This is a genomic window from Veillonella sp. 3627, from assembly GCF_003992195.1.
GTDB lineage: Bacteria > Bacillota > Negativicutes > Veillonellales > Veillonellaceae > F0422.
Genome location: NZ_RQVG01000006.1, coordinates 57,672 through 115,342 on the forward strand (window position 1 = coordinate 57,672; position 57,671 = coordinate 115,342).

Genomic DNA, 57,671 nt, shown 5'->3' on the forward strand with positions numbered 1-57,671 from the left:
AAAACCTAGCAATGTCTTGGTAGGTGATAATGGACAAATTTTTGAGTTTACTACTCGTACAGGTCGTTTAGCAGGTCGTGTGCCAGCTGGTAAAGTCTTTGTGGATGGATTAGGTGTAGGCGATGTAGGTAACATCGTTATCCGTGATCGTCAGCAATTAGCGCAAGAAGGTATGGTTGTGGTTGTTATGGCAATGGACCGTGCTTCTGGTACGATTGTAGCGGGACCAGATATGCTATCTCGTGGCTTTGTGTATGTTCGTGATGCAGAAGAATTATTAAGTGAAGCACAACGTCGTGTAGATGCAGCAGTAGAGAAGTGTGAAATGGATCATATCAAAGATTGGACAACGATCAAAACTGTGGTGCGTGACACATTAGGAAAATTCTTCTATGAAAAAACACGTCGTCGCCCAATGATTCTACCAATCATTCAAGACGTATAGAGAATATGATATAATAGGCATATGACGAAAGTCATATGTCTATTTATTGTATTGGCATAGAACTATGTTGCACCTTTGGGGCGAGACATAGTATGGGGTTAGTATATGAATCAAACAAGTACAAAGTCCGTCGTAGAGTCTGGTATCTTAACGGCATTGATGATTGTCTTTGCCATGATAGGTCTCAGTGTACCTATGCTTGGATTTTTTGGATCTATTTTTGTGCCTATGACGATTGCCATTGTAGGTGTACGTCATGGTTTTCGTTGGAGCCTATTATCTGTTGTATCAGCGATTATAGCCATTGCCTTTTTATTAGGACCTTTGACGGCCATAGTAGAAGGGGGAGTCTTTGGTGTGATTGGTATTTTAATCGGTTATGGATTAAGCAAGCACTGGTCGATTTCTAAATTGTTGATGATTCCTGCTGTGGTATTAATGCTAGCAGTAGTAGTTCAGTTTTGGGCATCTGCTTTGGTGATGCAGGTAAGTCCTACAGAGATGTGGTCATCTTTGGAAGAACAAATTACAGTATCCATGCAAGATATGTATGTGCAGCAGGGGCTTTCAGAGGAACAAGTGACAACGGCGATGACCGCCTTACAAGATCAAATTGAAATCATGAAAAAAGTATTGATTGCAGGTTTATTTTGCTCTGGTGTGGCTATTTCTTATATTATTAATCGTCTTACGTATATTGTGCTCAGTCGTATCGGTACTTACCATATTCCTGAAATGCCTACTATCAAAGGTTGGCGTGTACCAGATTGGGCATTACATATTTTTTTAGTGGGTGTCATTTCTTATTTTGTGAAACAATATATTCCGCTCCTTGAATATGTAGGCTATAATTTGATGTACTTAGGTGGTATAATGCTATTTATACGAGGTATATCTTGTGCTTGGCGTATTAGTAAAAGTTATCATCCACCGAAGTTTGTACCGTGGATTGTACTAGGTTTATTTATTATGATGTCACAGTCTGCCGCTATATTAGGGGCTCTAGATGTGTTCTTGCACCTAGAGGAACGATGGGGCAGACGAAGTGAGTGAAATTAGAGGAGGTAGTATGGATATACAAACTGAATACAGTTCTATTGAAATTACTGCTGCCGTTCTCATTCTTATCTTATTAGGTATTATTTTCTATTTGAATTGGCAACTAGCCATGTTGGCTTGTATAGTGGTAATCGCTGCGTATTTGTACGTGGGACGTACCATTCGAAGAGGACGACATTTTAGAAAAGCTCAATTTGACTGTATGGCAAAAGGGATTACACAGGCATCGACCTTTGCATTACAAAATTTACCCGTAGGGATTGTTATCATTGATGAACACAATGTGATCTGCTGGAGTAATAGCGTATTTAGAGATTGGTTACCTAGTGATTCCGATAAAACAATAAAATTAAGTGGATTTATTCCTACTTTGCGGATTGATAAATATTGGGGCAAGTCGGGATTCTTTCACGAAGAAATTGATGGTAAATATTACCGTGTATTATATAAAACGTTGGTAGCTCCGAAGTCTAATTATTCCGATGTTAATAGCGATGAACTAGAATCGTATATGGCATTTTATTTTGATGACATAACAGACATCGAAGTGGAGAAACAAAAAGCGATTTCTATGTTACCAGCTCTTGGCTTTATTGCTATGGATAATATTGAAGATTTGCGTTCTGGTTTGAGCGATATTGAATATACACAATTGTGGTCCGATATGAACCGATTGATTGTGACGGAAATCGATCAACATGATGGTTTTATTCGCAATGCTACAGAAGATACGTATACCTTTAGTATTAGTAAGGCCGCTATGTTGCACATGATGGAATCGAAATTTAGTTTATTAGATAAGATTCGTGCTTTAACTACATCGAAACATATACCTCCCACCATCAGTATGGGTATTGCTTTGACAGAAGATACTGTGAAAGTGCAAGGAGAAAAGGCAAAAGCAGCTTTGGAGATTGCTTTAGGACGTGGTGGCGACCAAGTTTGCGTATACCATGGTGAAGAAGTCAAGTTTTTTGGTGGAAAATCATCAGGAAATGAAAAGAATACTCGTGTCCGTGCTAGGGTGGTATCTCATGCATTGCATGAAATTATGTTGGATTCTGATCGTGTGCTTGTGATGGGTCATGATCGGGAAGATTATGATAGTATTGGTGCTTCTGTAGGCGTAGCAGCGATGGCAAGAGCTCTTAAGAAACCCGTGCATATTGCCTTGAGTTCGCATCCTACAGCAGTTCGTAAATTAGTAGAAGTATTGGTAGAACATCCAGATTTTCAAGGTCTAATTATTGATGAAGAAGAAGCAGCTCAGTTTGTAACAGATAATACAGTTGTGATTGTGACAGATGTGCATCGTTCTGAGATGGTGGCAGCTCCATCAGCTTTGAAAAAGGCAAATCGTCGTGTTGTCATCGACCATCATAGAAGGGGTTCAGACTTTATTGAGTCTCCATTATTGACCTATTTGGAACCATCTACATCATCTACTAGTGAACTGGTAACAGAGTTAATTCAATATTTCCCAGAACATGTAGAGATTAAGCATATTGAAGCTAGTGGTTTATATGCAGGTATTGTAGTAGATACAAAAAACTTTGTGGTCCAAACAGGGGCACGTACCTTTGAAGCAGCCTCTTTCTTGCGCCGATCAGGTGCAGATGTATCCTTAGTACGTCATTTATTTATGGATAGCTTTGAAGGTATGCGTATACGTTCTGCTATGCTAGCGTCTGCAGAAGAAATAGAAAATATGGCTTTTACAGAGGCACCGCAAGATGCGAAGAATGCAACAGTGATAGCAGCTCAAACAGGTGATAAATTAATTACGCTAGAGGGTATTGAAGCTAGTTTTGTATTTTATGTATTGCCAGATGGTGGCATTGGAGTCAGTGCTAGGTCACAAGGCAAGTTAAATGTACAGTTAATTATGGAATCTGTCGGTGGCGGAGGTCATCGTACCGTGGCGGGCGCTCAGATTTACAATATGTCTATGAAAGAGGCGCGCCAATGGGTGACTGAAGTAGCCGTATCCCATATGACAGAATTACAAAGAGAAACGAAGGAGGACTTATCATGAAAGTAATTTTATTAGAAGATGTTAAAAAAGTTGGTAAACGTGGCGAAATCATAGAAGTTTCTGAAGCTTATGGTCGCAATGTACTTATTAAAAAAGGTGTTGGCCTTGAAGGAACTCCTCAGAATTTGAACAATGCGAAACAAAAATTGGGGGCTCAAGCTCATAAAAAACAAGTGGACTCTGATGAAGCTACTGTATTGGCTAGCCAATTGTCGAAAGTATCTATTACAATCCCTGTTAAAATGGGAGATGGTGGCCGTGTATTCGGTTCTGTAACAGGTAAAGATATTTCTGATGCATTGCAAGCGCAAGTAAAAGTTGATGTAGATAAAAAGAAAATTGACTTAAAAGAGCCAATCAAAACATTGGGTACTCATGAAGTGTTAATTCGAGTGCATCCAGAAATTACAGCTAAGATTACTGTAGAAGTAGTTGCAGGTTAATAGAAAGAGGGGCTAGGCCCCTCTTTTTTGTATAAAATATGTAATTGTATATAGGGAGAGTATGTATGTCAGGACGGATACCACCGCATAGTATAGAAGCAGAACGAGCCGTACTAGGAGCTATTTTGCTCAATAAAGATGCCTTTGATGCAGTTAGCTCTATTGTAAAAGCAGAAGATTTTTACAGTGATAATCATCGAGTAATTTATGAAGCGATTGCTAGTATTGTAGGAAAAAATCAGCGAGCAGACTATGTTTTATTATCTGAAGAATTAAAAAAATCCCAAAAATTAGAGGCTGTAGGAGGTATTTTATACCTTACAAATCTTACAACAGATATTGTAGATGTATACAATGTAGAAGATCATGCAAAAATTGTGAGAGATAAAGCCCATTTGCGTAAACTTATTCATGTAGCGAATGCAGTGGAATCTATGGCCTATCGTGAAGAAGAAGAGACAGAAGATATCGTCAATCGAGCAGAACAAATGGTATTAGATGTAAGCGGCACCACCAAAGGAGAATCCTCGTTTAGTTCTATGCGAGATGTGGTGTATGAAACGATTGATCGTATCAATGAGTTACAACGGCATAAGGGGATACTGACTGGCGTATCTACGGGATTTAAAGACTTAGATAACTTAACTAGTGGCTTGCAAAAATCAGATTTAATTTTAGTAGCAGCCCGCCCTTCTATGGGTAAAACAGCATTTACATTGAACATTGCTCAAAATGTAGCTATGAAATCGAAGAAAAATGTAGCCTTTTTCTCTCTAGAAATGTCTAAGACACAGCTTGTAGCCCGTGTGTTGGCAGCTGTGGCAGGTATTAACTCTGGACGAATCCGGAATGGTCAATTGAGTCAAGAAGATTGGGGAAAAGCAATTAGTGCCTTGAATGATTTAGCAGAAGCTCCCTTATATATTGATGATACTTCAGGTTTGACGCCACAGTTAATGAAGAAAAAGTTGCGCCGTTTAATTCAAGAGCATGGTGAATTAGGACTTGTGGTGGTGGACTATATTCAGCTCATGGAAAATGGCGGTAAAAAAATAGCGGATAATCGCCAACAAGAAGTATCTGCCATTTCTCGACAATTAAAAATTATGGCACGAGAATTTAATGTACCATTGATTGCCTTGTCGCAGTTAAGTCGTGGTGTGGAAAGCCGAGCCGATAAAACGCCGATGTTAAGTGATTTGCGTGAATCTGGCTCTCTAGAACAAGATGCGGATATCGTTGCTTTCTTGAATCGTGAAAACTATCAAGATACAGAAGATACTAGTGATGGTGTAGAAACACAAGTTATCATCCGTAAGCATCGTAATGGTGAGTTAGGGATTGTAAAACTATGGTTTGAAGGGGCATATACACGGTTTAGAGATCTGGCGTATCGTGAAGATGACCCTGGTATATAGAAGTAGGAGGGAGAGCTAATGAAAGAGACTTGGAAACGTATGCTGTGTGCAGCAGTGTTGACTATGGGTATTACATCTACAGGAATACTCACAGTAGAAGCTCATGGATTGTGGGAGGCTCTTGGTAAAAGTGTATTAGGAGGCATTTCTGTGCATCAACATTTGAGTGACCTAGACAATACAGAAAAAGGGCAACAAGAAATGTTGGAAAAAACAAAAGACCGTACAGGCGTCTATGATAATTACGCCTATCAAATGCGGGCGAAGCGTATTGTGGATGAACTTTCAAAATCACCTCATGTGAAACGCAGTTATGTGGTGTACGTTAACCCAGATGAAGATTTCAATGCATTTATGACCTTTGGTCGAGTTATGTCTATTAACAAAGGCACTATGGATTTACTAGATGATGATGCTTTAGCGGCAGTAATTGGTCACGAGTTAAGCCACGGTGAGCATAAAGATTTAGTAAATGGAGCCAAAAAAAGTAGTATTTTATCTACCGTTATTGGAGCGGCTACCTTTAATTCAGGAGATTTAGGACAAATTGCGGCTGGACTTACGGGAAAATATTTAGATAGCCAAGTATTTACGATGTCCCAAGAAAAAAATGCTGATGAATTAGGGTTTATAATATTGTCGGATTCCTCCTTCAATGTAGGTGGGGCAGCTCTTGCCATGGAAGTGATTAAAAATAAATACGGTGATACGTATCGTGAGGGATTTGGTAAAATTTTAAATCCTAATGACCATCCCAAAACATCGCAACGAGTATTGGATAATTTACAACGCTTATATGCATATTCTGGAAATCATGTAAAGGTAGAACAACAAACCGTAATGATCAATGGAAAACCTGTGTATGAAGGTACTCCAAAAGGTAATTATACAGCACCTATGCGAGCTTACTTGGTGGCTGGTAAACTGGCTAGATTGTATCATGATAATGCCATTGGAGGTGCTCGTGTAGATGGATCTACTGTAGCGATTGGAATGACTAATATTGTGACTATGCCAACCTATGACGCAGCGTTTAACATTGCCAAACAAATGAATGCAGCTATCAGTGATGAGTCTGGTATTGTAGCAGATAAAAAAGTAGATAAGAAAGATAAAAAGGACAAAAAAGATAAAAAGGACAAAGAAGATAAAAAAGATAAAAAAGATAAAAAAGAACAAAAGTAATAAGGATAGATAAAACTAATCGTTATAGTAGACTATACAATAGGTCATTATTATCGATAGATATCGATAGAGAAAAACGATAAATATAGATGTTCTTTTATGGAATTCGATATAGATATGAATATATATGAACTTATGAGGAAGAACATAAGTGAAGCATAACTAAAAGTAATGATTACTTTAACCTTATAAAATAGCTGTTTTTAGGTTATTTTTTAAAGGAATTAATTAAATTATCCCTTAACTATGCATATATGATAAGAGTAAAACGCCTACAACAAGGGGATTTCTATTCCATGTGGTGTACATGTGTGCTATAATTTACGTATCAAGAGTAGTGACAATCTGTTGAGGAGTACTACAAGATGTCACAATTTATTTTATGGTTAGGGAAAGAGGTTTTAAAGATGGGAAATTTTGTTTACATCCAAGAAGAAAAACTTAACGCATTCTGTCAAGACGCATTTGAAGGATTTGGCTTCAGCCCTGAAGAAGCTGGCATCATTAAAGACGTATTGATGATGTCTGACATGTACGGTATCCAATCCCACGGTATGCAACGTGTAGTTCGTTACCACAAAGGTATTGAAAAAGGTCTTATCGATATTAAAGCAAAACCAGAAGTAGTATTCGAAACTCCAGTGTCCGCAGTTGTTGAAGGCCATGATGCAATGGGTCAATTAGTTGGTCATTTCGCTATGGAATTAGCAATTAAAAAAGCTAAAGAATCTGGTATTGGTATCGTATCCGCTCGTAACTCTAACCACTATGGTATCGCTGGTTACTATGCTGATCTTGCTTTAAAAGAAGGCTTAATTGGTTTCTCTTGCACTAACTCTGAAGCAATCATGGTTCCTACATTTGCTCGTAAAGCAATGCTTGGTTCCAACCCAATCGCTTTCGCAATGCCAGCTGAACCATACAACTTCTTCTTCGACGCTTCTACAACAGTAGTAACTCGTGGTAAATTAGAAATGTACAATAAATTAGGCAAAGAATTGCCTAACGGTTGGGCATTAAATAAAGACGGTAAAGCATCTCAAAATGCTGCAGAAGTATTGGGCAACATCTCCGACCACGTTGGTGGCGGTATCATGCCTTTAGGTGGCAACACTGAACAATTAGGTTCCCACAAAGGTTATGGTTACGGTATGCTTTGCGAAATCTTCGCATCTATCTTCTCTCAAGGTGGTACATCCAATAAATGTATGACTGGTGGCCGTTCCAATATTTGTCATGGTTTCATGGCTATTAACCCAGCAATCTTTGGTAACCCAGAAGAAGTTAAAAAACACTTCTCCACATTCTTACAAGAACTTCGTGAAGCTCCTAAAGCTGAAGGTGCTGAACGCATCTATACTCATGGTGAAAAAGAAGCAGAAGCTATCGAAGTTTGCCGTAAAGAAGGTGTGCCAGTTATCGACAAAACTGTGGCAGAATTGTTCGACGTATGTAACTTGTTGAAATTGGATCCTAAAAAATACTTCGGCGACTATGAACCACCTAAAGCAGTTGCTTCCAACTACTAATTTGCAGTTCAATAGCTGACAATTACAAATCTTTATCGATGCAGAATCAGTAGTTTTGTATCCCTAAGGAATACTTCTTAGAGACTGGTAACAGTCAACATCTTTGAACATATGAGAGAGGGAATCTGTGGATTTCCTCTCTTTTTGTTTATATCACACTGTGCGTATGCTAGAATTGAATTACAGTGATTCACACTATAGAAAGGGATTGTTAATATGGATATATTTTTAGCAGTCTTGCCGATCCTATGGCTTATCGTAGCATTGGCAGTATTAAAAATGCCTGCATGGAAAGCATGTTTGGCAGCAGCAATTGGTACATATATTTTAGCTGTATTCTACTATGGAGAAAATGCATATATTATGTACACAGGAGCTATGGAAGGTGTAGCTCTTGCAGTTTGGCCAATTCTTTTGGTTATTACAGCAGCAATTTTTACATATCAATTAGTAGTTCATACAAAAGCTATGGAAACTATTAAAGTTATGTTATCTTCCGTAACTAGTGATATGCGTATCTTAGCCGTATTGTTAGCATGGGGCTTTGGTGCTTTCATGGAAGGTATGGCAGGTTTCGGTACAGCCGTTGCGATTCCAGCAGCGATGATGGTAGCAGTAGGATTTGATCCATTGAAATCCATCTTGGCTTGTTTAGTAGCAAACTCCGTACCAACTACATTTGGCTCTATTGCGATTCCAACAACAACATTGGCATCTTTGACTGGTCTACAACCAGCTGAATTGGGTACATTCATTGCAGTGCAATTATTCTTCTTAAACGTAATTACTCCATTCTTCATCGTAGGCATCATTGCGGGCGGTGTGAAAGCAATTAAAGGTGTATTTGTACAAACTTTATTAGCTGGTTTAGCATTGGCGATTCCTGAATTATTGATTAGCATGTATGCAGGTGGTCCTGAGTTAGCCGTTATGGGTTCTTCTATTGTAATCATGGGTGTCATCATTGCTATCGCAAAATTAATGCCTGTTAATGATCCAGAATACAAAGTTGAAACTGGCGCTGCACGTACAGTATCTGCTAAAGAAGGTTTAATTGCAGCATCTCCATTCATTTTGATTTTCATCTTGTTAATTGGTACATCTAAATTGGTGCCAGCTGTATATAATGCTTTGATGGTATTTAAAACATCTGTACCTATCCATGCTGGTGTAAATGCAAAACCTTACACATTCGTTTGGATTGCGACTCCTGGTATCATGATTTTCATTTCCGCTTTAATTGGTGGTTTTATCCAAAAAGCAGGTCTTGGAACTCAAAAACAAGTATTAACTAATACTTTCAAAACTTTGAAATTAACGTATGTAACAATCATTTCTGTAGTAGTAACTGCAAAATTGATGACATACTCTGGTATGACTGGCATGATTGCGAATGCATTAGTAGCTGCTACCGGTAGTATGTACCCTGCATTTGCTCCTGTAATTGGTGCATTGGGTGCCTTCTTGACAGGTTCTGGTACAAATGCGAACGTATTGTTCGGACCATTGCAAACAGCAGCGGCTCATCAATTGACACCTGGTCATGATACATTAGCATTGTGGTTGGCAGCAACTAACTCTGGTTCCGCTGGTGTTGGTAAAATGTTCTCCCCACAAAGTATTGCGATTGCCATCGGTGCCGTAGGTCCTGCTCTTAACACATTCATCGAAGAACACAAAATCGATGCACAAAAAGCTGACCAATTACGTCATTCCATCGATGCAAGTTCTATCATGGTTCATGTAGCTAAATACTTCTTGTTATACTTAGTTATTTCTGGTATTTTTGCTTACTTCGGTCAAGAATTCTTCCCACAATTGGAAGGTATCTTAACAATGGTTAAGCACTAATTACTATCTAGCATACTAAAACAGATAAAGAGACAACATTTCGGTGTTGTCTCTTTTTGTATTTATAGCGTTTATATAATTTAAAATAGTTTTTACGATGATATATCAATATTGGGGCTCTTTGTCAAATGTGGGAATATATGTATGTAATAGGGGATACAACTTCATCTAATATTCATTGTAACTTCATGGTCGGCTCATTCTTTTTTCATAATTGGTTCATATTCATAGGATATGATATAAACAAGTTAGAAATAACGAATATTCCTTAATTAAAAACCAAGACACGATGCATCGGGCACGTGAAGGAGGAGATTATGAAAAAAATGTTTCGTTTAGGAGCTGCTGTGATGGCTCTAGGTGCAGGACTTATGATGGCAAGTGGTGTAGCAAATGCTGCGAACACAAGTATGATGAAAAATATGCCAGCAGATCAAATGGCTAAAATTAATTCTTGGAATGGTGTAGGTAGCGTGGTGCCTAGCGTATTACCATTGAGTGATGTAGATTATAAAGGGGTAGTTACAAAATTTAAATCCTTATATCCGGATGCACAAATTGTAGGTATTTCTTATGATGGAAAACATAACCCAACTTACGAAGTAGATGGTATCGTGGATGGTTTAAAAATTGAAATGCATATCCGTGAAAATGGAGATATTTTAAATACAGAAGTAAAACCTTTGAAACAAGGTAAACATATGAAACAACAGGGTTCCATGATGTATGGTCAAGCTATGAAAGGCAACCATAGTATGTCTAAAGCTTTTGATGTAAATGATATCATTATGCCAGAAGTGGCAGAAACAAAAGCTCAGGAAAAAGTGGGCGGCACATTTGAAGCAATGGATTGGTCTGTAGAAAAAGAGCATGGACGTCTAGTCTATGAATTAGATATGATCGATGGCAGTGGTAAAGAAGCTGAAGTCAAAGTAGATGCAATGACTGGCGAAATTATCAATGTAAAAGCAAAAACTAGCAAGTACTAATTCTAGTGAAATTCTCCTTATAATTCCCTTACTTTAAATACAAATAATACACAAATATACTCCCTTACTATATAACTACAACCCTTTGAGAATACATATGCCACTAGCTCTATTGTAGAGCTAGTGGCATTGTATTTTTATAAGAAAGCAGATCTATTCATTGTGTAATAACTTGCTTAATTTGCGAATTCATATAATATTCATGCAATTTTCATGTAATATTCATTCAAAATTCATTATACATTCATATGTAGGCGGTATCATACCAATATAGAGATGCATAGATATATGCAAGAAGTATTAGCTTATTATGTTTGCGAGAGAGGTAATTATGAATTTAAAAACATGTGTAAAAGCAAAAGTATTAACAATTGGATTAGCAGGAATAGTAACAGCTGGTATAGTTAATGCAGAAGATATCACAAATCCTACGACGGAAAATCCTATGGCTACGGAAGCTACCATAAATGATACAAACACGAATCAGAATAGTATTTTACCAGGTGATAGCCATACGACTTCTAGTGTTAAAAGTGAAAAACGTATTGATTACAAAGGAGCTACAAGTGCGTTCTTAACAGCCTATCCTAATGCTAATATTACAGCGGTATCCTATACTATGAAGTATATGCCTATGTATGAAGTAGAAGGGTTTGTGGATGGACAGAAGATATCTGTGAATATAACGGAGTCTGGGGAAATTATCAAACGAAAAGTGAAGACAATACAAGATGGCGATTCCTTAGAGCACATGGCTAAAGAGGGGTGGAAGCAACTTAAGAGTTTTGTGCAAGGAAAGGGGTTTTTAACGGCAGAAGAACGATTGATGAGTAAATCCTTTGATGTTAATAACGTTATCACTCCTGACCAGGCGAAAAGTGCGGTAGAAAAGGCTCTGGGAAGTGAGTTTAAGGTAGCTAGTTGGGAGCTAGAAAAAGATAAAGACTTGCTTGTGTATGATTTAGATATGGTAGATAATACAGGTAAGAAGGTTGAAGTTACAGTAAATGCTACGAATGGCGAGATTATTCGTACAGACATGAAGAAACATAAACACTAATTAAAATAGAGGAAAGCTGATTAAGTATCAACTTTCCTCTATTTTTAATACGTTAAAGGTGTGTTTTTTTGATAAGGAAAAAGCGAGGGGTTTCTTTATTTAGAAAAAAGAAACGCCACTAGTGTTCCACACGTAACTGCGCTCCTTAGGAGGAATAGCATTTTAAAATGACCGTTTGCCTAGTTTTGGGTGCTTACATGGTTTTAGTGTATATCGATCGATGATACGGCACGCTTCGTCTAGGGTTAGGTCTTCTTTTGTAGGCCCTTGTTCGAATATGCATCGAGGGTCGCTGGAGCCAACTTCTCCGGCGGGTAGGTATAGGTATTCTGAGTTATGAGGGTCACCAAAGATGTACCCTGCTTGTAAGTGTTCTTTGTGGATACGGCTCATGGTATCTCCTTCATCATAAAATTAGCAGCATCTGCTGAGACTAAGTGTAATTGTGTATGCCCCCAATGAGAAGGTATTTTTTGAAATGATGCTTTGTCATGTAAATGACCAAACACGCAGTGATCTACTTGGTACTGTTCTAGTAGGTCCGTAAATCCATTGGCATGATTTTCTAAGGTGGGTGGATAGTGCAGTAACAGTATGCGTGTTATCTGAGATGGGTCATCACCACTTTCAGTAATAGCAGTTTCCATAGCGTCTAGAGCTGCTTTAGTACGTATTAATTCCCGCTCATAGATGTGGCGGTCATCAGCTTCTTTAAAGAAAGGGTCTTGTGGATAGATATAGCCTTTCGTGCCGCCGAAGGCGATACCATTATGGTACAAACCTCTACCTTGTAAGAATGTGATACGTCCTTCCATAAGAGTATTCATTTTTTGTAGACTTGTCCACCAATAATCGTGATTGCCACGAATCATAAACTTTTTCCCAGGCAGGGTCGCAATGGTATCTAGATCTACCTTTGCATCACTAAGGCGCATAGCCCAAGACATATCACCTACTAGAAAGACTAGGTCATTAGGATCAATATGTTCTCGCCAGTGTGCTTGGATACGTTCCCAGTGGTTATCCCAGTGTGGACCGAAGATGGTCATAGGTTTTGTTGGTGGTTGCCCAGATAGGTGTAAATCGCCAATGGCAAAAACTTTCATTAAACCTCCAAAGAATTGTGTAAATATGGTTGTATATGACGGATAACCTCTAAGGCGCGTGTTTCATGACACACTTGTGAAATTCCATAACCGATGAAAAGCGGTGATGTTATATAGCGTGGTACAATTTTTAGATAGTGATAACCGTCATTTATATCGTAGAAAAATAGATTATAAGATTTTACATATTTAGAAAATCCTTCTAATACATAGCGTAAGATACGTTGTAAATATTTGGCTAATATGGATGTATCTAATTGTGGATCAAACCGCATATTAAATTCAAAGAATCCATGGATAGGACGATTAGATAAAGTCATGCGCAGACCATCCTTTTCATAGATGAGCCATCCTTCAAAATGTTCTCTGTGAATATCTTCACGGTAATCATAGTCCTCTAGGCCAATGATTTGGCTGTGAGGGTGATAAATAGAGCCTCCAGACATGGGGCCGTAATTTTTAAAGAATAAGACAGAGGTAAAACGAGGGTCGGATTTTACCTCCTCCCATTTCATTCGCCCAAACTCTAAAATATGGACCGCATCTAACAAGGGTAATTTAGAATATTCTGTATGCACATGGGGTGGAGTTTCGATGATAACTGTAGGCCATGTGTGTTTTAATACAGGGTATTTATTCATGAGCCAAATGATGGACCCAGATGTATCTAGTATATCGGTTAATTGCGAGGGTTCGCAAAATGGGCAGTGCCCGTCGCGATTGTGCATGCTGTTGGGCTTTGTTTGTCCCAGAGCAATATCAAAAATTAATGGTTCTTTCATAGTTCACCTCACTATTACTATAGTATCATAGGGGGCGAGGTTTATGAAAGTGTGAAACATGATATAATAAAAAAAGAATAGGAGGAACTATGAGACCTACAACATTATGTTTTCCAAAACGGGAGAATTTATTTTTATTAGGACGTAAAAAACGCGGCTTTGGAGCCGGCTATTATAATGGATTTGGTGGTAAAATTGAGGATGGTGAAAGTTTCCGTGCTTGCGCCGTGCGAGAAGTCTTCGAAGAAGTATCCTTACTGGTGAAAGAAGAGGACCTACAGGCAGTGGCGCTATTGGACTTTCAGTTCCCTTACTCACCGGAGTTGAGTCATATTAGTTATGTATATATGGTAGAACAATTTCAAGGTATTCCTTTGGAATCAGAAGAGATGAAGCCTCATTGGTTTACGTTGGAGAACACTCCCTTTGACCATATGTGGGCTGGTGATGAAGAGTGGATTCCACGGGTTTGGCGTGGCGAGAAGTTGAAAGGTATCATTACTTTCAAAGAAGATAATAGTACGATAGAATCCATGCAATTTATAACTGTAGAAAAGGTGCTAGAAAGTGACGATGTAGACCGTGTGACGGCTTGGATATATGAGGGCATGAAGTGAAACAAGTAGAACAGCAAAGCCAAGTGGCATGGACACAGCATTTATTAAATTGGTATGATGTGCATAAGCGTGACTTACCTTGGCGTGAAAGTAAAGACCCCTATCGTATTTGGGTGTCGGAAGTGATGTCTCAACAAACCCGGATTGAGGCCATGCGTCCTTATTTTGAAAACTGGGTGTTGCAATTTCCAACACTTGAAAGTTTAGCTAGTGCCGAAGAAGATACAGTGGTTCGGGCATGGCAAGGTTTGGGGTATTATTCTAGGGCTCGTAATTTGCATCAAGGTGTGAAAGAAGTGGTAGAAACCTATGGTGGGCAGGTACCACGAACACGAAAAGAAATGGAATCTTTAAAAGGAGTAGGTTCCTATACAGCAGGGGCAGTGCTCTCCATTGCCTATAACCTTCGTGAACCTGCTGTCGATGGGAATGTACTTCGTGTCTATGCTCGTCTATACAATATCCACGAAGATATTTTAGGGACCGTAGGGAAAAAAGTGATTACTTCCTTGGTAGAGGATACTATGCCCTACGATCGACCAGGCGACTTCAACGAAGCCCTTATGGACTTTGGGGCATCTATTTGCATTCCTAAAACACCTCGTTGTGAGGCCTGTCCGTTAGTACAGGATTGTGCAGCAAAAGCAGTAGGAACAGAGCAACAGTTACCTATACGGATTAAGAAAACAAAGGTACAATCTGTCCAATTATACGTAGGGATTATTTCTACAGTAGATGGGTACTACCTATTGCATCGAAGACCCAAAGAAGGATTGCTGCAGAATATGTGGGAGTTTCCCAGCGTAGAAGGTGGCACAGCAGAGAGTCGCAAAGTAGAATTAATTGAGGGGTTACAATCCATTGGGGTTACCGTCACTATGGAACGACCTATGGCAAAGGAAGTAACCCATATTTTTAGCCATCGCAAATGGACGATGAAAGGCTACCGAGGAGAAGCTACAGAGGTGGCAATAGATTCGTCGAATACAATTATGCTAGAAGGTGATGAAGCGGTGCAACAAGCTGTAGCAGAAGGTCAGATTATTCCTCTGAAGGAGGATTGGATTCTCTGTCGTAAAGAGGCCTTTCACGTCTTACCTTGGGCAGGGCCTCATGGCAAGTTCATTGATCTTTGTTAATCTATACCGAGGAGTGATATAGATGAGAATATATATATTGATGGGAATCTTAGTACTTGGAATGGCTCTTTTTGGAACTATGACAGGATACTGGGTAACCTTATTTAGAAATAGTTCGAAACGAAAGGGCCTAATCTATGGTGGTGTACTGGGGTTAGCCCTTGCAGTAGGAACGATTGTCCTACAACGCCTTATGTACAGCATCCATGGTGGTATGATGATGGATCTAGTACGCCCGGTCCTAATCGAACTGAATGGATTAGTCGTAGCACTGTTCAGCACCTTTGCAGTATTGACGATCTTCGGTGTATTCTACGGACTTATGCGTTTAGGGGCTCGCTCTGACAGCGGAGATAGCCATATCGACGAATCACGGAGGAATTTCTTTAAACGTACTGCTGTGGTGGTACCTGCTGTAGTAGGTGTCACAGGATCAGTAGCGGCCTTTCAAGGGAATGGTGAACTGCAACTACGCAAGATACAGTTGGCTTTGAAAGATAGACCAGAGGTGTTGAAAGGATATAAAATTGGGCAACTTAGCGATGTTCATATAGGCCCTTTCATCGGCATGGACAAACTGAAAGAAATGGTAGATGCCATTGCTAGTGAACACCCGAATCGACTGGTTATCACTGGAGATTTAATCGATGATTTGGGGTATCTTGATGAAGTGGCAGATTATCTAGATAGCCGTGTACAAGATTTTCCTGATGGCATTGATTATATTTTAGGGAATCACGAATACCGCGTCGATGTAGAGCGTGTGTGGAAGCGGTTCCACCAAACGAAGATGCACATGTATCGTAACAGTCATCAACAGATATTAGGTGGACCTCGCCCTGTGTATTTAGTGGGCATGGATTACCACTTTAAAGACGATGTGCAAGAGGAAAATGTGCGCTTGTTGGACAAAGCCATGAAAGGTATGCCCGACAATGCATATCCTATCTTGTTGGCGCACCATCCGAACTATATCCCTGAAGCATTCCGTAGACATATCCCATTAACCTTATCTGGACATACCCATGGAGGACAGATTAATCTATGGGGCGTGAACCTAGTGCCGGTGTATAAGCCGTATTGGAAAGGACTCTACGAAGAACAAGGATTATTTGCCTATGTAAGCCGAGGGTCGGGACATTGGTTCCCTGTGCGGTTGAACTGTGCTAGAGAAGTGACGGTGTTTACGATTTTGTAAGTGAAAAAGCAGAACCCCCACAGCGGCAACTGTGGGGGTTCTTTGTTTCAATGGATTTGATTAACTTTTGTACCTGTAGTATATCACAAAAAAATATATTGTCATCTCAAAGTGGACTTTTTTGGGCACACATAGGACATGTTTAATGATATATTATAGAGTAAACAATATCCATTATCATAAATATAAATGATAATATAGGTAATAGCTAATTCTTTCGATCTTTGAAAGATATAATTAAAAATTTATATTGAGAAATAGTATCAGTTGTGATATAGTATAGCTAAGTAAGACTCATGGAATTTTTAATTTAGGGATAGTACGGGACATCCCACATGTTTAGTAAGGGAGGAAAGACCATGAAAGAATTTAAATTATGGCGGTTGTTCATTGTGTTTGCCGTTTGTATTATGGCTATTGCAGGCTGTGGAAAGCAAGCGGATACGGTACAAGATAGTAAGCCATTACAAGTGGTAACTACTACAACAATGATTACAGATTTAGTACAAAAAATTGGTGGTGACCATGTAACAGTACAAGGATTGATGGGGGCTGGGGTAGACCCACATTTATACCAAGCTAGTGCAGGTGATGTATCTACTTTACAAAAAGGCGATATAATCTTCTTGAATGGTATCCATTTAGAAGGTAAAATGGGCCAAGTATTCCAAGAATTAAAAAAATCCAACAAAACAGTAGTGGAAGTGTCTAAAGATATGGATCCATCCACATTGTTAGCTTTTGAAGAAGAAGGTCCAGATGCAAAAGACCCTCATATTTGGTTCGATGTACAAAACTGGAAATTAGCAGCCAAAGTAGTAAAAGACACATTAGTAGCAAAAGATCCAAAACATGAAAAAGACTATGTGGCTAATTACGAAGCATACATGAAAGAATTAGATGCAGCCGATCAATATATTAAGGATAGAACGAAAGAAATTCCTGAACAATCTCGTGTATTAGTCACTGCTCATGATGCATTCCATTACTTTGCTCGTGCTTATGGCTTTGAAGTAAAAGGCTTGCAAGGTGTGAGCACAGCTACAGAAGCGGGCACAAAAGATATGAACGACTTAGTACAATTTATTGTAGACCACAAAATCAAAGCTATCTTCGTAGAATCTTCTGTTCCTCATAAAACAATCGAAGCTGTACAAGAAGCATGTAAAGCTAAAGGTTGGGACGTAGCTATCGGCGGTGAATTATACTCCGACTCCTTAGGTTCTCCTAACACAGAAGGCGGCACTTACATTGGCATGGTCAAAGCCAACATCGATACCATTGTAGGAGCTCTTAAATGATGAGTGACAGCAAGTGTATTTTGAAAGTGAATCATCTTTCAGTAGCCTATGATGATACGGTGGTGCTGAAAGATGTATCCTTTCAGATTGAACAAGGAACGATGACGGCCATAGTTGGTCCTAATGGTGCCGGCAAATCAACCTTGGTGAAAGCCATGTTAGGACTTGTGCCATTAGTAGAAGGAACGATTGAGTTAACATTAGATGCTAAAACAGTTTCTGCTTATGGAGGCGTGAAAACAAATAGTATTTATAACCATATTGCCTACGTACCACAAACCTCAGCAGTAGATTGGGATTATCCCATTACGGTGTTTGAGGTGGTATTGATGGGCACCTACCGTAGACTAGGTTGGTTTACACGCCCAGGGAAACGTGAACGAGATGAGGCGACAAAAGCCTTGCAAACGGTAGGCATGTTAGACTATGCACAGCGGTCTATCTCACAATTGTCAGGAGGACAGCAACAGCGTGTATTTCTAGCTCGTGCTTTGGTGGAGAACCAAGAGGTGTATATACTAGATGAGCCTTTCAAGGGTATCGATAAGACGACAGAGGCGGTACTCGTAAAGATTATGAAAGACATGCAAGCAGCAGGAAAAACATTGCTGATCGTACATCATAATTTGCAAACTTTGGAAGCTTATTTTGATCAAGTTCTCTGCATCAATCGCAGATTGGTGGGCATGGGACCGGTTCGAGATATAGTGGGATCCCCTATCCTAGATGAGACATATTCATACTAGGAGGCACCATGGAATTATTACAACAATATACATTTCAAATCGTAGCACTGGGGACGGTGATGTTAGGCTTGGTATGTGGCGTCATAGGAACCTTTGCAGTATTGCGTCAAGAAAGCTTACTAGGTGATGGCGTAGCCCATTCCACACTACCTGGGGTAGTGGCAGGATTTCTTCTAACAGGTGTGAAAGACACCACAGTGCTATTACTAGGTGCGATTTGCACGGCCTGTTTGTCAGAATGGATTATGTATAAAACATCCCAAAAAGGAGTTCGTTTTGATGCAGCCTTAGCTACGATTTTAGCAACCTTCTTTGGATTTGGGACAGTGTTATTAACGCGAGTACAGTCTATGGAAAATGCTGGACAGGCAGGTCTGAATACGTTTATCTTTGGACAAGCTGTAACCATGATGCAAAGTGACATTTGGGTGATGGCCATTTGTGGAACCTGCATTGTAGGCGGGGTTATTGTACTTTGGAAAGAATTGAGTCTTACCGTATTTGACCCTATTGAGGCGCAGTTGATGGGTATCCCTGTGTCAAAGGTACGATTTTTTTATCGAGCGGCGCTCGTAGTGACTATTGTGATAGGCATACGGACGGTAGGTGTTATTTTAATTAGCTCCTTGCTGATTGGTCCAGCCATGATTGGTCGCCAGTGGACTCATTCCTTGCGGACCTTGGTAATTATTGCTGCCATCTGTGGTAGTGTAGTCGCCTTTATGGGAACTTTTGTGAGCGCCCTATGGGGCAATCTTCCTACGGGCCCTATTATCATCATTGTTATGACTGGTATGATTTTATTAAGTTTAGTATTGGCTAATGGTAAACGCCTCATGAGGAGGTGTTTAGGATGAGTCATATCTTAGAAATATGGGGTATAGCTACAGTGACAGGCATCAGCTGTAGCCTTATAGGTACATTCTTGGTGTTGCGCCGTTTATCTATGATGGTGGATGCCATTACACATACTGTTTTTTTAGGCATTGTATTAGCTTTTTTGGTGACAAAAGATTTGAACTCCCCTTGGCTTATCATTGGTGCTACCGCTATGGGGGTAGGGACGGTGTATGCCGTAGAGTGGATGCAACGGCGTCGTTATATTAGACCAGATGCAGCTATCGGTATTGTGTTTCCCTTCTTATTTGCCTTAGCCATTGTGTTAGTTACCTTATTTGGTAAACACATACATCTCGATGTAGATACGGCGATTTTAGGCGATTTAGCCTTTGCCACATTTCAACGCTTCACCGTAGATGCCTATGACTTAGGACCTATGTTGTTATGGATTGCCATTCTGGTATGCCTTATCAATGCGGTATGTATTGCGCTGTTTAAGAAAGAATTAATCCTTATCACCTTTGATCCTGTGTGTGCTAAGATATATCAAGCGATGCCTATGGCAGTGTCCTATGGACTGATGACGTTAACCTCTTTAACTACAGTGGCATCCTTCCAAACAGTAGGAGCTATCTTGGTAACGGGTTGTATGATTGGGCCACCAGCGACAGCATTTATGCTAGCTCGTTCTGTGAAAGCAATGATTTTGATCAGTGCGTGTATATCTACTATAGCGGCAACCATTGGAGTGGCATTAGCCTTCCTGTGGGATGTATCCATTGGTGGTATGATTGCCACAGTCATCGGATGTATCTATGGACTGGTGTGGATCTATAAATATGGTAGAAACAATGGATAATAGTATCATTGTATATGCTAGAAAGAATACATAATGGTAGCATTGTATAGGCTAGCATGATACAAATATAAAAGGACTGAAGTAAAATGATGTGTTAGAATTTACTTCAGTCCTTTGTTATTTGTGTATTTCTTTAGCGAAATAAAAAGGCTGAAACCAAATGGTTACAGCCTCTTTTGTGATATGTGTAGTGTTTTATTTATTCATGTTTTCGATTGCTTCTGCTTCTGCTTTGTTGAATTTAGAAGCAATAACGATGCGAATTAAGCAAAGTGCAACGAAGATGTATGCTGCAAAGCCTAGCCATTCAGCTGTATCACCATAGGATTTTGCTTCAGTGAAAGCCAATTGAAGTGGAGCTTCGCTACCACCTGTACTTACGGAGAAGGCGATGATACCAGCGATGATAACGCCGATGATACTTTCACCAACGATCAAGCCAGAAGCGAACAATACGCCACGGCGATTAGATTGTTCTACGTCAGCATCTGCATAAGCACCAGCACGTTCTTTCGCACGTTTTGTAATATAACGATTTACGAAGTAACCAATGATGGCACCCATTACAAGAGGCATTTCCAAAGTTGGAGGTAAGTAGATACCCATACCAATTGCAAGTGGTGGTAATGTTAAGGATTTTGTTGTAGATTTTAAAATTAAGTTTACAACGATAGCTACGATACCTACTACGATGCCGTAGAAAATGTATGTCCAATCCATATTAGCATTGAAGATACCTTCTGCGATTTGACGCATCAAAGTAGCTTGTGGAGCAGATAATGCTTGAGCAGGATCCATTCCTTCACGAGGCATAGCGCCTGTAAAACCATATGCATGGTATAACAAGTCAAGTACTGGAGCAATCGCTACGGCACCAGCTAAGGAACCAATTAATAGAGCTACCTGTTGTTTCCAAGGTGTAGCACCTACTAATTGACCAGTTTTCAAGTCTTGTAAGTTATCGTTGGAAATTGCTGCAATGGAGATAACCACGGATGTCATGAAGATCGCCAAGGCAGTGGAGAATTTTACGCCTTCTGGAGTAGATAATAAGTCATTGGTAGAACCGATGGCAAATACTACTAGAGAAGATACGATGATACCGATGATACCGATACCAGAGATTGGACTTGCAGAAGTACCAATCAAACCAGCCATGTAACCACAAGCAGCAGCTACGAAGAAGCCGATTAACAATGCCACTACGATACCTGCAATCACTAATGTCCAAGCAAGACCTGCAGACATTGGAAGCGCAGACACGAAAGAGTAGAAGCAAATGATTAAGCCAATAATAATTAATGCAAATACAACGCCAATAGTAGATGGTTTCATATCTGTATCCATACGGTGTGTGTCGCGATATTCAGCGCTTGCCGTCATGGACTTAATAGATAATTTAATACCTTCAATAATTGGTTTGATCAATGTTAACAATGTCCAAATCGCTGCCACACCGATAGTACCAGCACCGATGAAGCGGACTTTTGTTTTCCAAACTGTACTAGAGAATTTGATAGCTTCCAAATTATCTGGGTTTGGTAGATGATTTGTTAAGTATGGTACGAAACCACCCCAAGCAATAATCATACCGATTAAGATAGCGATACCACTAGCAATACCAATTAGGAAGCCTGCGCCTAATAAAGCAGAGGAGAAACCGAAAGGAATTTGTGTAGCACCAGCACCTACAGGGAACCAGAATGATTTAGATTCGCCTAAGACACGTAAACCTTGTGTAACAAAACTGATGATACCAGCCAATGCGCCACCAGATACGATTTCTTTCATACCACCAGATTGTTTTACTGTTTCACCAGGAACACTGGAGCCTACTTTCAAGATTTCAGCAGCGGCACGACCTTCTGGATATGGTAAGTCGCTGTTCATAACCATAGCGCGGCGTAATGGAATGGTAAATAATACCCCAAGACAGCCACCGCAGGCGGATAATAACAATGTTTGCAATAAGTCAAAGTTTTGCCAATAACCAATCATCAATAGACCTGGCAATACGAAAATGACTGCAGATAAGGTACCAGCAGCAGATGCTTGCGTTTGTACCATGTTGTTTTCAAGAACATTGGAATCCTTGAAGAAGCGTAAGATTGCCATAGATATTACGGCAGCCGGAATGGAGGATGAGAACGTCAAACCTACTTTTAGCCCTAAGTATACGTTAGATGCAGTAAAGATTAATGTAATAATCGCACCTAGTAACATACCTCTGACTGTTAATTCCGGTAAGCTAATATCATGACTCATAAAATCATGCTTCATAGTTATACCTCCTTAAAATACACTACTATCTCATCCATTGTATCAGTATTCTCATAGACTTTCAATAAAAAATATAGTAAATATTGTATACATACGTCTTTTTGAGAGAATATAGTTAAAATATTCATATAAGGTTCATCTAGTTAGTGTATATATAAAGAAATAATTATTCCTATATCATAAGGAGACAGACTATGAAAAGAAAGATATTTGGCGCTCTATTCATGGCCGCTTGTTTACCGATGGCGTTACAGGCAGCAGATGTTACGGTGGTGAAAGAAACACCGATTGCTGTAGGTGAACGTATCTCTACAACAGCATCGCCAGAAACCAATCGCATTATCCGTGAGGAAACGATGAAAGCTAGACAAGATACAAAACAAATCGTAGCACCAGCGGCAAAAGCGTTTACAGATCGTTTACAAGTAACAGTCAAACCAGAGACAGTGAAAGAAAATTATATGGATTTGACATACCCACGAGTGCAATCTGTCAGTCCTTACGTGACGAAAGCGATAAATAAGACGATTACAGAGTATGTAGAAAAGCTTCGTAAGCAAGTCCACAAGATGAATGAAAAAGCAGTAGATGGAGAAAAACAAAATCTGTATATGAGTTATGATGTCAAAGCAGATGGGAATGGTATTTTTTCTGTCACTATCACATCCTATACAATAGAAGACAATGCGTCTCATGGGGTAAACGTGGAAAAGGGATTTACTTTTAATACCACCACAGGCCGTACGCTGTCCTTAAATGACTTTGGTGGACTTCCACAAGAGAAGATTACAGCAGGAATACAACAACTACCGAAAGATGGTAAAAAATCTATCTATGCAGATGCCACAGTAGGCAAGCCAAATAGTTTCTTTGCCCGTGAAAATCATGAGATTGTGTTGATTTACGACCAAGAGACTATTGCCCCTATGTCTAGTGGTAGCATTTATGTGCCAGTAGGAAACTTAGGGAAATAAGTTAAAAATCATAAGCCCACTCTGCAACTGTTAAGTAGTCATGCCTAGTGGTATCAAATATAGAAAGTATATGTACAGCTAGAGATTGTAAAAAATAACTAGGCAATGAAATAGAGGAAAGTTGATAGGTTTTGTTCAACTTTCCTCTATTTTTATTTAGTGATTCTGTTGTTTCTTCGGAGCGTCAAGTCTCTTATAATAGGCTTTATCGATATCTGCATAGGAGATAATCCCTTGTTGTGCCATTAAGGTTAATACTGTCCGTTGTCGTTGTTTTGTAGCATCTATGTTGCTTACTGGGTTAAAGTAGGACGGCGCTTGTGGAATGCCTGCCAGCACAGCAGCTTGACTTAAGTTAAGGTCCTTTGGTTCTGTCTTAAAGTATCCTTCAGAGGCTGCTTTAATACCATAGTAATCGGTACCATAATAAATGGTGTTCAAATACATGGTGATGATTTCATCTTTGCTGTAATAATGCTCCATCAAATAGGCAAGAAATACTTCTTCCACCTTACGAGACATGATACGCTTGGAGGATAAGAATAAATTCTTTACTAATTGTTGGGTAATGGTACTACCACCTTCTACGGTTTGCCCGGCTATGGTATTTGTATACAAGGCGCGACCAATGCTAAAGAAGTCTACCGCTCCATGCTCATAAAAACGTTTATCTTCCGTAGCCACTAAAGCTTGTTTTACTATAGGACTAATGTCTTCGCTGCGAACGCGATGCTCTAGTGGCACCCGTTTATCCATGGCCTCCTCTACAGCTTCTTTAAAATGAAAGAGACGTTTGATGCGGTCGATTCTGGAAAGTTGATCTTCCCCTTGTTCAATGGTTTGTTCTTTTATCGTATGCGCTACATGTTGCGTAGTCGTTTTAGCATCCTCTGGGGTATACCCAGCGAACCAATATAAACCACCAGCAGCAATGGCAAGCACAAGAATGAGTTTAAAAAGTGTTTTCATGGGTTCATCATATCACATCTAGGGTGTATCAACAATAGGACTTATAGAATCTTATAATAAAGTGGATTGTCCTTGTTATATACACATAAGATATTTGTAATGTAACAGAGTAGTGATGACGTTGAGATTGTTAGAGTTATAGTATTTTTAGTAAAAAACAATAGACATTATGATTTAGCCCTTAGCAATTATGAAATGATAGGTTATAGGGAATGGCTATGGAATAGCAACATATAGATTAAAAATGCATATAAAAGAATTTTTATAAAAAATACTTGCATTATTATGCAAGTGGTTGTATAATACGTTCATAAGATAGAAACAGGTACTGCATAGCAGTCATTTACACAAAGAAAGAGGTTTATTATGAGCAACATTAACAAAGTAGTATTAGCCTACTCCGGCGGTTTAGACACATCTGTTATTATTCCTTGGTTAAAAGAAAACTATGGCGCAGAAGTCATTGCAGTATGCGTAAACTTAGGTCAACCAGAAGATTATGACGCAGTAGAGAAAAAAGCCATCAAATCTGGTGCTACAAAAGCATACATTATTGATGCGCAAGAAGAATTTGTGTCTGACTACATTTGGCCAGTGGTCAAAGCAGGTGCTGTATACGAAGGCAAATACTTATTAGGTACTTCTTTCGCAAGACCATTGATTGCTAAAAAATTAGTAGAAATTGCTGCACAAGAAGGTGCTGATGCCATCGCTCATGGTGCGACAGGTAAAGGGAACGACCAAGTTCGTTTTGAATTGACTATTAAAGCACTTTCACCAAATACAAAAATCATTGCTCCATGGCGTGAGTGGGAATTGAAATCCCGGGAAGATTGCATGGAATATGCAGCGAAACACGATATTCCAGTAGTGGCTACTAAAAAACACCCATACTCCATGGACCAAAACGTATGGCATTTATCCCATGAAGGTGGCGATTTAGAAGATCCTAAGAATGCACCTAAAAATGATGTATATTTAGTTAGCAAATCTCCAGAAGAAGCTCCAGATGTACCAACTATGGTGACCATCGACTTCAAAGAAGGTGTTCCAGTGGCAGTGAATGGTCAAGCCATGTCTCCACTTACCATCTTACAAACTTTAAATGAAATCGGCGCAGCTAATGGTATCGGCATCGTGGATATTGTAGAAAATCGGTTAGTAGGCATGAAATCTCGTGGTGTCTATGAAAATCCTGGTGGAGCTATCATTATGTATGCGCACAGAGAATTAGAATATCTTTGCCTAGACAGAGCCACATACCATTATAAAGAATTGGTGGCGAATAAATACGGGGAACTTGTGTATGATGGCATGTGGTTTGCTCCATTGATGAGCGCTTTACAAGCTTTCGTGGATAGCACACAACAAACAGTAACCGGTCAAGTTACATTGAAATTGTACAAAGGTAATATTATCAGCGCAGGATCTACATCTCCATACTCCTTGTATAACCAAGAATTTGTAACATTTGAAGAAGATGATGTATATAACCAAGCTGATGCAGAAGGGTTCATCAATTTATTCGGATTGCCTTTAACAATCAATGCATTAATGAAAGAGAAAGCAGGTTTAAAATAATGGCGAAACTTTGGGGCGGACGGTTTACCAAAGGGACGGATAAGGCAGTAGAGGACTTCACGTCCTCTATTTCCTTTGATTCCCGCATGTATAAAGAAGATGTGGCAGGCAGTATTGCCTATGCTACAATGCTAGCAGAGCAACAGATCATTTCTCAGGAAGATAAAAATGCCATCGTAGCAGGCCTACAAGCTATTGAACAACAAATTGATGCAGGAGATTTCGAATTTTCTGTGGCATTAGAAGACATCCATATGAATATAGAAAAACGCTTAACCGATGCCATCGGTGAAGCGGGAGGACGCCTGCATACAGGGCGTAGCCGTAATGACCAAGTAGCAGTGGATTTGCATATGTATATTCGTAAAGCTGTGGTACACATGGGTGAGGAACTTGTGAATTTGCAACAAGCTTTCTTAGAAGTGGCAGAGAAGTATAAAGAGGTGATTATCCCTGGATATACCCATTTACAACGGGCGCAACCGGTGTTATTTAGTCACCACATGATGGCGTACTTCTCCATGATCAGTCGTGACTTTGATAATTTACTGTTAATCTTTAAACATGCTAATGTGATGCCATTAGGGGCAGGGGCTTTGGCAGGTACGACCTATCCTATCGATCAAAATATGACGAAGGAATTGTTGCATTTCGATGCCATCTATGAAAATAGTATGGATGCTGTCAGCGACCGTGACTATGTATTAGAGTTCCTCAGCTTTGGGGCAAAAGTGATGATGCATTTAAGTCGGTTAAGCGAAGAATTAATCCTATGGTCTAGCACAGAGTTTGGGTTCATCGAATTAGACGATGCCCATTGCACTGGTTCCAGCATTATGCCACAAAAGAAAAATCCAGACGTATGTGAACTCGTACGTGGTAAAACAGGTCGTATCTACGGTCATTTGATGGGACTTCTTACAACCATGAAAGGCCTGCCAATGACGTACAACAAGGATATGCAAGAAGATAAAGAAGGAGTCTTCGACACGATCGATACCTTGCATTTTGCTATCTCTATTACAGCTGACATGTTACGCCATATGAAAGTTAATGGAGACCATACAAAAGCAGTGTTGGACGATGATTTCTCCAATGCTACGGATATGGCGGACTACTTGGCGAAAAAAGGGGTACCGTTCCGTGAAGCTCATGCCATTGTAGGGGCAGCGGTACAACATTGCATTGAAAAAGGTTGTGTGTTGTTAGATTTATCAGTGGAAGATTTCAAAGCTATTTCACACCACTTTGAAGCAGATATCTTGGATGCCATTACCATCGAAGCTTGCGTAGCAGGTCGTAGTAACTACAGCGGTACAGCGCCAGAGTGCGTAGCACGTCAAATGCAGATTGGACAAACAATCGTGGCAGAAGAAGTGGCACAAATCCAACAATGGAAAGAAAAAATTCATTTACAATAAATAGGTTTGTAGCAATATTCATATTGTATTCTCTTATTCGTATAAAAGTGGCATCTGTAAATGGTATATGGGGCGATTCTGGTTTAGCAAGACTATCGCAACTATGAAAAAAAGCAACGGCAAATCCGTTGCTTTTTTGAGATAAGTTCAATATCCTTAATCCTTATCTTCTTCATTTTCTTTTAGAAGATCTTTTTGTGAATTTTTTTCAGAGAGTTTTTGATCGATATACTTATTAATATTTTCATAAAATTCTTTGGTCGTCTCACTATCCAATTTTGTCGAATTATGAATTTGATTAACTTGATTGACTTTCAAATGAACAGATTGAATACCGTAAGAGGCTTGTTTTTGGCGGAGTGTTTCTAATTGTTCTTCTGAAAGAGGATTGCCAACAATCGTCAAGACCAATTCATTTTTGCTTGACTTGTAGACTTGACTAATGACCGTATGATTGGTGAACTCTTTTCCTACAAATTGTTTGATTCCTTCTTTTCGTGCCTGATCCATCGTTAGCGTGACTGCTGAATAGGTGGCTGGAAGAATTAATAATACAATCAAGGATATCAACCCAATTCTCATTTTAATGTTTAGCTCTTTAAATGAGCGTAAGGGAGATTTTCTCATCAAAATTCTTGTTCCAACAATATTGGTTAGCATGATAAAGACACAGTTAATTAAAAAAAGATAGAGAGCGCCATATATAAATTGTACATTTCCATTAGCTAAACCATAGCCTGCAGTACAGATAGGTGGCATCAGAGCTGTTGCAATGGCTACTCCTGGCACGATATTGTTCGCTTCTTTTTTTCTTGAACCAATTACACCTGCTATCCCACCTGCAATAGCAATGAGAACATCCCAAATGGTTGGAGAGGTTCGAGCAATCAACTCGCTGCTTGCATAAGATATGGGAGAAATCCAGAAATACAGAGCTGAGACAAGCAAACTGACCAATACTTGAGTCAATAAAACATTTAAAGATTGCTTGATTAAACGGGTATCAAAAATAGCTAACCCGAATCCCAGTCCAACAATCGGTGTCATAAGAGGGGAAATCAGCATGGCTCCAATAATAACAGCTGTTGAATTCATATTTAAACCTATAGAGGCAATAAAAATCGCACACATCAAAATTACTGTATCGCTTAATCGAACATGAAGATCATCATATAATTTATCACGGTATTCACGTGCTGAATAGTTTCCTGTCATGGGTTACTCCTTTTATTTCATATAATCTTGTTTCCGCATGGATGATGGTAGAGAGACTTCTGTCTAATCTTCTATTGTTTTAATTCTTACCAGTTATTCTATTGAAAATTATCCATTACGTATCGCTCAGCCTAGCCTTAACATTATACCAAAATTTTATAGTATTTCTTTAAAGAAATCTATTAATTTAACAGATAGAAAAAGTAAGAAATTTTGCTTCATTTTCCAACAAAGATTTGCCACTGTCATCTAAAATATTGGGAAAGTAAATATCGAAAATATATGATATAATCAATATATATTTTTGTTACTAAATACTATGAGGTACTAACAATGAAATTAATCTCTTGGAATGTGAATGGCTTGCGTGCAGCTATGACAAAAGGATTTATGGATGCATTCGATGCATTAGATGCAGATATGTTCTGCTTACAAGAAACAAAATTACAACCAGAACAAATTGAAATGGTCTTGCCAAATCATGAACAATATTGGAATAGTGCGGTAAAAAAAGGCTATAGCGGCACGGCTATTTTCACAAAAGAAAAGCCAATTTCCGTAGTGAATGGTATTGGCATTGAGGAACATGACCAAGAAGGACGTGTGATCACGGCGGAATATGAAAAGTTTTATTTAGTTACGTGCTATACACCGAATAGCCAACGTGAATTGGCTCGCTTGGAGTACCGCATGGAATGGGAAGTGGCATTCCGTGAGTATTTACTAGCATTAGATGCGAAAAAGCCTGTGATTCTGTGTGGTGACCTTAACGTAGCTCATCAAGAAATCGACTTGAAAAACCCTAAAACAAATCGTAAAAATGCTGGCTTCAGTGATGAAGAACGTGAAAAAATGACAGAACTACTAGCCGCAGGATTTACAGATTCCTTCCGCTATTTATACCCTGATGCGGTAGATGCTTACAGCTGGTGGTCTTACATGGGCAAAGCTCGTGAACGGAACGTAGGATGGAGAATTGACTACTTCCTAGTATCCAACAGCATTGCTGATAAAATCCAAGAGGCAAAAATCCATGCAGATATTTTTGGATCTGACCATTGCCCAGTAGAACTAGTTATCGATTTATAATTTCTATAATGAGCGTGCACTATGTCAATATTACGTTTTGAACATATCTCTTTAATGCTTCATGGTCGCCAGATTTTAGGGGATATTTCTTTTGAGGTTCAACAAGGTGAAAGCATCACCATAATAGGTCCATCGGGGAGTGGTAAAAGTACAATTCTGAAATTGTCTAGCTCCTTGATATCTCCTACGGGAGGTACGATTTTCTTTCATGGTAGACCTGTAGAAAGCTATGCACCGACGGAGTATCGCCAACGAGTGGCGTACTGTTTCCAACAACCCTACTTGTTTGGACAAACGGTGCGAGGTAATTTAGCCTTTCCTTTCACCATGAGAGGTCGTTCTGTTGACGAAACAAGAATCAAAGACCTATTCGAGTTGTTTCATATGGATCTACAGTTGTTAGAGAAGTCGAATACAGAGTTATCCGGTGGTGAAATGCAACGAATTTGCTTGATTCGTAGTTTGCTGTTTGCTCCTGAGGTGTTGCTATTAGATGAGGTGACATCTGCCTTGGATACAGAAAATACGGAGTGGGTAGAACAAGGTCTTATGCAGTTGCATAAAGAAGGCTTAACCTTGTTACAGGTGACCCATAATCTAGACCAAAGTGTTCGTATGGGGCAACGTCGTATCACTGTGAAAGATGGACATATTGCAGATTGTGAGGTGCTACATGGGGAGCTTTAATGCCTTATCGAATGAATCCTTGTTGATGGCAACAGGACTCATCGTCATGGCTGTCATCGTGTCCTATCAACAGCGGTTGCGATTGGAACTAGAAATATTGCACAGCGCTTTGCGAGCGGTCGTACAACTTGTGGTAGTAGGCTATCTATTGCATTTCATTTTTGGTGCGGACAATCCTTTGTTTACTAGCGGTGTATTATTGGTGATGCTGATCAGTGCTGCGATCAATGGAGGTAAACGGGGACCTGGCATCAAACGTGCCTCATGGATTGCAGGTGTCAGCATCGGCATTGGTGCTGTCTTTACGTTAGCAGTATTATTGAGTGCTAACGTCTTATCCTTTACGCCGTATCAAATGATTCCTGTAGCAGGTATGGTTATATCAGGGGCGATGGCGGCAGTAGGATTGTGTTTCGGCCAAATTACAACGAACTTTAAGAGTCGCCAACAGGAGATTCAGATTAAGCTAGCCTTGGGTGCTACGCCTATGCAGGCCTGTAAAGCTATTTTGCGAGGAGCCCTTATAGTTAGCTTACAACCGACCATCGATATTGCGAAAACATTGGGTATTGTGTCCTTGCCGGGGATGATGACAGGCTTAATCTTGGCAGGCATGAGCCCTATAGAGGCCATCAAATACCAGATTATCGTTATTTTTATGACCTTTTCAACTGTATCCATTGCCATTGCTATGGCAGGATGCTTGAGTTGCCGACAATTTTTCAATACCAAGGAACAGCTGATTCTATCTAATTTGTGATAGAATCAGTTTTTTTGTGTATATGACCTGTAAATACATCATAAAAATAATCTAGTTATGAAAAATAGTAATCATAAGAATGTTTTATTTACAATACAAAACGAGTATAATTTACAGTAGATACTTCTATTTTCTTATGTATATTGGGCGATATACATGAGGAATTATGAACAACATATACGGTCTTTCATAAATAATTTTAATTATTACATATTATTATGAAATATACTTATTTAGAATAAGTATATGAATATGAATGAAGGGCTACTACGTATAATGCATGGTATATGTCGCGCATTTCTATATGAATAGTGCGTTACTTATAAAATATATATAGAAGGGAGGCCATGTAAGTATTTACATTAACGTCATATGTTAATGTTAGGTTGTGTAGTGAAATATGATGAAGGAGTAAATCAATGACTAAGAAAAAGAATTTCATAGCTTATTTGTCTTCAGTTTTCTTACTAATTGTCAGTCTTGTATTGACTGCATGCGGTGGTCCAAGCGATGGTAAAAAGGACGCCGCACAAAGTGGAAAAAATATTGAGATTACTGATGTAACAGGACAAACAGTAACACTTAAGAAACCTGCTGAACGTGTTGTTGTACAATGGAGTGCATCCGGTGGGGCTTTCTTAACTATGGCTGCATTAGAAGGGAAAGATGTGGCAAAGACTATTGTTGGGATTGATCCAATGTTATCAAAGTTCCGTACAGATATGTGGAATCAGTTTAAAAAAGATGTACCTGAATTAGAAAAAATACCTGTAATTGGTACTGTAAATGATAAAACATTTGATACAGAAAAAGTTATTTCTTTAAATCCAGATGTTATCTTTATTCCTCTTAATATGAAAGATCAATATGAATCTGACTATAAACCTAAACTTGATGCAGCAGGCATCACTACGATTTATATTGATTATCATGCTGAGAAATTAGAAAATCATCAAAAATCCATAGAAGCTATTGGTAAAGCTTTAGGAAAAGAAGAACGTGCTGAAGAAATTAAAACATTCTATACAGACCGTATCACTAAGGTTCTTGATCGTGTAAAAGCAATCAATAAAACGAAACCAACTGTTTATATTGAAGCTGGAAATGAAGGCCCCGAAACATTTGGTGTATCATACAGCGAAAAAGTAGCTTGGGGCGCGTTAGCTACAAGAGTAGGTGGTGATTTAATTACTAAGGATGTAGTTAAATCTGCAGAACCAGTAAACCCTGAATTCGTGTTAGATAGAAACCCTGATATTATCATGATTACGGGATCTTACTGGCCAAAGAAAGCAAGTTCTATGCGTTTAGGTTTTGATACTGACGAAGCTCGTTCACAAGAGCTTTTAAAAGCTTTCACAACAGAACGTAAAGGATGGGATACGTTAAAAGCTGTTACTAATAAACAGGTTTTCTCTGCTCATCATGGTTTGCCACGTGAAGTGTATGATGTAGCTGTATTCGAATATTTAGCTAAAACATTCTATCCTGAAGAGTTTTCCGATGTAAATCCAGAAAATACACTTAAAGAGTTCTATGATAAATTCCTTCCATTCACTTACGGAGGTATTTGGTTCATGCAATTAAAATAAGAGAGGTCTTCCATAGTGACAGAAATCAAAAATCAGTACGACTACAAAAAGCAGACTTATTATAAGTCACTATACATTCTTATTGGATTAGTGATTTGTTTAGTTAGTTTTTTGACCGACATAGTAGTAGGTCCTGCAAATCTTACTCTTCATGATGTATGGCTTGCATTAATACAATCTCCCGATATTTCCAAGAATGCCTATGTTATCATATGGTCATTACGACTTCCAATGGCAATTATGGCATTATTGGTAGGTGCTGCACTAGGAATTGCTGGTGCAGGTATGCAGACTATTTTAGATAACTCATTATCTAGCCCTTATACATTAGGGATTTCTGCGGGTGCTGGTTTCGGTGCCTCTCTGATGGTAGTTGTAGGCGTGAGTGCACTAGAATTTTTAGGTGTGTTTATGGTTCCATTCGGAGCCTTTGTATTTGCGGCACTCACAAGTTTTATTATCTATTCCATTAATAAGATAAAGAATTTTTCCTCTGAAACCATGATTCTAGCGGGGATTGGAATGATGTTCTTATTTCAAGCCTTACAATCATTAATGCAATATATGGCATCACCTGAAGCTTTACAAAATATTGTATTTTGGACAATGGGTAGCTTATCAAAAGCAAATTGGATTAATATTACTATTGTTTTAGTTGTATTAGTCATTATGCTACCGCTTATGATGAAAGAAGCATGGCATTTGACTGCCTTAAAATTAGGTGATGAAAAAGCTGCTGGACTAGGTGTAAATGTTGAAAAACTACGAGTAAAAGTGTTTGCTTTTATATCTATTATTACTGCAGTTGCAGTTTCCTTTGTTGGTACGATTGGATTTATCGGTATCGTAGGTCCACATATTGCACGTATGTTAGTCGGTGAAGATCAACGATTTTTCCTACCTTTATCAGCAGTATGCGGTATGGCTATCTTATCGCTTGCATCCATTGTAAGTAAAATGCTAGTGCCTGGAGCTATGTTTCCAATCGGCATAGTAACTGCTATCATAGGTGTTCCTTTCTTCTTCTCATTGGTATTATCGAAAAAAAGGAGATTTTAAATGATTGAAGTTCAAAATTTAACATTTGGATATTCTTCTAAAGATGAATCTCAAATTTTGCGAGGCGTTGACTTTTCAGCTAAAACTGGAAAATTAACAGCTCTTATCGGTACTAATGGAGCAGGTAAATCCACATTATTAAAAGCAATAGTAGGACTTCTGAAATATAATGGAAATATTCTTATTAATGGAAATCCTACAACTCATTATTCGAATAAAGAATTTACTAATATGGTGAGCTATTTATCTCAAGATAATGATTGCAAGGTGAACTTAACTGTTTTTGAAGTAGTTATGTTGGGTCGCATGGGATCTATGTCTTTTAAGGTAAAAGATAGCGATATTGCGGCTACCAATGAAATTTTAGATCGACTGAATTTACAGAAGTTTGCTTCTAGAAATATAACAGAACTAAGTGGAGGGCAACGCCAACTTGTATTTATGGCACAAGCTTTAGTTAAAGAGCCACAAATTCTTATCCTAGATGAACCTACAAGTGCCCTTGACTTACACAAACAGTTCGATTTATTGACATTACTAAAAAATCTAACGGAAGAACATGGTTTTACTACATTAGTTACTTTGCATCATCTTGACCTAGCAGCAGCATTTGCTGATGAAATTATTGTTTTAAAAGACGGTCGGGTGTATGCACAAGGCGCGCCTATAGACATTTTTACTGAGTCAATGATGGAAGATGTATACCAAGTTAAAACGAAGATTTACGTGGATAATAAAGGTTTTCCTCATGTAATACCTTTAGAAGCAATAAATTCATAATACAGAATAACCGCTTTTTCTAGTGTATGTAAAATGATATTGCATAATTTATAGTAATTTAATAGGAAATATGCTACTATAAGGGTAGATACTTACTATTATTATACGAAAGATGAGGTGGTATTATGGCAAATTACAACCCTTATGAAAATATGCTGCAAACATTAGACTTAGCAGCGGACACATTGGGCATTCCACGCAATGACTATGAAGTGTTGCGTCACCCTGAACGTGAAATGAACGTGGCTATTCCAGTACAAATGGATGATGGACATGTGGAAGTATTTACTGGCTACCGATGCCAACATAGCTCCGTTCTTGGCGCATCTAAAGGTGGATTGCGCTTTCACCCAGATGCAGATGAAAATGAAGTGCGTGCATTAGGTGCTTGGATGACCATCAAAAATGCCATTGCTCATTTACCATATGGTGGTGGCAAAGGCGGTATCAAGGTAGATCCGAAAAAACTAAGTGAAAGAGAGTTGGAACGTTTAACACGTGGTTTCGTTCGTAAAATTGCTCCTATCATTGGAGTAGAACGAGATGTGCCAGCTCCTGATGTGAACACAAATCCGCAAATCATGTCTTGGATTGTCGATGAGTACAGTGCGTTAACTGGTCAATGGACACCAGGGATCGTAACAGGTAAACCATTAGCAATTGGTGGTTCTTTAGGTCGTAATGAAGCAACAGGCCGTGGCTGTATGTTTACATTACTTTCCTACTTGGAAAAACAAGGTAAATCTATTAAAGATTTGACGATTGCTGTACAAGGTTTTGGTAATGTAGGATCTGTTGGTGCTTTATTGATGCATCGTGAAGGTGCTAAAATCGTTGCCATCGGTGATGTACATGGATCTCTGTACAATGCAAACGGCATCGATGTAGAAAAAGCTTACGAATATGCAAACTCTCATGGCCGTTCTTTAGAAGGCTACGAAGAGCCAGGTATGACAAGAATCCCTAATCCAGATTTATTGTTATTGGATGTAGACGTGCTATACTTAGCGGCCTTAGAAAACCAAGTGAACGAAGCCAATATGAAAGAAGTAAAAGCAAAATTAATCTTGGAAGGTGCTAACGGACCATTAACCAAAGATGCAGACTTATACTTCTTTGAAAAAGGTATTCCTGTATTGCCAGACGTATTAGCGAATGGAGGAGGCGTGGTGGTATCCTATTATGAATGGGTACAAAACAAAGCTGGCTTCTACTGGTCTGAAGAAGAAGTAAACGAAAAATTAGCGAAGAACATGAAAAAAAGCTTTGAAGAAGTATGGGCTATGCAAGAAGAGTTTAAAGTATACCCAAGATTGGCTGCGTACATGGTGGCATTGCGTCGTTTAGTAGAAGCATTAAAAATTAAAGGATATAACGGTTAATATATCTGCCCTATCTGCTCATCTTAGATGATGTAATATTTACTAGAGAGCTAGATGTTGTTATCATAACTAGATAGTCAGATGGAAACATAGATTGTAACGGTATATGAGAAAAGGAACTATACAAGATCGAATGATTTTTGCATAGTTCCTTTTTTGTGCTTTGTATAGGTTTTACTAAAGAAGAAAGGTCCTCCGTCTATTTTATAATAGAAGGGGGACCTATTAGGTATATATCAGAGTTTTATTTAATATGTTTACTACCACGTTCTGTCATCGGTGTGCCATTTTGGCAAAGTGGGCATGCATCAGCTTCAAATGTTGGTACAGTTAAGTTTAACAAGGCTTGTACTTTTTCTTTTGGTACGCCAAAGTCTGCTTTACCACCGCTGCGGTTTACAAGAAGGCCTACGCCAACGATTTCACCACCAGCTTCGTTTACAACATCTACTACTTCACGAACGGATCCGCCTGTAGTCACAATGTCTTCTACGATAAGAACACGTTGTCCTTTTTCAATGCGGAATCCACGGCGCAATGTCATTTTACCTTTTTCTCGTTCTGTAAAGATAGCACGAGTACCTAAGGCTTTGCCTACTTCATGAGCCAATAAGATGCCACCAGTCATCGGTCCGATCACAAGCTCTACATTTTGATCTTCAAAACGACGAGCTAACTCTTGGCATAATTGTTCTGTATATTTTGGATGGGATAAGACGTTAAATTTTTCTACATACATAGGGCTGTGAAGGCCAGATGTTAGCAAGAAATGTCCTTCTAAAATAGCTTGTGTGTCGATCAATAATTGTTTTACATTCTCTTCTGTCATCATTTTTAAACTATCTCCATTTCCTCAACAATTAAACGAACTGCTTCTTGTGGATTTTCTGCTTGTGTAATTGGTCGTCCTACCACAATGCGAGAGGCCCCATCTTGTAAAGCGCTACTAGGGGTAGCAATACGTTTTTGGTCGTTAGTAGCCGCAAACGATGGACGGATACCTGGTGTGACGATTAAGAAATCTTCTCCGCAGGCTTCACGAATTAGTTTTGCTTCTAATGGGGAAGCCACAACACCATCTACACCAGCCTCTTTAGCTAGTTTAGCTAGTTTTACTACATGGTCTGAAATTGGTAAAGACCCACCAATAGCGGACCAGTTTTCATCATCAAAGCTAGTTAGCGCTGTAATCGCCAATAGTTTAGGACGCTCAATGCCTAGTTCAGCAGCTTGTTCTTTGGCGGCGTTCATAGCCGCTTCCATCATCACTTTGCCACCTTGACTGTGGATGGTGATTAACTTGGCCCCCAAACGAGTTAATGATTTAATACCATGGGCTACCGTATTTGGAATATCATGTAACTTCAAGTCAAGAAATACGGATTTATTGTGGTCCCGTAAAAATGCTACAGTTTGTTCACCTGCTGCATAAAATAATTCCATACCAACTTTATAATAGCTGACGGAATCGCCTAAGGATGTTACGATGGATTTCATCTCCTCTAGTGAGGACACATCTAAGGCTACAATTAAACGATCATCTGCCATAGGAACCTCCTTGTTTCACAAATCGTACTATTATTTCATAGTTTATAGTGAAAGTCAAGAACTTTATATATTCGTTGAAATTTGAATGACTATAATTTATAATGAAACTACAATTGGATACGTATTTGATAGGAGATGAAAATATGAAATTAGTTGTGACAGTGGTAGGGCAAGACAGAGTAGGTATTATTGCGGGAGTGACTCGTGTGTTAGCGGACAATGAAGTAAATGTAGTATCCATTAACCAAACTATTTTGGATGGTATCTTTAATATGATCATGATGTGTGAGGTCAGTGACTCCGCTGATTTAAGTGGTATCCAAAAAGCGTTAGCAGCAGAAGGAGAACGATTAGGGGTTCAAATTTTAGCGCAAAATGCAGCCATCTTTTTAAGCATGCATCGAGTGGGATAAGCGAGGGTACCTATGTTAAGTATTGAAAATATTTTAGAAACGAATCGGATGATTCAAGATAATAAGTTAGATGTGCGGACCATCACGATGGGGATTAGCCTATTAGGATGTATCTCGGAAGATGGGGAGCGTATGTGCACTCGTATTTATGACCATATTACGAAGGAAGCAGAATATTTAGTGAAAACAGGGGAAGATTTAGAGCGTGAACTAGGAGTACCTATCATTAATAAACGTATTTCTGTGACACCAATTTCTTTAATTGGTGGTGCCTCCAACTTACCCAACTATGTGTCCATCGCTCGTGCCTTAGATCAAGCAGCAAAAGCAGTAGGTGTAAATTTCATCGGTGGTTTCTCTGCTTTGGTGTCGAAAGGGTATACAGAGGGAGATCGCAAGCTCATAGCTTCCATTCCTGAAGCGTTAGCGACGACAGATATTGTATGTAGCTCTGTAGGCATCGGTTCTACAAAGGCAGGCATCAATATGGATGCAGTGGCTGACATGGGACACATTGTGAAAGAAACAGCCCGTCTCACAGCCGATAGAGATGCTTTGGGTTGTGCGAAGCTAGTGATTTTCTGCAATCCTGTAGAAGATAATCCGTTCATGGCAGGGGCTTTCCATGGGGTCACAGAAGGTCAGACAACAATTAGTGTTGGCGTCAGTGGTCCCGGAGTAGTAAAACATGCTTTGGAATCTGTAAAAGGTGAACCATTTGATGTAGTAGCGGAAACGATTAAACGGACAGCTTTCAAAATTACTCGTGTGGGACAATTAGTAGCACAAGAGGCATCACGTAGATTGAATAAACAATTTGGTATTATCGATATTTCTTTAGCACCCACACCTGCCGTAGGGGACTCTGTAGCACATGTGCTAGAAGAAATGGGGTTAGAAGCGTGCGGTACCCATGGTACTACGGCAGCTTTGGCCTTGTTGAACGATGCTGTGAAAAAAGGTGGCCTTATGGCATCTTCTCACGTAGGTGGATTAAGTGGTGCTTTCATTCCTGTCAGTGAAGATAAGGGCATGATTGATGCGGTTACATTAGGCAGTTTGTCCTTAGATAAATTAGAAGCTATGACTTGTGTTTGCTCTGTGGGACTAGATATGATTGCTGTCCCTGGGGATACGTCGGCAGCCACTATCTCAGCTATCATTGCAGACGAGGCAGCTATCGGTATGATTAATAATAAAACTACCGCGGTACGACTCATTCCTGTACCAAATAAGACGGTAGGAGATATTGTAGAGTTTGGTGGACTCTTGGGATATGCACCGATTATAAAAGTGCATCCATTTAGTTCGGAAGAGTTCATTCGCCGTGGTGGTCGTATTCCGGCGCCGGTACGTAGTTTGACTAACTAATACCTGTATACTAAGTATGAAAGTGAGGTTATCTCATGAAACAAATTGTTGTGATGGAACCATTAGGAGTATCCGAAACATTGTTACAATCCCTAGCGGAGCCTTTCAAGGCAGAAGGCTATGAACTAGTCGTATACGGCACAAAGGAAACCAATCAAATAAAATTATTGGACCGTGTTCGTCAGGCGTCTATCATTATCTTGGCGAATCAACCTTTGTCAGGTGAGATCATTCGCCAATGTCCAAAGTTGGAGTTTATTTCAGTGGCTTTCACAGGAGTAGACCATATTGATTTGGAGGCATGTCATGAAAAAGGTATCATTGTGAGCAATGCGGCAGGCTATTCCACACAAGCCGTTACAGAATTGGTGTTTGGATTAGCCATTTCCGTACTTCGTAATGTATTGCCTTGCGATGGTCGCACACGGACAGGCGGTACCAAAGATGGACTACCTGGATTTGAATTGTATGGAAAAACCTTTGGTATCGTGGGAACAGGCGCAATCGGTAGTGCGGTGGCACGCATTGCAAAAGCCTTTGGCTGTAAGGTCATCGCCTATAACCGTTCAGAAAAACCGGAACTAGTGGCAGAAGGGATTACTTTTACAGACCTAGACACAGTGGTACAAGAAGCAGATATTCTATCCTTACATGTACCATTAACAGAAGAGACACGCCATGTAATCGATGCAACACGCATTGATATTATGAAAGATACAGCCGTGTTAATCAATACGGCGCGTGGACCTGTGGTGGATAACGAAGCTTTGGCGAAAGCCTTGCATGCCGGTAAATTACGTGGCGCAGGCATCGATGTATTTGAAGTAGAGCCGCCAATCCCAACAGACCATCCATTATGCGATGCACCTCGTACAGTATTAACACCACACATTGCCTTTGCGAGCCAAGAAGCATTTGTTACACGGGCTCAGATCGTGATGGATAATATTGTGGCATTCTTACAAGGGGAACCTGTCAATCGGGTGTGTTAAGACTTTCATAGAAAGTATATATAACAAAGACCCTATGTATATGTATATCCTATAGTGATTGCATTTTCCATACAATCGTCCTATAATACTTTGTATTACGTTTTAACATACAATGGTACGCCCTAAATGGACTCATAGAAAGGATGATTGGATGAGACCTGTACATACATTACCAAGCTATAGCTTTGGAGGACACGAAATTTTTGACACTATAGGAGAGTATACGAAACAGTTAGGCAAGAAAACTGTCATTATCGGTGGAGATACATCGTTATCTGTGGCATTACCTTTCTTGCAACCAGCCTTAGAAAATGCAGGGGTTGAGGTGCTAGAAGTGGTGCATTTTGGCGGTGAATGTGCGTACGCTGTAACAAATGAACTAGCGAAAAAGGAATCCTTGCGAGCGGCTGACTTCCTCATCGGTGTGGGTGGTGGTAAAGCCTTAGATACCACAAAATTAACGAGTATTGAATTAGGAGATATTCCTGTTATCACAGTGCCTACTATTGCTGCTACTTGTGCAGCCACATCTGAGGCGATTGCCATTTATACTTTGGACCATACCTTTGATAGCGTAGCCTTCCTAAAACGTCCTGCAGTGCATACATTTATTGATGCAGACATTTTGGTGAAAGCCCCAAGTCAATATTTCTGGGCAGGTATGGGTGATACCATAGCGAAGCATTATGAAACGCATATGGCTACAAGAGGCCGAGACTTGTCCTACAATGTGCAAGTGGGGTTAGCCTTGTCTAAGATGTGTGCAGAGCCTATCTTCGCTCATGGTCGTGAAGCGTTGACGGCTAATGAGCAAGGGAAACGCAATCGCCTCTTTGATGAACTAGTGATGGCTGTAGTGCTTACGACCGGTATCGTTTCTGGTTGCATGCCAGGAGATTTCAATAGTACCATTGCTCATGCTGTGTGCTATGGTTGCGCCGAAGATCCTCATACGGAAGAACACCACCTTCATGGTGAAATAGTAGCCTATGGTTTATTGGTGTTATTTGCTGCAGACAAGCAAGATGACGAGTTAAGTCGCTGGTTGCCAGTGTATCGTCAAATTGGGTGGCCTACGAAACTTTCAGACATGGGATTAACCACAGACCATATTCCGATGATCGTGAAAAAAGCGGCCTCTGTTCGTGATGTGGTCATCAGCCCTTATGTAGTGACAGAAGAATTGCTTACAGAAGCCATTTTGAAAGTAGAAGCGCATAACTAATCATCAACAGGTATCTCTAGTAGAAAGAGGTACCTGTTTGTGCTATGATGAGGGTATGTTTACGCTATACATTGGAATGGCGTATGTTAGGAACTTGAGTCAGATTTTTGTGCCTATGAAATGACGGTGGTAGATATAAGCGATGTTTGCTACTAGAAGGGTCTCAACTCATAGGAGTGGTGTCTAATATAGCGAAATGTATATGGAACGAGATAAACCGGGTGTACATGATTAGGACGATAAGTGCTAACAACGAGAAGATAGGAGTAATGGACGACTATGGAACGAATATCATGGAATGAAATAGATTTTGTAAAGGTAGGCAATGCTACAGATACGATTGGAAAAACAGGATTGACTGTATTGCGCTTTCCTGATGGTGCCCGAGGGGGGCTGCACATTAGTGGAGGTGGTCCTGCTGCCCGTGAAAGCGGCGTCCTCGATCCGACAACAGCGCCAACGCCGGTGAATGCCTTGGTCTTAGGTGGGGGATCCGCTTTTGGTTTGTGTGCTAGCGATGGGGTGATGCAATCCTTAGAAGTGCGCAATATAGGGTTTCCTACCGCTTATGGGATGGTACCCATCGTTTGCCAAAGTGATATTTACGATTTATCCTATGGTAATCCCAAGGCACGTCCTACGGTAGAGATGGCATATGATGCCTGTGAAAGGACTTTCATAAGCACAGAACCTATGTCTGGCAATGTAGGTGCTGGCACAGGGGCAACAGTAGGAAAAGTGTGTGGTATGGAACGGGCTATGAAAGGCGGTATCGGTTATGCAGCGGCGAAACTAGGGGACCTCATAGTGGGCGCCGTCGTGGTAGTAAATGCCTGTGGCAATGTGTACGATCAACAGGGTCGTGCCCTAGGGGGTGTCATGGATGAAGGGCGCCAGCACATATTGGATGCTTGTCAGCTGATGTTTGACCAATATGAAGGAATTAGTGAAAGTAAACCTATGTTAGGTACATCTGTGAAATCTAGCGAGGGGAATGATTCGTTACAGGATGGCCATTCCCAATGTGAAGCGGTCCTAGGTATGGAAAAAGGAAACACTACCATCGGCGCTATCGTAACGAATGCTGCCTTTCATAAAGGTGAATTAACTAAGATTGCCATGATGGCTACGAATGGCTATGCACGGTCTATTCGACCGGTAGGGACCCTGTCCGATGGAGATACAATTTACGCCTTTTCTGTGACTGCAGAGTCTGAAAATCTGTGTGGGATAAGTAAGCCTATAGTAGCTGATGTGAATGTGGTAGGCACTTTGGCTGCTGAGTTAATGTGCGAAGCCATCGAAGATACTATGCGATCTAGCAAGATAGATAATTCCGAGTTTTTAGCAAATATAATAGATTTACACGAAGTGAAAATTTAAAGTATATAAAAAATGCTTGCATTTTATATGAAAGTGCTATATAATAACTCTTGTATTATTCCTCGATAGCTCAGCAGGTAGAGCAATCGGCTGTTAACCGATCGGTCGTAGGTTCGAGTCCTACTCGAGGAGCCATACAAGGCCCGTTGGTCAAGCGGTTAAGACACCGCCCTTTCACGGCGGTATCGGGGGTTCGATTCCCCCACGGGTCACCATATGGACGATTAGCTCAGCTGGGAGAGCGCCTGCCTTACAAGCAGGATGTCGGCAGTTCGATCCTGTCATCGTCCACCATAGCTAAGAACCATCCATTCGGATGGTTCTTTTTTATGTCGGCATTTGTGTCGTCACTTATGATGCTATGTAGTCTGTGGCGTTCTTAACTTAATGGCAAAAGGGAAGAGCACGGTATACTCCTCTCAAACGGCATTTCATGATGTTTGTTCGGGGCACACCGTGCTCTTCTTGCGTTTGTGAGAGTTAGGTAGTAAGGGAACGCCACAAGGTTACTACGCCTAACTGCGTTCCTCAGGGGGAGGTTGTTTTGGACTACGTTGTGATTTTCTGCGTGTAGGATATTAGTATGAATGCCATAAGATGTAACTGTATTATGGTGTTATTTCAATGAGAGTATTACAAGGTTATGTATGGTCATAAGTTGGGGAGTTGGTGTATATTTTAGATAATATAATTAGAGAAAAAATCTAGGAGGGATAGCTATGAGTAGATTTGTACAGCCAGATAAAGAGGCAGAAAAAGCATTTCGGAAGATGGTGAAGGATAGTATTCTATTGATGCTAGCATCGTTATAATAAAAAGCCGTAACACAATGTACTATTGGGTCACAGCTTTTATATTTATTCGTTCGAAAATAATACACATTATGACGAACATATGTTATACTGTTAATGAAGAGTAAAACGTGGTTTAGGTTCATCTCCGAAAGGGGGTGATGCTATGTCAGTATTTGAAATACTTTCCCTAGGGATTAATTTCTTAATGCTCATAGTAGCGATTATCACCTTATATGTAATGCTACAGCGTAAGTAGTGTTCTTATAAAAGAAACCGTGCCTAATGTAAAGAGAAGTATCTCATCACGTTAGGCACAAAAATCAATTTTTTGATGAGCCTAACGCGCCACACGTTTTGCTCTTCTTTATATATAGGATAGCATACTTTGCCAAAAAGGTAAATGTAATCGTCTTTATATAAGGTTAAATATGATAAAATATAGGTAGAATAGCAGAGGAAAAGATAGTATAAAGTGGGAAACCGTGAAAAAGTTTTTTGTTATATTTTGACCAAAGTATGGATAGACCCAATAGGGGTCAAAAGATACGTATTGGAAGATGACTTAGACACCAATAACTAAGATGAAATGGAAACCATATGAAAGACAAACGAACGTTAACATATACAATTGGAAATACGATAGCACCGACGTTAGGAGAATGGCTAGATACCCATCAATTTCCTCGGAAAACGATGAAAGAACTCTTCGGGACGAAGGCTGTTCGATTAGATGGACAGATTTGTACAGCTAAATCTGAACTTTCAAAGGGGATGGTATTAGAAATTATCCCTTTAAAAGAACGCATCGACCACGACCCAATAGAAATGCCCTTAACGATAGCCTATGAAGATGAAGATATTCTTATTGTAGATAAAGCATCGGGAATCACGATGAATTCGAAAGGACAAGTATCTTTAGCGAATGGGGTAGCCTACTATTTTAAAACACATAAGATTTATGGAAAAGTACGATTCTTAAATCGATTGGATCGTGATACATCGGGTTTGGTGGTAGTAGCTAAGCATGGCTTGGCACAACACTTTTACCAAATGCAGATGGATGATAATCGCTTGGAAAAATGGTACCGAGCGACGGTACAAGGGCGATTGGCACAACAGCATGAGGTACTAGAATTACCTATCCGCAAAAGTGCAGATGGCATCCATCAAGAGGTACACCCAGAGGGTGTGATGACGAAAACGGAATATGAAGTACTACACTATGATGCGGCACAAGATACAACAGATGTGCGTATTCGCTTGTGGACGGGCAAGACCCACCAAATTCGAGTGACTATGGCGCATATAGGACATCCCTTGGTACATGACCTATTGTATGCTGATGAGGGAGTGTTGGAATCCAGACAGAGTGCATGGGGGATAGATGAGGCACAATGTTACAAAGGCTTACAACAAGAGGTAACAAATACAGCGAAAGGACAGATAAAAGACATAGGCAAGACGTTTGCCCTTAGGGCCTATCGCTTAGTATGCTATCATATGCGAACAGGTGAGCAAGTCGTAATAGAAGTACAATAGCCGTATATTGTTATAACTGTAGTTACTAACCTAATTCTTACCAATACTATAAAAAACGCGAAAAAGCACGAAAACTACTAAAATCGTGCGCGAAATCGCATTTTTTGTGTGCGAAAATTTTAGAATCGTGCTTTTTTGTTCCATATTTAGTTTCTACGTGTGATATAAGAATCTATCGCTATTATGTTGTAGGGATGACCATAGCACTCTCCACTATTTATGGCAGGTAATACACACCCAGTTGTTTTCTGTGGTGGTAGATAAATTGATAAATCCAGCCGCTGAGGCTGCATCGATAAGTGTTTGTTCTTCTCCCTCTTGGATACCGCTCATAATGAATACGCCCTTAGGTTCTAGACAACGGTAGGCATCATCTAGCAAACGTAGCAAGATAGGGGTAATAATATTAGCCACGATGAGAGAGGCTGTTTCCGCCACGCCTTCTAATAAATTATTTGTTTGTACAGTCACTACGGATTCCAATTGATTCATTGCCACATGGTTACGAGCGTTGGCTGTGGCTGTTTCATCTAGGTCAAAGGCTGTCACAGACTGAGCGCCAAGGGCTCCTGCGGATAAGGCGATAATGCCAGACCCTGTGCCCACGTCGAAGACCGTACTGTCAGGAGTGAGGTACTGCGCCATCGCTTGGATCGCCAATCGTGTAGTAGGATGGTCGCCAGTACCAAAGGCAATGCCTGGTTCGATGCGGATCACACGTTCATCATCGCGAGGACTATACTCCGCCCAATCGGGAATAATCGTCAAATGCTCCGTCATCGAAATCGGAGGATATTGTGTTTTCCAATCATCCCAACCAGACTCATCAGCCATAGTAATAGATAGATTGAGGGGTCCGAAATCCATGGTGAAAGTACTTTGTAACTGCTGAATCTCACTGTTGATGAGAGCTTCTAATTCATCGACAGCATATAGGTCGGGATCGATATAAGCTTTCACAGTCACATCAGAGGAATCGTAGAGCTCCTCTCGGTCTGGTTTGATAATACCAAATCCATCATCTGTGAGTTGATCAAATTCATAGGGATCTTCCGTATAGACCCCTTCTGCACCTAGTGCGAGCAATGTATCTGTTATAAGTTCAGACGCTTCATGTGTCGTGGTCAGTGTAATTTCTAGCCATGCCATAGTGGTACCTCGTAAATAAAACGCAAATAAAACACAAATGCAACGTAAATATAGTGTATATATAACATAACAAAAGCATAACGTAATCATAAGCGGTTATATTATCATGTATACTAACGTATCTGTAGTTCGAAGTCGTGTTCACCGTTACTAATGACGACGTTAGTTATCACTAGTATACTATCATATCTGTCATACTTAGCGAAACCGCTTCTTGTAGGAAATTCTAAATATAGTACTATCTAATACATAGGGAGCACTTTCATTTGCAAAAACTGCGATTTTTTCCATTGAAGAAAAATTCATTTGCAAAAAGTGCGAAAATTTCCATTGAAAGTTTGCATTGTTACCAAGGTGGGAAAAAGGCTATATTTTAAACTCAATGTAGATATACTCAAGTCATGCTAGAGGCTCACAAATTCATAGTAATGGGGATATAAGAAAAGGATAGCCGAGTCAATCTCAGCTATCCTTTTTGCGTTACATATTATTTTTTCTTAAGTTTGTACGCAATGTACAGAGCACCAATCCAAACGGGAATGATGTAGATGGATGTGCGCATGGAATCCATTGTTAACATAACGCCTACTGCCATAGCGATGAAGGCAAAGCAGAAGTAATTTGTAAACGGATACAAGATGGATTTGAATTTCAATTCATCAAGGCGACCCTCACGAGCAAATTGTTTGCGGAATTTAAGGTGCGTCACTGGAATGATGAACCATGCAATGATGAGACCAGCTACGATGATAGCCAATAATTGTAGGAACACATCACTAGCACTTGGGAAGATGTATGTTAAGAATACAACAATCAAGGCTAAGGCTGCACAGAACAAGGTAGCGATCAATGGCACTCCTGTAGCTGTTAAATTCTTGAAGATTTTAGGTGCATCACCAGATAATGCCATGCTGTGCAAAATACGAGAATTACTGTATAGCAAGCTATTGTACACAGATAATGCGGCTACTACAACAACGAAGTTCAAGATATGTGCGGCTGCGGGAATGCCAATGTTCGTAAAGATTTGGACAAATGGACTCGCATGAGTACCTAATTCATTCCATGGAGATAGTGCCATGATGATAGTCATTGTACCTACATAGAAAATCAGGATACGAGCTAACAACTCGTTAATCGCTTTTGGTAACGTTTTTTCAGGATTTTCAGCTTCCCCAGCAGTGATACCAATGAGTTCCACCCCACCAAAGGAGAACATCACCACAGCGATAGAGGCGATGAAACCATACGCACCATTTGGAAACAATCCGCCGTGAACCCAAAGATTAGAGAAGTTTTGCGGGAATGTACCCATATCTCCGAAGAAGATGAGGAAGATACCGAAGCCAATCATAGCAATGATGGCAACCACTTTAATGAGTGATGCAAAAAATTCCACTTCTCCATAGGCACGTACATTGATGAGATTAATCGCGGTCACTAATGTAATACAAGCTAGCGTAGTCATCCAATGGGGAATACCAGGTAACCAGAAATCTAAGTATACTGAAATAGCAGCAAGTTCCGCCATACTGGCAAGCATGTACACAATCCAGTAATTCCAGCCAGATAAATAGCCAGCAAAGGAAGACCAATATTTACTTGCAAAATAAGTAAAAGAGCCAGACACAGGTTCACGAACTGACATTTCTCCTAGCATACGCATTAAAAAGAAAATAAAGATACCAGTTAATAAATAGGAGAAAATAACACCTGGTCCTACTAATTGGATTGTTGGGGCGGATCCGTAGAAAAGGCCGGTCCCCACAGAGGCGCCTAAGGCGATCATTTGCATGTGTCGACTTTTCAGCCCACGATGCAATGACGTCTTTGATTCATTATCTTTCATACTATATAACTCCCTTCCCATGTATGTTCTGAAATGATATATCTAATAGAATACCATAAACTATATAATTAACCTAGTAAAATTTTAGTTTAGTAGAGGAGTAACGGATAAATATGTAACTATAAGTGATACTAGTTTTTTTCATACATAACTCTACATTATGCGTAATTTGCATATATAAAATTCAGTATATTCAAAGGAGTTTATAAAAGTATGTAGAATTACTAAAACAATAGACTGTTTTCGGCTGTAAAGGAGGACGATGTTCATGAAAGAATATACTAGTGATTTGATCAGAAACGTGGCGGTGGTCTCCCATGACGGGGCGGGTAAAACAGCATTAGTAGAGGCATTATTATTGTCTTGTGGTGCTGTAGACTTTGTTGGTAAAGGTCAAGATAATAAACATATTATGGACTTTGAGCCAGAAGAAATCAAACGGAATGTTACTATCCAATTAGGCATGGCGCCTTGTGAATGGAAAGGTCATAAAATTAACTTCATCGATACTCCAGGTTATTCTGAGTTTCATGGGGAAGTGCGGTCTGCTTTGCGCGCAGCAGACGGTATGCTTATGGTATTGTCTGCTGGTACAGGCGTAGAAATTGATACCATTCGCGCTTGGGAGTATGGCGTAGAATTGCAAATGCCTCGTATGGCTTTCATCAATAAAATGGATGTTGAAAAAGCAGACTTCTTTGGTACTTTGGAAAAAATGCGGGAATTATTTGGTAAAGCGATTATGCCATTGCAAATTCCAATCGGTGAAGGGCCTACTTTCAAAGGTGTCGTAGACGTAGCAAAACGAACTGCCTATGTCTATGAAAACGGTAATATGACAGAAGTGGAAGTGCCAGCTGAGCTATCCGATAAAGTAGAAGAAATTCGTGAAATGACTGTGGAAGCGGCTGCAGAAGGTAATGATACATTATTAGAAAAATATTTAGATGGACAAGAATTGACCTTAGAAGAAATTCGTCAAGGTTTGCGTGAAGGCATGTTGACGGGCCGTGTATGTCCTGTCATGTGTGGTACTGCCTTGAGCCGTATAGGTATGGACCAAGTCTTAGATCGTATGATTCGTTATATGCCAGATGCAACGAAAAAAGTGATGACTGCTATCGGTGTGGATTCCCAAGAGGAACATATCGTGGTGGCAGATAAACCATTTACTGGCTTCGTATTTAAAACAATTCTTGACCCATTTGCGGGAAAACAAAGTTTTATCCGCGTGTTCTCTGGGGAATTGAAAGTAGGAGATAAACTCTATAATGTGACCCGTGATGTAGAAGAAAAATGGGGCAAAATGATGACCTTGATTGGTAAACAACAAGTGCCAGTAGAGGTTGCAAAAGCCGGCGATATCGTGGTCATTCCTAAATTAGCAGAAACGAAAACAGGAGATACCTTTGGTACCGCTGAATTTAAAGTACAATATGCACCAATCCGTTTCCCACAACCTTTATACCGCATCGCTATGGTACCAGAGAAAAAAGGGGAAGAGGAAAAATTAGCGAACGCTTTGGGACGTATTTCTGAAGAAGATCCAACTTGTGAAGTGGTGAAAGATGTGGAAGGTCGTCAAATGCAAGTGCGTTGTATGGGCGATGTGCATTTAGAACATATTTTACAAAAAATGGAACGCAAATATGGAGTACGTGCTAAATTAGAAACTCCGTACATTCCATATCGTGAAACCATTCGAGGTACAGTGGAAGTAGAAGGTAAACATAAAAAACAAAGTGGTGGTCATGGTCAATATGGTCATGTGAAGCTTGGTATTGCGCCATTATATGAAGGTGAGTTTGAGTTTATCGATAAAATTTTTGGTGGGGCTGTGCCACGTCAATATATTCCGGCTGTAGAAAAAGGCGTTCGTGAAACGTTGGAAAAAGGTCTTTTGGCAGGGTATCCAATGATTGGTATCCAAGTGACATTATTAGACGGCTCCTATCATACAGTGGACTCCTCGGAGTTGGCGTTCAAAATGGCGGCAGCCCAAGCCTTGAAAAAAGGTGTGCCTGATGCGAAACCAATTTTATTAGAACCAGTCTACAATGTGAATGTCATCGGTCCAGAAGAATTTATGGGCGATATCATGGGTGATTTGAATAGCCGCCGTGGTCGCGTACTCGGCATGGACCAAGGTGTGCGTGAAGGAATCACTGTGGTGAAAGCCCAAGTTCCATTGGTGGAAATGCTAGATTATGTAACAGTATTGCGCTCCATGACACAAGGACAAGGTGTGTTTAATATGGAGTTCAATGGATACGAAGAAGTGCCACATAAACAAGCAGAAACAATCATTGCGGGATTTGCGGGTCACGAAGAGTCGTAACTTGTGATGCTATGTAGCCTGTGGCGTTCTTAACTTAATGCAAAAGGGAAGAGCACGGTATACCCCTCACAAACGGTATTTCATAATGTATCGTCTCTTGTGATGCTATGTAGCCTGTGGCGTTCTTAACTTAATGCAAAAGGGAAGAGCACGGTATACCCCTCACAAACGGTATTTCATAATGTTTGTTCGGGGCACACCGTGCTCTTCTTGGGATTGCTTGATTTAGGCAGTAAAGGGACGCCACAAGGCTGCTACGCATAATGGCGTTCCTCAGAGAAAATTTTTTGAGAAATATTAACGGTACGAATAATTTTGTAGTATAATAGTAATTGAAGAGTCAACGACGTGTTGTTTGGCTCATCTCTTCCTAATATGGGAGGGGGTGTTACTATGACTACATATGAAAAATTATCTTTATTGATTCAATTTTCTATGTTAATCGTAGAAGTTATTCGTTGCTTTTATAGCTAATGAAAACGCCTAACGAATAGAGGTTTTGCGGACCTCACACGTTAGGCAATTTCAATTTGCATGTTTTTTGAGATGAGCCTAACGCCAGCTACACGTTGATGGCTCTTCTTTTGTTATTTTTAGTATAGCATAGTTTGTAACAGAATAAAAGTAGAGTTTCTTGTGTGGCATAATTTAGGGAATAATGGAATGACCTAGGGTGGCTTTGTATTACTAGGGCTCTTAGAATTTGTGTTTGACCTTATATGGTGTTGCTAGTATAGTAGATAGAGATAGATACGATTCATAGGGCGCTGTGGAGTGCCTTTTATATACGGAGATAAAGGAGTAAGTCATGATATATCAAAATATTGCTATAGATTATACACAGTTTCGGTATCCGAAAGCGGTAGAGAGTGCTCTTGAGTTTTTGAAAGCGCATGATTTCACGACGTTTGCAGGTGGGCGTTATCCGATTGAGGGTGACTTGATGTATGCCAATGTGGATATTGTGAACACAAGGGTCTATGAGGAGACGAAGATTGAAGGGCACAAGGATTACATGGATGTGCAATTTCTAGTAGCTGGAGAAGAGCAAATGGAGATTCTCATTCGTCAAACTTTTCCGGACGTGGTTGAGGCTTTTGATGACAAGGATTGTTACTTTTACGATCCTACAGAAAGTGGCACGGTAAAAATTGATGTACGCCCAGGGGATTATTGTATTTTTTATCCTGGAGAATTGCATCGCACCTTGATTGCACCGAATGAGGTACAAGAAATTCGCAAGGTCGTGGTAAAGATTCATAAAAGTCTATTAGCCGAGTAAGATTAGGCGTTGACTGCACATTATGATGCTATATAATCTTACACAGACACAGACACAGACACAGACACAGACACAGACACAGACACAGACACAGACACAGACATGATGTAGCGATGATGGTAATTAGATATTCCGTGAATTGTTAATAATTTGTAAGGGTTGTAAAAGGAGGGACTATGAACGCATATGTAATGAAAGGTATGTTACTAATTGCATTAGGCGCCGTTCTATGGGGCTTTTCTGGAATGTGCTCACAATTTGTGCAACAACAGCGGATGATGTCGGCAGAATGGGTAGTAGCTATGCGCCTTGTCATTGCTGGTGTGATTACGGTAGTAGCGGCCTTTTACCAAGGAAGAGCTTCTATTTTTAAGGTTTTTTCTGACTGGAAAGATACATTGCGGTTGGTTATATTTGGGGTCCTTGGTATGTGGATGTGTCAATATACCTATTTTAAAGCGATTGCCTATGCAGGGGCAGGGATTGCGACGGTCTTACAATATGTAGGTCCTGCATTGATTATTTTATACATCTCTATTACACGTTTAACGTTGCCAAGGGTGGCAGAAGTAGTCAGTGTAGTACTAGCTACGGTGGGGACGGCGATTATTGCTTTGCAAGGTGTGTGGGATATATCAGCGTTAGACGATACACTTCTGACCTGGGGGATGCTATCTGCTGTAGCAGTTGGTATTTATACGCTACAACCAGTGCCACTATTGAAAAAGTATGGTACAGCACCCATCGTGGGATTTGGCATGCTTATCGGCGGGGCCTTTGCGTGGATAGTTACACAACCTAGTTCTGAAGGAATTGTATGGGATTTGTGGACCTATGGTGGGTTTTGGAGTATCATCATTTTTGGCACAGTAGTCTCTTTTAATGCATACCTAGAAGGGGTGCGACGAGTAGGTGCTGTGACGGGGTCCATACTTTCATCCATAGAACCTATTTCGGCAGCGGTACTGGCATGGTTGTTGTTGGGCAATGAGTTTACACAGTGGGATATCATCGGCATGACCCTTATCATTGTTACAATATTTATCTTGGCATGGGATAAAGGTCGTGCTACAAATAAAAGTTGACCGAATCTATAATTCGTGGTAGAACTAATAAATACAGAATGAAGGGTACAGATGCTTGTAAAAGTAGCTGTACCTTATTAGTAAGTGGGGGCATCTTAAAGCCTGTATAGGGTAGATAGATACGTTTCTCGAGGTTACGTGTAGGAGGAATAGATGGCACGAACGGTTGGTATTATTGGATTAGGATTGCTAGGGGCCTCTCTAGCAAAAGCATTACGAGCATATACGACATATGATGTCATCGGTTACGCGCGGCGTCAGGAAATTTGCGACCTCGCCTTGGCTGATGGTTGTGTGTCACAGGCTTTCACAGCGGTGGAACCTGTTATCATGGGTGCGGATATTGTGGTCTTTGCCTTACCACCACAGACAAATAGTGAACTTTTTGTGAAAGTAGCCCATCTGTTTCAGGCGGGGCAAGTGGTGACCGATGTGTCCAGTGCGAAAGATGACTTTGCTCATGCCGTGTATGCTCACATCCCTGAGGGCGTGCACTTCGTATCTGTACATCCTATGGCGGGTTCTGAAAAAGGTGGGTATGAAGAGGCTCATAAAGACCTCTTTCAGAAAATGGGCTGGATTGTCCTAGAAGATGAAACGCAGCCAGCCTACGATGCCACAGTGGCACAGGAACTGGCTGATATGGGACGTGCCGTGGGGTCCCGCATCGAATACGTGGACATGAAACGCCACGATGGATGCTTGGCCATGGTGAGTCATATGCCGCATATGCTGGCGTCCGTCATGATTACCGCCGTAGGTAATGATGAACTGGGAGATAAGCGCATGAGCTTGTCGGCGGGAGGCCTACGAGACAGCACCCGTACAGCCAGTGGTCTGCCAAGTATGTGGCAAGAAATTATCTACGGAAATCGTACGAATGTGTTGAAAGCCATTGAACAAGTAGAACAAGAATTAGCTGCTGTAAAACAGTTGCTCCATGCGGATGACAATGGAGATAGTTTAGGGCAGTACTTGGAGCGAGCTAAACAGATACGAGACCGTTTGCCGAGTTTGACGATCGATAAGAACTAATATATTTGAAAGTGCAACCTCGCTCTTTATCCATGCCTGCCCATCGATAAGAACTAATGTGCTTGAAAGTACAACCCAGGTACCTATCCATATCTTTGCTTAGTAGTGAAATAGCGTGAAAGATACATGCATTGCAATGTAATACGAGGGAAGGCTTTCAACATAGGCTATACGCATAGCCTGTGATATAATAGCAATAGATGTTTGAATGAAACATGGCATATCTATGGGAGAACTTTCAGCATGGTCTTATAAATGTGGAATAGTAAGAGATAGATATAAAAGACAAGCATAGAAAGGAGCGATAGTAAGATGGACACAGCACAAAGTATAGTGGATCAAGTGCTAGAAGAAGTACAAAATACGCCAGGTGTAGGAGTAGACAATCCCTCGGAAGTGGCGAATCAAGCGTTGCAAGACACATTGGTAGCGAGTGTAATCCCTGAGGAGTATTGGCCTGAGATTGTATCTTGGGTATCCGAAACGGGTTTAGATACAGTCTATTTAGACAGTCGTGACCGTATAGGTGCATGGTGGGCGTCTAAAGAAGTGCGCTCCATGGGGTATACCTTGAATTTTACGAAATGTGGCAAGGTACCTAGTGAATGGTTCCCTGTGGGTGAACATTGGAAAGAGGCAGAAGTGGAGGCGCGCTATCGCTTGGTAGCAAGCTGGGAATCTTTAGTGGAGAACGGCGCCTTAGAGAAAGTTGAATTAGAATGAAAGTAACAAAAAGCGTACCTTTATCGGTGGGGGCACTCAGTGTCCCTATCTTTATAGAATTATTTTTACTCATGTTATTGGGCAATGTGGACCAATTCATGCTCAGCCAGTATGCAGAAACGGCAGTGGCTGCCGTAGCCAATGCGAACCAGATTATCAATATTATCTTGTTTTTGCTCATTGTCATGAGTACAGCTACCACCATTTTAATCGCTCAATATTTGGGAGCTAAGCGTGCCGATAAAATTGATGAAGTATATACGATTAGCGTTGCCTTTCATACGGTGTTCAGTGTTATCGCAGGGGCTGTGGTCATTATCTTTCATCAAACTCTCTGCGAATGGCTTGGGGTCCCAGCGGAGATTATAGAAGAAACCGCACTCTATTTAAATATCACCGCTGCCAGCATTCCTATTACGGGTATCTACATGACCTATGTAGCAGTGTTTCGGGGGCACTCCATGCCTCGTATCACCATGTGGATTGCCCTTGTCATGAACGTGGTCCATATTATTCTGAATTACGTACTTATCTACGGTTGGGGTTCCATCCCAAGCATGGGTGTCTTAGGCGCATCCGTATCGAGTGTGATTAGCAAGGCATTGGGACTGGGTCTTATCATCTGGTGTCATCAATCACTGTTGACAGCTCGTCTGAAAGTAGAGTATTTGCGCCCATTCCGGTGGGAAACGTTACGACAATTGCTGTTTATCTCTGTACCATCTGGAGGAGAAACGCTGTCTTACCAACTTTCACAGACAGTTATCATGAAAATGGTGAACCTCATGGGGCTCGTGGTGATTACAACGAAAGTGTATGTATATATCATCGCTACTTTCTGCTATATGTATACAATTGCTTTGGCCAATGCAGCGCAAATCGTGGTAGGATTCCTTATGGGGGCTAAACGAGAAGAAGAAGTGTCCCGCCGTGTGTGGCTCACAACGGCAGCAGGCATTTCTATTGGTGTCGGATTGAGTACCTTCTTTTATTTTGCCTGTGAACCAGTGATGCGACTTGTGACAGATAATCAAGAAATTATAGATCTGGCGAAAGCTGTGATGTTTATTGAAATCTTCCTAGAAATTGGACGTGGTGCCAATATCGTATTGGTGCAATGTTTGCAAGCAGCAGGAGATATTCGGATTCCTATGTTTGTCGGCGTTTTTGGCATGTGGGCCTTTGCGGTGACTTTGTCCTACTACTTTGGTATCGTCCTTGGTTGGGGACTTGTAGGTGTGTGGATTGCCATGGCTATCGATGAGATTATACGAGCGATTATATTTGTGTGGCGGTGGCAGTCAAACAAATGGAGAGGTCGTTCGCTCATATCGGTTTAAATTCCATAGTGCGATGAAAGTAAGGAGGGGAGCCCCCGTGTATTCCGCAAAAACTGCCCTACGCGAAAGTTTTTGCGGAATACACGGGGGCTCCTTTGCGTTTATCGAGGGGTAGGAATTTAAACCGCTCTGAGCAGGTGGCGACCTAGGGGGAAGAGTGTGGTTTGAGTCGCTGTGTATATGGCGGAATGGGAGAAGCTCACCGACGTGAGGTATATAAATAAGTAACATCTTTTCCCCACCAATTTTCCCCCGGTCTGTTTCAATTTTTATAGTTTCATCTTTGCTACTGTATAGGAAGCCCACATGTATGTTGTCAAAACTTTCGCGTAGGGCAGTTTTTACAACATGCATGTGGGCGACTCCACTCTAACAACGAAATGAATATAAAAATTGAAACTGACCGAAAAATACTTTATAATGGAATCAACTTGGCATAGTCTAGGGCTATGCTTTTTTGTATTCTTATGATGGGTTTCACATAGGAGGACGTATGAGTTTATATGAAAGTACATTGGCACGGATTGTGCCACGGAATAAAGAGATTGAACGAGCAATTGGGGAACAGTGGAGTAAGGGGACTCCATACGGTTCATATGGTAAGTTAGCGACGATGGTAGAGCATTATGCGGCAGCTACGAATCAAGTAAATCCAGCAGCTCCTAAGCCTTGTATGATCATCGCCTCTGGTGACCATGGTGTGGCAAAAATCGGTGTCAGTGCCTACCCGCAAGAGGTAACAGTGCACATGACTATGAACTACTTGATTCCAAAAGGGGCCGCAGCCAATGCGCTAGCGAATTATTGTGGTGCTCAAATTGAAGTCATCGACGTAGGGGTAGCGGCAGATATGTCCGCTGTGCCAGGCTTACACCATCACAAGGTAATGCCGAATGGTACGAACAACATGTTAGAAGAACCAGCTATGCCTATGGATAAAGCTATTGAGGCCGTTGAGGTGGGCATTGCTTTCGTAGAAGAGAAGGTGAAAGAAGGATTCAATACTTTCCTAGTGGGTGAAATGGGCATTGGTAACACTACGTCCAGTGCAGTCATTACAGCGAAGTTCTCCGGACTTTCAGCGAACGAAGCAACGGGACGAGGTACGAATATTTCGGACGAACGGTTGAAAGTGAAACAAAAAGTCGTCTACGATGCACTAGTAAAATATGCAGATATTCCACCTACAGATGGATTGGGTGTTTTATCTGCCG

52 protein-coding genes and 3 tRNA genes (2 of these 55 cut by a window edge) are annotated in these 57,671 nt (G+C 40.3%); 45 read left to right on the forward strand and 10 right to left on the reverse strand.

Annotated features, from left to right (window positions below):
• The 10 genes from EO114_RS04300 to EO114_RS04345 form a co-directional block, all read left to right on the forward strand.
• Positions 1 to 445 carry the 3' end of a ribonuclease J gene (locus tag EO114_RS04300; protein WP_126940827.1) on the forward strand. The gene continues 1,475 nt to the left of window position 1, outside the view, so only the last 445 of its 1,920 coding nucleotides appear in the window; its start codon lies off the left edge, out of view; the stop codon is at positions 443 to 445.
• 105 nt (positions 446 to 550) lie between these two features.
• A complete protein-coding gene (locus EO114_RS04305; RefSeq protein WP_126940826.1) occupies positions 551 to 1,498 on the forward strand; it encodes a YybS family protein in 948 nt (315 codons plus the stop codon).
• Between the two features lie 16 nt (positions 1,499 to 1,514).
• Positions 1,515 to 3,539, forward strand: a complete 2,025-nt coding sequence (locus tag EO114_RS04310) for a DHH family phosphoesterase (RefSeq protein ID WP_127061736.1) — start codon at positions 1,515 to 1,517, stop codon at positions 3,537 to 3,539.
• Complete coding sequence (rplI, locus tag EO114_RS04315) at positions 3,536 to 3,982, forward strand: 50S ribosomal protein L9 (protein WP_009353218.1); 447 nt, start codon at positions 3,536 to 3,538, stop codon at positions 3,980 to 3,982. The genes EO114_RS04310 and rplI overlap by 4 nt, the downstream gene beginning before the upstream one ends.
• 65 nt (positions 3,983 to 4,047) lie before the next feature.
• Positions 4,048 to 5,400, forward strand: a complete 1,353-nt coding sequence (dnaB, locus tag EO114_RS04320) for a replicative DNA helicase (protein WP_062403557.1) — start codon at positions 4,048 to 4,050, stop codon at positions 5,398 to 5,400.
• 18 nt (positions 5,401 to 5,418) lie between these two features.
• A complete protein-coding gene (locus EO114_RS04325; protein ID WP_127061738.1) occupies positions 5,419 to 6,585 on the forward strand; it encodes a M48 family metalloprotease in 1,167 nt (388 codons plus the stop codon).
• A gap of 365 nt (positions 6,586 to 6,950) precedes the next feature.
• Positions 6,951 to 8,114 carry an Ldh family oxidoreductase gene (locus EO114_RS04330; protein WP_240629056.1) on the forward strand — a complete coding sequence of 388 codons (1,164 nt, stop codon included), beginning with the start codon at positions 6,951 to 6,953 and terminating at the stop codon, positions 8,112 to 8,114.
• Positions 8,115 to 8,330: 216 nt separating this feature from the next.
• Positions 8,331 to 9,965, forward strand: coding sequence for an L-lactate permease (locus EO114_RS04335; RefSeq protein WP_062403562.1), 1,635 nt, complete (start codon positions 8,331 to 8,333; stop codon positions 9,963 to 9,965).
• Positions 9,966 to 10,282: 317 nt separating this feature from the next.
• Complete coding sequence (locus EO114_RS04340) at positions 10,283 to 10,954, forward strand: PepSY domain-containing protein (RefSeq protein ID WP_127061740.1); 672 nt, start codon at positions 10,283 to 10,285, stop codon at positions 10,952 to 10,954.
• 331 nt (positions 10,955 to 11,285) lie between these two features.
• Positions 11,286 to 12,014, forward strand: coding sequence for a PepSY domain-containing protein (locus EO114_RS04345; RefSeq protein WP_164723763.1), 729 nt, complete (start codon positions 11,286 to 11,288; stop codon positions 12,012 to 12,014).
• 162 nt (positions 12,015 to 12,176) lie between these two features.
• On the opposite strand, the gene EO114_RS04350 is transcribed toward EO114_RS04345, so the two are convergent.
• From EO114_RS04350 to EO114_RS04360, 3 genes are read right to left on the reverse strand one after another with little or no spacing between them, the layout of a single operon-like run.
• Positions 12,177 to 12,407: a hypothetical protein gene (locus EO114_RS04350; RefSeq protein ID WP_038144502.1), complete on the reverse strand. Its 231-nt coding sequence runs from the start codon at positions 12,405 to 12,407 to the stop codon at positions 12,177 to 12,179.
• The gene (locus tag EO114_RS04355) at positions 12,404 to 13,120 is read right to left on the reverse strand and encodes a metallophosphoesterase (protein ID WP_009353234.1); all 717 of its coding nucleotides are present in this window, start codon (positions 13,118 to 13,120) and stop codon (positions 12,404 to 12,406) included. Before EO114_RS04355 ends, EO114_RS04350 begins: the two co-directional genes overlap by 4 nt.
• Positions 13,120 to 13,902, reverse strand: a complete 783-nt coding sequence (locus EO114_RS04360) for a DUF4931 domain-containing protein (protein WP_127061744.1) — start codon at positions 13,900 to 13,902, stop codon at positions 13,120 to 13,122. Before EO114_RS04360 ends, EO114_RS04355 begins: the two co-directional genes overlap by 1 nt.
• 89 nt (positions 13,903 to 13,991) lie before the next feature.
• On the opposite strand from EO114_RS04360, the gene EO114_RS04365 reads away from it, so the two are divergent.
• The 7 genes from EO114_RS04365 to EO114_RS04395 all read left to right on the forward strand — a co-directional run bounded on the left by EO114_RS04365 (position 13,992) and on the right by EO114_RS04395 (position 20,602).
• Complete coding sequence (locus EO114_RS04365) at positions 13,992 to 14,519, forward strand: 8-oxo-dGTP diphosphatase (RefSeq protein WP_127061746.1); 528 nt, start codon at positions 13,992 to 13,994, stop codon at positions 14,517 to 14,519.
• Positions 14,516 to 15,658, forward strand: a complete 1,143-nt coding sequence (gene mutY / locus EO114_RS04370; protein ID WP_127061748.1) for an A/G-specific adenine glycosylase — start codon at positions 14,516 to 14,518, stop codon at positions 15,656 to 15,658. Before EO114_RS04365 ends, mutY begins: the two co-directional genes overlap by 4 nt.
• 22 nt (positions 15,659 to 15,680) lie before the next feature.
• Positions 15,681 to 16,856, forward strand: coding sequence for a metallophosphoesterase (locus EO114_RS04375; protein WP_127061750.1), 1,176 nt, complete (start codon positions 15,681 to 15,683; stop codon positions 16,854 to 16,856).
• Between the two features lie 359 nt (positions 16,857 to 17,215).
• Positions 17,216 to 18,157, forward strand: coding sequence for a metal ABC transporter solute-binding protein, Zn/Mn family (locus EO114_RS04380; RefSeq protein ID WP_062403587.1), 942 nt, complete (start codon positions 17,216 to 17,218; stop codon positions 18,155 to 18,157).
• The gene (locus EO114_RS04385; RefSeq protein WP_127061752.1) at positions 18,154 to 18,903 is read left to right on the forward strand and encodes a metal ABC transporter ATP-binding protein; all 750 of its coding nucleotides are present in this window, start codon (positions 18,154 to 18,156) and stop codon (positions 18,901 to 18,903) included. Before EO114_RS04380 ends, EO114_RS04385 begins: the two co-directional genes overlap by 4 nt.
• Before the next feature lie 8 nt (positions 18,904 to 18,911).
• Positions 18,912 to 19,760, forward strand: coding sequence for a metal ABC transporter permease (locus EO114_RS04390; RefSeq protein WP_127061754.1), 849 nt, complete (start codon positions 18,912 to 18,914; stop codon positions 19,758 to 19,760).
• Positions 19,757 to 20,602, forward strand: coding sequence for a metal ABC transporter permease (locus tag EO114_RS04395; protein WP_127061756.1), 846 nt, complete (start codon positions 19,757 to 19,759; stop codon positions 20,600 to 20,602). Before EO114_RS04390 ends, EO114_RS04395 begins: the two co-directional genes overlap by 4 nt.
• Before the next feature lie 195 nt (positions 20,603 to 20,797).
• On the opposite strand, the gene EO114_RS04400 is transcribed toward EO114_RS04395, so the two are convergent.
• Entirely contained in the window at positions 20,798 to 22,882 is a 2,085-nt protein-coding gene (locus EO114_RS04400) for an OPT family oligopeptide transporter (protein ID WP_127061758.1), read from the reverse strand.
• A 194-nt stretch (positions 22,883 to 23,076) separates the two neighbouring features.
• On the opposite strand from EO114_RS04400, the gene EO114_RS04405 reads away from it, so the two are divergent.
• A complete protein-coding gene (locus EO114_RS04405) occupies positions 23,077 to 23,856 on the forward strand; it encodes a PdaC/SigV domain-containing protein (RefSeq protein ID WP_127061760.1) in 780 nt (259 codons plus the stop codon).
• A 156-nt stretch (positions 23,857 to 24,012) separates the two neighbouring features.
• Here the strand turns inward: EO114_RS04405 and EO114_RS04410 are convergent, their stop codons facing one another.
• Positions 24,013 to 24,825: a transglycosylase domain-containing protein gene (locus EO114_RS04410; protein WP_126940810.1), complete on the reverse strand. Its 813-nt coding sequence runs from the start codon at positions 24,823 to 24,825 to the stop codon at positions 24,013 to 24,015.
• A 366-nt stretch (positions 24,826 to 25,191) separates the two neighbouring features.
• On the opposite strand from EO114_RS04410, the gene EO114_RS04415 reads away from it, so the two are divergent.
• Positions 25,192 to 26,406 carry an argininosuccinate synthase gene (locus EO114_RS04415; RefSeq protein WP_009353173.1) on the forward strand — a complete coding sequence of 405 codons (1,215 nt, stop codon included), beginning with the start codon at positions 25,192 to 25,194 and terminating at the stop codon, positions 26,404 to 26,406.
• Positions 26,406 to 27,827 (forward strand): argininosuccinate lyase, encoded by a 1,422-nt coding sequence (argH, locus tag EO114_RS04420; protein WP_127061762.1) that lies wholly within the window; start codon positions 26,406 to 26,408, stop codon positions 27,825 to 27,827. The genes EO114_RS04415 and argH overlap by 1 nt, the downstream gene beginning before the upstream one ends.
• Positions 27,828 to 27,983: 156 nt before the next feature.
• Here argH and EO114_RS04425 read toward each other — a convergent pair whose 3' ends face one another.
• On the reverse strand, positions 27,984 to 29,042 hold the full coding sequence (locus EO114_RS04425; RefSeq protein ID WP_127061764.1) for a TIGR00341 family protein: 1,059 nt from the start codon (positions 29,040 to 29,042) through the stop codon (positions 27,984 to 27,986).
• A gap of 333 nt (positions 29,043 to 29,375) precedes the next feature.
• Between EO114_RS04425 and EO114_RS04430 the strand changes: the two genes are divergently transcribed.
• The 7 genes from EO114_RS04430 to EO114_RS04460 all read left to right on the forward strand — a co-directional run bounded on the left by EO114_RS04430 (position 29,376) and on the right by EO114_RS04460 (position 36,391).
• Positions 29,376 to 30,131 (forward strand): exodeoxyribonuclease III, encoded by a 756-nt coding sequence (locus tag EO114_RS04430; RefSeq protein ID WP_127061766.1) that lies wholly within the window; start codon positions 29,376 to 29,378, stop codon positions 30,129 to 30,131.
• Between the two features lie 21 nt (positions 30,132 to 30,152).
• Entirely contained in the window at positions 30,153 to 30,818 is a 666-nt protein-coding gene (locus tag EO114_RS04435; RefSeq protein ID WP_127061768.1) for an ATP-binding cassette domain-containing protein, read from the forward strand.
• Positions 30,805 to 31,578, forward strand: coding sequence for an iron export ABC transporter permease subunit FetB (fetB, locus tag EO114_RS04440; RefSeq protein ID WP_127061770.1), 774 nt, complete (start codon positions 30,805 to 30,807; stop codon positions 31,576 to 31,578). The genes EO114_RS04435 and fetB overlap by 14 nt, the downstream gene beginning before the upstream one ends.
• Positions 31,579 to 31,997: 419 nt before the next feature.
• Positions 31,998 to 33,170: an ABC transporter substrate-binding protein gene (locus EO114_RS04445; protein ID WP_127061772.1), complete on the forward strand. Its 1,173-nt coding sequence runs from the start codon at positions 31,998 to 32,000 to the stop codon at positions 33,168 to 33,170.
• 15 nt (positions 33,171 to 33,185) lie between these two features.
• Positions 33,186 to 34,229 carry an iron ABC transporter permease gene (locus tag EO114_RS04450; protein WP_062403631.1) on the forward strand — a complete coding sequence of 348 codons (1,044 nt, stop codon included), beginning with the start codon at positions 33,186 to 33,188 and terminating at the stop codon, positions 34,227 to 34,229.
• Complete coding sequence (locus EO114_RS04455; protein ID WP_127061774.1) at positions 34,230 to 35,009, forward strand: ABC transporter ATP-binding protein; 780 nt, start codon at positions 34,230 to 34,232, stop codon at positions 35,007 to 35,009.
• 125 nt (positions 35,010 to 35,134) lie between these two features.
• On the forward strand, positions 35,135 to 36,391 hold the full coding sequence (locus tag EO114_RS04460) for a Glu/Leu/Phe/Val dehydrogenase (RefSeq protein WP_009353161.1): 1,257 nt from the start codon (positions 35,135 to 35,137) through the stop codon (positions 36,389 to 36,391).
• A 244-nt stretch (positions 36,392 to 36,635) separates the two neighbouring features.
• Here EO114_RS04460 and pyrE read toward each other — a convergent pair whose 3' ends face one another.
• Both pyrE and pyrF read right to left on the reverse strand, forming a co-directional pair.
• On the reverse strand, positions 36,636 to 37,223 hold the full coding sequence (gene pyrE, locus EO114_RS04465) for an orotate phosphoribosyltransferase (protein ID WP_126939506.1): 588 nt from the start codon (positions 37,221 to 37,223) through the stop codon (positions 36,636 to 36,638).
• A 2-nt stretch (positions 37,224 to 37,225) separates the two neighbouring features.
• Positions 37,226 to 37,939, reverse strand: a complete 714-nt coding sequence (gene pyrF / locus EO114_RS04470) for an orotidine-5'-phosphate decarboxylase (RefSeq protein ID WP_127061776.1) — start codon at positions 37,937 to 37,939, stop codon at positions 37,226 to 37,228.
• Between the two features lie 143 nt (positions 37,940 to 38,082).
• Between pyrF and EO114_RS04475 the strand changes: the two genes are divergently transcribed.
• The 10 genes from EO114_RS04475 (at position 38,083) to EO114_RS04515 (ending at position 45,656) form a co-directional block, all read left to right on the forward strand.
• Positions 38,083 to 38,352 carry an ACT domain-containing protein gene (locus EO114_RS04475; RefSeq protein ID WP_009353203.1) on the forward strand — a complete coding sequence of 90 codons (270 nt, stop codon included), beginning with the start codon at positions 38,083 to 38,085 and terminating at the stop codon, positions 38,350 to 38,352.
• A 12-nt stretch (positions 38,353 to 38,364) separates the two neighbouring features.
• A complete protein-coding gene (locus EO114_RS04480; protein WP_009353184.1) occupies positions 38,365 to 39,723 on the forward strand; it encodes a PFL family protein in 1,359 nt (452 codons plus the stop codon).
• A 35-nt stretch (positions 39,724 to 39,758) separates the two neighbouring features.
• Positions 39,759 to 40,715 carry a 2-hydroxyacid dehydrogenase gene (locus EO114_RS04485; protein ID WP_127061778.1) on the forward strand — a complete coding sequence of 319 codons (957 nt, stop codon included), beginning with the start codon at positions 39,759 to 39,761 and terminating at the stop codon, positions 40,713 to 40,715.
• 151 nt (positions 40,716 to 40,866) lie between these two features.
• Positions 40,867 to 41,940, forward strand: a complete 1,074-nt coding sequence (locus tag EO114_RS04490; RefSeq protein ID WP_127061780.1) for an iron-containing alcohol dehydrogenase family protein — start codon at positions 40,867 to 40,869, stop codon at positions 41,938 to 41,940.
• A 279-nt stretch (positions 41,941 to 42,219) separates the two neighbouring features.
• Entirely contained in the window at positions 42,220 to 43,323 is a 1,104-nt protein-coding gene (locus EO114_RS04495) for a P1 family peptidase (protein WP_127061782.1), read from the forward strand.
• A gap of 59 nt (positions 43,324 to 43,382) precedes the next feature.
• Positions 43,383 to 43,458, forward strand: a tRNA-Asn gene (locus EO114_RS04500).
• 5 nt (positions 43,459 to 43,463) lie between these two features.
• A tRNA-Glu gene (locus EO114_RS04505) sits at positions 43,464 to 43,538 on the forward strand.
• A gap of 3 nt (positions 43,539 to 43,541) precedes the next feature.
• Positions 43,542 to 43,617: transfer RNA gene (locus EO114_RS04510), tRNA-Val, on the forward strand.
• A 663-nt stretch (positions 43,618 to 44,280) separates the two neighbouring features.
• Positions 44,281 to 44,373, forward strand: coding sequence for a putative holin-like toxin (locus EO114_RS08055; RefSeq protein ID WP_240629366.1), 93 nt, complete (start codon positions 44,281 to 44,283; stop codon positions 44,371 to 44,373).
• A gap of 341 nt (positions 44,374 to 44,714) precedes the next feature.
• Positions 44,715 to 45,656: an RluA family pseudouridine synthase gene (locus tag EO114_RS04515; RefSeq protein WP_240629057.1), complete on the forward strand. Its 942-nt coding sequence runs from the start codon at positions 44,715 to 44,717 to the stop codon at positions 45,654 to 45,656.
• Between the two features lie 213 nt (positions 45,657 to 45,869).
• Here EO114_RS04515 and prmA read toward each other — a convergent pair whose 3' ends face one another.
• The gene (gene prmA / locus EO114_RS04520; RefSeq protein ID WP_164723764.1) at positions 45,870 to 46,805 is read right to left on the reverse strand and encodes a 50S ribosomal protein L11 methyltransferase; all 936 of its coding nucleotides are present in this window, start codon (positions 46,803 to 46,805) and stop codon (positions 45,870 to 45,872) included.
• 487 nt (positions 46,806 to 47,292) lie between these two features.
• Positions 47,293 to 48,654, reverse strand: a complete 1,362-nt coding sequence (locus tag EO114_RS04525; RefSeq protein WP_009353213.1) for an amino acid permease — start codon at positions 48,652 to 48,654, stop codon at positions 47,293 to 47,295.
• Between the two features lie 268 nt (positions 48,655 to 48,922).
• Here EO114_RS04525 and fusA point away from each other — a divergent pair, with 268 nt between their 5' ends.
• The 8 genes from fusA to cobT form a co-directional block, all read left to right on the forward strand.
• Positions 48,923 to 50,992, forward strand: coding sequence for an elongation factor G (gene fusA / locus EO114_RS04530; protein WP_127061786.1), 2,070 nt, complete (start codon positions 48,923 to 48,925; stop codon positions 50,990 to 50,992).
• 393 nt (positions 50,993 to 51,385) lie between these two features.
• Positions 51,386 to 51,466, forward strand: a complete 81-nt coding sequence (locus EO114_RS08060; protein ID WP_370447247.1) for a putative holin-like toxin — start codon at positions 51,386 to 51,388, stop codon at positions 51,464 to 51,466.
• 334 nt (positions 51,467 to 51,800) lie between these two features.
• Positions 51,801 to 52,274, forward strand: coding sequence for a YhcH/YjgK/YiaL family protein (locus EO114_RS04535; protein WP_127061788.1), 474 nt, complete (start codon positions 51,801 to 51,803; stop codon positions 52,272 to 52,274).
• A 176-nt stretch (positions 52,275 to 52,450) separates the two neighbouring features.
• Positions 52,451 to 53,359 carry a DMT family transporter gene (locus EO114_RS04540; protein ID WP_127061790.1) on the forward strand — a complete coding sequence of 303 codons (909 nt, stop codon included), beginning with the start codon at positions 52,451 to 52,453 and terminating at the stop codon, positions 53,357 to 53,359.
• A 153-nt stretch (positions 53,360 to 53,512) separates the two neighbouring features.
• Complete coding sequence (locus tag EO114_RS04545) at positions 53,513 to 54,394, forward strand: prephenate dehydrogenase/arogenate dehydrogenase family protein (RefSeq protein ID WP_127061792.1); 882 nt, start codon at positions 53,513 to 53,515, stop codon at positions 54,392 to 54,394.
• Positions 54,395 to 54,706: 312 nt separating this feature from the next.
• Positions 54,707 to 55,117, forward strand: coding sequence for a hypothetical protein (locus tag EO114_RS04550; RefSeq protein WP_126940796.1), 411 nt, complete (start codon positions 54,707 to 54,709; stop codon positions 55,115 to 55,117).
• Positions 55,114 to 56,457: an MATE family efflux transporter gene (locus tag EO114_RS04555; protein ID WP_127061794.1), complete on the forward strand. Its 1,344-nt coding sequence runs from the start codon at positions 55,114 to 55,116 to the stop codon at positions 56,455 to 56,457. Before EO114_RS04550 ends, EO114_RS04555 begins: the two co-directional genes overlap by 4 nt.
• A 493-nt stretch (positions 56,458 to 56,950) precedes the next feature.
• A protein-coding gene (gene cobT / locus EO114_RS04560) for a nicotinate-nucleotide--dimethylbenzimidazole phosphoribosyltransferase (protein WP_062403690.1) crosses the window boundary here: on the forward strand, positions 56,951 to 57,671 show its 5' portion. It continues 326 nt past the right edge of the window; only the first 721 of its 1,047 coding nucleotides appear in the window; the start codon lies at positions 56,951 to 56,953; its stop codon lies beyond the right edge, outside the window.

Bases quoted from the DNA above. Each gene is read 5' to 3' on its own strand.
- EO114_RS04305 (WP_126940826.1), top strand. From the start codon at position 551: ATGAATCAAACAAGTACAAAGTCCGTCGTAGAGTCTGGTATCTTAACG.
- EO114_RS04310 (WP_127061736.1), top strand. From the start codon at position 1,515: ATGGATATACAAACTGAATACAGTTCTATTGAAATTACTGCTGCCGTT.
- rplI (WP_009353218.1), top strand. From the start codon at position 3,536: ATGAAAGTAATTTTATTAGAAGATGTTAAAAAAGTTGGTAAACGTGGC.
- dnaB (WP_062403557.1), top strand. From the start codon at position 4,048: ATGTCAGGACGGATACCACCGCATAGTATAGAAGCAGAACGAGCCGTA.
- EO114_RS04325 (WP_127061738.1), top strand. From the start codon at position 5,419: ATGAAAGAGACTTGGAAACGTATGCTGTGTGCAGCAGTGTTGACTATG.
- EO114_RS04330 (WP_240629056.1), top strand. From the start codon at position 6,951: ATGTCACAATTTATTTTATGGTTAGGGAAAGAGGTTTTAAAGATGGGA.
- EO114_RS04335 (WP_062403562.1), top strand. From the start codon at position 8,331: ATGGATATATTTTTAGCAGTCTTGCCGATCCTATGGCTTATCGTAGCA.
- EO114_RS04340 (WP_127061740.1), top strand. From the start codon at position 10,283: ATGAAAAAAATGTTTCGTTTAGGAGCTGCTGTGATGGCTCTAGGTGCA.
- EO114_RS04345 (WP_164723763.1), top strand. From the start codon at position 11,286: ATGAATTTAAAAACATGTGTAAAAGCAAAAGTATTAACAATTGGATTA.
- EO114_RS04350 (WP_038144502.1), bottom strand. From the start codon at position 12,407: ATGAGCCGTATCCACAAAGAACACTTACAAGCAGGGTACATCTTTGGT.
- EO114_RS04355 (WP_009353234.1), bottom strand. From the start codon at position 13,120: ATGAAAGTTTTTGCCATTGGCGATTTACACCTATCTGGGCAACCACCA.
- EO114_RS04360 (WP_127061744.1), bottom strand. From the start codon at position 13,902: ATGAAAGAACCATTAATTTTTGATATTGCTCTGGGACAAACAAAGCCC.
- EO114_RS04365 (WP_127061746.1), top strand. From the start codon at position 13,992: ATGAGACCTACAACATTATGTTTTCCAAAACGGGAGAATTTATTTTTA.
- EO114_RS04375 (WP_127061750.1), top strand. From the start codon at position 15,681: ATGAGAATATATATATTGATGGGAATCTTAGTACTTGGAATGGCTCTT.
- EO114_RS04380 (WP_062403587.1), top strand. From the start codon at position 17,216: ATGAAAGAATTTAAATTATGGCGGTTGTTCATTGTGTTTGCCGTTTGT.
- EO114_RS04385 (WP_127061752.1), top strand. From the start codon at position 18,154: ATGATGAGTGACAGCAAGTGTATTTTGAAAGTGAATCATCTTTCAGTA.
- EO114_RS04390 (WP_127061754.1), top strand. From the start codon at position 18,912: ATGGAATTATTACAACAATATACATTTCAAATCGTAGCACTGGGGACG.
- EO114_RS04395 (WP_127061756.1), top strand. From the start codon at position 19,757: ATGAGTCATATCTTAGAAATATGGGGTATAGCTACAGTGACAGGCATC.
- EO114_RS04400 (WP_127061758.1), bottom strand. From the start codon at position 22,882: ATGAAGCATGATTTTATGAGTCATGATATTAGCTTACCGGAATTAACA.
- EO114_RS04405 (WP_127061760.1), top strand. From the start codon at position 23,077: ATGAAAAGAAAGATATTTGGCGCTCTATTCATGGCCGCTTGTTTACCG.
- EO114_RS04410 (WP_126940810.1), bottom strand. From the start codon at position 24,825: ATGAAAACACTTTTTAAACTCATTCTTGTGCTTGCCATTGCTGCTGGT.
- EO114_RS04415 (WP_009353173.1), top strand. From the start codon at position 25,192: ATGAGCAACATTAACAAAGTAGTATTAGCCTACTCCGGCGGTTTAGAC.
- argH (WP_127061762.1), top strand. From the start codon at position 26,406: ATGGCGAAACTTTGGGGCGGACGGTTTACCAAAGGGACGGATAAGGCA.
- EO114_RS04425 (WP_127061764.1), bottom strand. From the start codon at position 29,042: ATGACAGGAAACTATTCAGCACGTGAATACCGTGATAAATTATATGAT.
- EO114_RS04430 (WP_127061766.1), top strand. From the start codon at position 29,376: ATGAAATTAATCTCTTGGAATGTGAATGGCTTGCGTGCAGCTATGACA.
- EO114_RS04435 (WP_127061768.1), top strand. From the start codon at position 30,153: ATGTCAATATTACGTTTTGAACATATCTCTTTAATGCTTCATGGTCGC.
- fetB (WP_127061770.1), top strand. From the start codon at position 30,805: ATGGGGAGCTTTAATGCCTTATCGAATGAATCCTTGTTGATGGCAACA.
- EO114_RS04445 (WP_127061772.1), top strand. From the start codon at position 31,998: ATGACTAAGAAAAAGAATTTCATAGCTTATTTGTCTTCAGTTTTCTTA.
- EO114_RS04455 (WP_127061774.1), top strand. From the start codon at position 34,230: ATGATTGAAGTTCAAAATTTAACATTTGGATATTCTTCTAAAGATGAA.
- EO114_RS04460 (WP_009353161.1), top strand. From the start codon at position 35,135: ATGGCAAATTACAACCCTTATGAAAATATGCTGCAAACATTAGACTTA.
- pyrE (WP_126939506.1), bottom strand. From the start codon at position 37,223: ATGATGACAGAAGAGAATGTAAAACAATTATTGATCGACACACAAGCT.
- pyrF (WP_127061776.1), bottom strand. From the start codon at position 37,939: ATGGCAGATGATCGTTTAATTGTAGCCTTAGATGTGTCCTCACTAGAG.
- EO114_RS04475 (WP_009353203.1), top strand. From the start codon at position 38,083: ATGAAATTAGTTGTGACAGTGGTAGGGCAAGACAGAGTAGGTATTATT.
- EO114_RS04480 (WP_009353184.1), top strand. From the start codon at position 38,365: ATGTTAAGTATTGAAAATATTTTAGAAACGAATCGGATGATTCAAGAT.
- EO114_RS04485 (WP_127061778.1), top strand. From the start codon at position 39,759: ATGAAACAAATTGTTGTGATGGAACCATTAGGAGTATCCGAAACATTG.
- EO114_RS04490 (WP_127061780.1), top strand. From the start codon at position 40,867: ATGAGACCTGTACATACATTACCAAGCTATAGCTTTGGAGGACACGAA.
- EO114_RS04495 (WP_127061782.1), top strand. From the start codon at position 42,220: ATGGAACGAATATCATGGAATGAAATAGATTTTGTAAAGGTAGGCAAT.
- EO114_RS08055 (WP_240629366.1), top strand. From the start codon at position 44,281: ATGTCAGTATTTGAAATACTTTCCCTAGGGATTAATTTCTTAATGCTC.
- EO114_RS04515 (WP_240629057.1), top strand. From the start codon at position 44,715: ATGAAAGACAAACGAACGTTAACATATACAATTGGAAATACGATAGCA.
- prmA (WP_164723764.1), bottom strand. From the start codon at position 46,805: ATGGCATGGCTAGAAATTACACTGACCACGACACATGAAGCGTCTGAA.
- EO114_RS04525 (WP_009353213.1), bottom strand. From the start codon at position 48,654: ATGAAAGATAATGAATCAAAGACGTCATTGCATCGTGGGCTGAAAAGT.
- fusA (WP_127061786.1), top strand. From the start codon at position 48,923: ATGAAAGAATATACTAGTGATTTGATCAGAAACGTGGCGGTGGTCTCC.
- EO114_RS08060 (WP_370447247.1), top strand. From the start codon at position 51,386: ATGACTACATATGAAAAATTATCTTTATTGATTCAATTTTCTATGTTA.
- EO114_RS04535 (WP_127061788.1), top strand. From the start codon at position 51,801: ATGATATATCAAAATATTGCTATAGATTATACACAGTTTCGGTATCCG.
- EO114_RS04540 (WP_127061790.1), top strand. From the start codon at position 52,451: ATGAACGCATATGTAATGAAAGGTATGTTACTAATTGCATTAGGCGCC.
- EO114_RS04545 (WP_127061792.1), top strand. From the start codon at position 53,513: ATGGCACGAACGGTTGGTATTATTGGATTAGGATTGCTAGGGGCCTCT.
- EO114_RS04550 (WP_126940796.1), top strand. From the start codon at position 54,707: ATGGACACAGCACAAAGTATAGTGGATCAAGTGCTAGAAGAAGTACAA.
- EO114_RS04555 (WP_127061794.1), top strand. From the start codon at position 55,114: ATGAAAGTAACAAAAAGCGTACCTTTATCGGTGGGGGCACTCAGTGTC.